Origin of the sequence: Rhizobium sp. L51/94 (assembly GCF_019355555.1) — a bacterium.
GTDB lineage: Bacteria > Pseudomonadota > Alphaproteobacteria > Rhizobiales > Rhizobiaceae > Rhizobium > Rhizobium rhododendri.
Map to the genome: position 1 here is coordinate 3,578,712 of NZ_CP072141.1, position 57,013 is coordinate 3,635,724.

At 61.1% G+C, this 57,013-nt stretch carries 54 protein-coding genes and 1 other RNA gene (1 of these 55 running past the window's edge); 22 read left to right on the forward strand and 33 right to left on the reverse strand.

The features are described from left to right. Positions 1–58: 58 nt before the first annotated feature. A complete protein-coding gene (locus tag J5274_RS17390) occupies positions 59–442 on the reverse strand; it encodes a DUF427 domain-containing protein (protein ID WP_142830737.1) in 384 nt (127 codons plus the stop codon). A gap of 216 nt (positions 443–658) precedes the next feature. On the opposite strand from J5274_RS17390, the gene J5274_RS17395 reads away from it, so the two are divergent. After that, on the forward strand, positions 659–967 hold the full coding sequence (locus J5274_RS17395) for a hypothetical protein (protein WP_142830735.1): 309 nt from the start codon (positions 659–661) through the stop codon (positions 965–967). Positions 968–972: 5 nt separating this feature from the next. Here J5274_RS17395 and J5274_RS17400 read toward each other — a convergent pair whose 3' ends face one another. Continuing rightward, a complete protein-coding gene (locus J5274_RS17400; RefSeq protein WP_142830733.1) occupies positions 973–1,176 on the reverse strand; it encodes a hypothetical protein in 204 nt (67 codons plus the stop codon). A gap of 351 nt (positions 1,177–1,527) precedes the next feature. Here J5274_RS17400 and J5274_RS17405 point away from each other — a divergent pair, with 351 nt between their 5' ends. The 5 genes from J5274_RS17405 to J5274_RS17425 all read left to right on the forward strand — a co-directional run bounded on the left by J5274_RS17405 (position 1,528) and on the right by J5274_RS17425 (position 7,475). Then, positions 1,528–2,439: a hypothetical protein gene (locus tag J5274_RS17405; protein WP_142830731.1), complete on the forward strand. Its 912-nt coding sequence runs from the start codon at positions 1,528–1,530 to the stop codon at positions 2,437–2,439. Between the two features lie 132 nt (positions 2,440–2,571). Next, positions 2,572–3,084, forward strand: a complete 513-nt coding sequence (locus J5274_RS17410; protein WP_142830729.1) for a (2Fe-2S)-binding protein — start codon at positions 2,572–2,574, stop codon at positions 3,082–3,084. Further along, a complete protein-coding gene (locus J5274_RS17415; RefSeq protein ID WP_142830727.1) occupies positions 3,081–4,097 on the forward strand; it encodes a xanthine dehydrogenase family protein subunit M in 1,017 nt (338 codons plus the stop codon). The genes J5274_RS17410 and J5274_RS17415 overlap by 4 nt, the downstream gene beginning before the upstream one ends. Further along, on the forward strand, positions 4,094–6,361 hold the full coding sequence (locus tag J5274_RS17420) for a xanthine dehydrogenase family protein molybdopterin-binding subunit (RefSeq protein WP_219274699.1): 2,268 nt from the start codon (positions 4,094–4,096) through the stop codon (positions 6,359–6,361). The genes J5274_RS17415 and J5274_RS17420 overlap by 4 nt, the downstream gene beginning before the upstream one ends. Before the next feature lie 10 nt (positions 6,362–6,371). Beyond that, a complete protein-coding gene (locus J5274_RS17425; RefSeq protein ID WP_142830724.1) occupies positions 6,372–7,475 on the forward strand; it encodes a catalase family protein in 1,104 nt (367 codons plus the stop codon). Here J5274_RS17425 and J5274_RS17430 read toward each other — a convergent pair. The 3 genes from J5274_RS17430 to J5274_RS17440 form a co-directional block, all read right to left on the reverse strand. After that, the gene (locus tag J5274_RS17430) at positions 7,472–8,761 is read right to left on the reverse strand and encodes a DUF763 domain-containing protein (RefSeq protein ID WP_143123190.1); all 1,290 of its coding nucleotides are present in this window, start codon (positions 8,759–8,761) and stop codon (positions 7,472–7,474) included. The two genes, J5274_RS17425 and J5274_RS17430, sit on opposite strands and share 4 nt — an antisense overlap. A gap of 51 nt (positions 8,762–8,812) precedes the next feature. Beyond that, positions 8,813–9,310: a GAF domain-containing protein gene (locus J5274_RS17435; protein WP_142830720.1), complete on the reverse strand. Its 498-nt coding sequence runs from the start codon at positions 9,308–9,310 to the stop codon at positions 8,813–8,815. Between the two features lie 112 nt (positions 9,311–9,422). Further along, positions 9,423–10,496, reverse strand: a complete 1,074-nt coding sequence (locus J5274_RS17440) for a hypothetical protein (protein WP_142830718.1) — start codon at positions 10,494–10,496, stop codon at positions 9,423–9,425. Positions 10,497–10,924: 428 nt separating this feature from the next. Here J5274_RS17440 and J5274_RS17445 point away from each other — a divergent pair, with 428 nt between their 5' ends. Further along, positions 10,925–11,671, forward strand: a complete 747-nt coding sequence (locus J5274_RS17445) for a heparin lyase I family protein (RefSeq protein WP_224127979.1) — start codon at positions 10,925–10,927, stop codon at positions 11,669–11,671. A 182-nt stretch (positions 11,672–11,853) separates the two neighbouring features. Here the strand turns inward: J5274_RS17445 and J5274_RS17450 are convergent, their stop codons facing one another. Then, complete coding sequence (locus tag J5274_RS17450) at positions 11,854–12,306, reverse strand: NUDIX hydrolase (protein WP_224127963.1); 453 nt, start codon at positions 12,304–12,306, stop codon at positions 11,854–11,856. 209 nt (positions 12,307–12,515) lie between these two features. On the opposite strand from J5274_RS17450, the gene J5274_RS17455 reads away from it, so the two are divergent. Further along, a complete protein-coding gene (locus J5274_RS17455; RefSeq protein WP_224127961.1) occupies positions 12,516–15,818 on the forward strand; it encodes a cellobiose phosphorylase in 3,303 nt (1,100 codons plus the stop codon). Positions 15,819–15,867: 49 nt separating this feature from the next. Here J5274_RS17455 and glmM read toward each other — a convergent pair whose 3' ends face one another. From glmM to ybgC, 10 genes are all read right to left on the reverse strand, one after another. Beyond that, on the reverse strand, positions 15,868–17,220 hold the full coding sequence (gene glmM / locus J5274_RS17460) for a phosphoglucosamine mutase (protein WP_111222419.1): 1,353 nt from the start codon (positions 17,218–17,220) through the stop codon (positions 15,868–15,870). A 208-nt stretch (positions 17,221–17,428) separates the two neighbouring features. Further along, the gene (gene ftsH, locus J5274_RS17465; RefSeq protein WP_142830713.1) at positions 17,429–19,372 is read right to left on the reverse strand and encodes an ATP-dependent zinc metalloprotease FtsH; all 1,944 of its coding nucleotides are present in this window, start codon (positions 19,370–19,372) and stop codon (positions 17,429–17,431) included. A gap of 127 nt (positions 19,373–19,499) precedes the next feature. Continuing rightward, complete coding sequence (gene tilS / locus J5274_RS17470) at positions 19,500–20,804, reverse strand: tRNA lysidine(34) synthetase TilS (RefSeq protein WP_142830711.1); 1,305 nt, start codon at positions 20,802–20,804, stop codon at positions 19,500–19,502. A gap of 11 nt (positions 20,805–20,815) precedes the next feature. Beyond that, on the reverse strand, positions 20,816–21,817 hold the full coding sequence (gene ybgF, locus J5274_RS17475; protein WP_142830709.1) for a tol-pal system protein YbgF: 1,002 nt from the start codon (positions 21,815–21,817) through the stop codon (positions 20,816–20,818). 178 nt (positions 21,818–21,995) lie between these two features. After that, positions 21,996–22,535 (reverse strand): peptidoglycan-associated lipoprotein Pal, encoded by a 540-nt coding sequence (gene pal / locus J5274_RS17480; protein ID WP_142830707.1) that lies wholly within the window; start codon positions 22,533–22,535, stop codon positions 21,996–21,998. A 156-nt stretch (positions 22,536–22,691) separates the two neighbouring features. Next, positions 22,692–23,999, reverse strand: a complete 1,308-nt coding sequence (gene tolB / locus J5274_RS17485) for a Tol-Pal system beta propeller repeat protein TolB (protein ID WP_142830705.1) — start codon at positions 23,997–23,999, stop codon at positions 22,692–22,694. A 21-nt stretch (positions 24,000–24,020) separates the two neighbouring features. Beyond that, positions 24,021–25,208: a hypothetical protein gene (locus tag J5274_RS17490; RefSeq protein ID WP_142830703.1), complete on the reverse strand. Its 1,188-nt coding sequence runs from the start codon at positions 25,206–25,208 to the stop codon at positions 24,021–24,023. Positions 25,209–25,217: 9 nt separating this feature from the next. Next, complete coding sequence (gene tolR / locus J5274_RS17495; protein ID WP_142830701.1) at positions 25,218–25,682, reverse strand: protein TolR; 465 nt, start codon at positions 25,680–25,682, stop codon at positions 25,218–25,220. A 21-nt stretch (positions 25,683–25,703) separates the two neighbouring features. Next, complete coding sequence (tolQ, locus tag J5274_RS17500; protein ID WP_111222411.1) at positions 25,704–26,423, reverse strand: protein TolQ; 720 nt, start codon at positions 26,421–26,423, stop codon at positions 25,704–25,706. Positions 26,424–26,798: 375 nt separating this feature from the next. Beyond that, entirely contained in the window at positions 26,799–27,275 is a 477-nt protein-coding gene (gene ybgC, locus J5274_RS17505; protein WP_142830699.1) for a tol-pal system-associated acyl-CoA thioesterase, read from the reverse strand. A gap of 131 nt (positions 27,276–27,406) precedes the next feature. Between ybgC and J5274_RS17510 the strand changes: the two genes are divergently transcribed. From J5274_RS17510 to J5274_RS17520, 3 genes are read left to right on the forward strand one after another with little or no spacing between them, the layout of a single operon-like run. Then, on the forward strand, positions 27,407–28,627 hold the full coding sequence (locus J5274_RS17510) for an NAD-dependent epimerase/dehydratase family protein (RefSeq protein WP_111222409.1): 1,221 nt from the start codon (positions 27,407–27,409) through the stop codon (positions 28,625–28,627). Beyond that, a complete protein-coding gene (locus tag J5274_RS17515) occupies positions 28,624–29,454 on the forward strand; it encodes a glycosyltransferase (RefSeq protein ID WP_224127959.1) in 831 nt (276 codons plus the stop codon). Before J5274_RS17510 ends, J5274_RS17515 begins: the two co-directional genes overlap by 4 nt. Further along, positions 29,451–30,380, forward strand: coding sequence for an NAD(P)-dependent oxidoreductase (locus tag J5274_RS17520; RefSeq protein WP_142830696.1), 930 nt, complete (start codon positions 29,451–29,453; stop codon positions 30,378–30,380). Before J5274_RS17515 ends, J5274_RS17520 begins: the two co-directional genes overlap by 4 nt. 38 nt (positions 30,381–30,418) lie before the next feature. Here J5274_RS17520 and J5274_RS17525 read toward each other — a convergent pair whose 3' ends face one another. The 6 genes from J5274_RS17525 to ruvC all read right to left on the reverse strand — a co-directional run bounded on the left by J5274_RS17525 (position 30,419) and on the right by ruvC (position 33,626). Further along, positions 30,419–30,637 carry a DUF2945 domain-containing protein gene (locus J5274_RS17525; protein ID WP_142830695.1) on the reverse strand — a complete coding sequence of 73 codons (219 nt, stop codon included), beginning with the start codon at positions 30,635–30,637 and terminating at the stop codon, positions 30,419–30,421. A 64-nt stretch (positions 30,638–30,701) separates the two neighbouring features. After that, positions 30,702–31,742 (reverse strand): Holliday junction branch migration DNA helicase RuvB, encoded by a 1,041-nt coding sequence (gene ruvB, locus J5274_RS17530; RefSeq protein ID WP_111222405.1) that lies wholly within the window; start codon positions 31,740–31,742, stop codon positions 30,702–30,704. Next, positions 31,739–32,137 (reverse strand): PIN domain-containing protein, encoded by a 399-nt coding sequence (locus J5274_RS17535; protein WP_142830694.1) that lies wholly within the window; start codon positions 32,135–32,137, stop codon positions 31,739–31,741. The genes ruvB and J5274_RS17535 overlap by 4 nt, the downstream gene beginning before the upstream one ends. Continuing rightward, a complete protein-coding gene (locus tag J5274_RS17540; protein WP_219274700.1) occupies positions 32,134–32,394 on the reverse strand; it encodes a type II toxin-antitoxin system PrlF family antitoxin in 261 nt (86 codons plus the stop codon). The genes J5274_RS17535 and J5274_RS17540 overlap by 4 nt, the downstream gene beginning before the upstream one ends. 59 nt (positions 32,395–32,453) lie before the next feature. Next, on the reverse strand, positions 32,454–33,068 hold the full coding sequence (ruvA, locus tag J5274_RS17545) for a Holliday junction branch migration protein RuvA (protein ID WP_142830692.1): 615 nt from the start codon (positions 33,066–33,068) through the stop codon (positions 32,454–32,456). 42 nt (positions 33,069–33,110) lie between these two features. Then, entirely contained in the window at positions 33,111–33,626 is a 516-nt protein-coding gene (ruvC, locus tag J5274_RS17550) for a crossover junction endodeoxyribonuclease RuvC (RefSeq protein WP_142830691.1), read from the reverse strand. Between the two features lie 235 nt (positions 33,627–33,861). Between ruvC and J5274_RS17555 the strand changes: the two genes are divergently transcribed. Then, positions 33,862–36,177, forward strand: a complete 2,316-nt coding sequence (locus tag J5274_RS17555; RefSeq protein WP_143123195.1) for a methyl-accepting chemotaxis protein — start codon at positions 33,862–33,864, stop codon at positions 36,175–36,177. 129 nt (positions 36,178–36,306) lie between these two features. On the opposite strand, the gene J5274_RS17560 is transcribed toward J5274_RS17555, so the two are convergent. Continuing rightward, positions 36,307–37,053, reverse strand: coding sequence for a YebC/PmpR family DNA-binding transcriptional regulator (locus tag J5274_RS17560; protein WP_142830689.1), 747 nt, complete (start codon positions 37,051–37,053; stop codon positions 36,307–36,309). Between the two features lie 157 nt (positions 37,054–37,210). Between J5274_RS17560 and J5274_RS17565 the strand changes: the two genes are divergently transcribed. Then, a complete protein-coding gene (locus J5274_RS17565) occupies positions 37,211–37,714 on the forward strand; it encodes a pyridoxamine 5'-phosphate oxidase family protein (RefSeq protein WP_142830688.1) in 504 nt (167 codons plus the stop codon). Positions 37,715–37,771: 57 nt separating this feature from the next. Here the strand turns inward: J5274_RS17565 and J5274_RS17570 are convergent, their stop codons facing one another. The 8 genes from J5274_RS17570 to J5274_RS17605 form a co-directional block, all read right to left on the reverse strand. Then, positions 37,772–38,596: a YmdB family metallophosphoesterase gene (locus J5274_RS17570; RefSeq protein WP_142830687.1), complete on the reverse strand. Its 825-nt coding sequence runs from the start codon at positions 38,594–38,596 to the stop codon at positions 37,772–37,774. A 17-nt stretch (positions 38,597–38,613) separates the two neighbouring features. Then, on the reverse strand, positions 38,614–39,186 hold the full coding sequence (locus J5274_RS17575; RefSeq protein ID WP_142830686.1) for a 5-formyltetrahydrofolate cyclo-ligase: 573 nt from the start codon (positions 39,184–39,186) through the stop codon (positions 38,614–38,616). A gap of 43 nt (positions 39,187–39,229) precedes the next feature. Continuing rightward, positions 39,230–39,901 (reverse strand): HAD-IA family hydrolase, encoded by a 672-nt coding sequence (locus J5274_RS17580; RefSeq protein ID WP_142830685.1) that lies wholly within the window; start codon positions 39,899–39,901, stop codon positions 39,230–39,232. Positions 39,902–40,053: 152 nt separating this feature from the next. Next, a complete protein-coding gene (locus J5274_RS17585) occupies positions 40,054–41,433 on the reverse strand; it encodes a virulence factor (RefSeq protein ID WP_142830684.1) in 1,380 nt (459 codons plus the stop codon). Continuing rightward, the gene (gene mprF, locus J5274_RS17590; protein WP_224127976.1) at positions 41,430–43,973 is read right to left on the reverse strand and encodes a bifunctional lysylphosphatidylglycerol flippase/synthetase MprF; all 2,544 of its coding nucleotides are present in this window, start codon (positions 43,971–43,973) and stop codon (positions 41,430–41,432) included. Before mprF ends, J5274_RS17585 begins: the two co-directional genes overlap by 4 nt. Before the next feature lie 328 nt (positions 43,974–44,301). Beyond that, a non-coding RNA gene (gene ssrS / locus J5274_RS17595) (6S RNA) lies at positions 44,302–44,460 on the reverse strand. A gap of 162 nt (positions 44,461–44,622) precedes the next feature. Continuing rightward, positions 44,623–45,000 carry a cell division protein ZapA gene (locus J5274_RS17600; RefSeq protein WP_142830682.1) on the reverse strand — a complete coding sequence of 126 codons (378 nt, stop codon included), beginning with the start codon at positions 44,998–45,000 and terminating at the stop codon, positions 44,623–44,625. Positions 45,001–45,054: 54 nt separating this feature from the next. Then, complete coding sequence (locus J5274_RS17605) at positions 45,055–45,330, reverse strand: DUF4164 domain-containing protein (protein WP_111222393.1); 276 nt, start codon at positions 45,328–45,330, stop codon at positions 45,055–45,057. A 391-nt stretch (positions 45,331–45,721) separates the two neighbouring features. Here J5274_RS17605 and tkt point away from each other — a divergent pair, with 391 nt between their 5' ends. The 5 genes from tkt to J5274_RS17630 all read left to right on the forward strand — a co-directional run bounded on the left by tkt (position 45,722) and on the right by J5274_RS17630 (position 53,415). Beyond that, positions 45,722–47,704 (forward strand): transketolase, encoded by a 1,983-nt coding sequence (gene tkt / locus J5274_RS17610; protein ID WP_142830681.1) that lies wholly within the window; start codon positions 45,722–45,724, stop codon positions 47,702–47,704. A gap of 73 nt (positions 47,705–47,777) precedes the next feature. Next, positions 47,778–48,788, forward strand: a complete 1,011-nt coding sequence (gene gap / locus J5274_RS17615; protein ID WP_219274701.1) for a type I glyceraldehyde-3-phosphate dehydrogenase — start codon at positions 47,778–47,780, stop codon at positions 48,786–48,788. 267 nt (positions 48,789–49,055) lie between these two features. Beyond that, positions 49,056–50,894 (forward strand): potassium/proton antiporter, encoded by a 1,839-nt coding sequence (locus J5274_RS17620; RefSeq protein ID WP_142830679.1) that lies wholly within the window; start codon positions 49,056–49,058, stop codon positions 50,892–50,894. Between the two features lie 85 nt (positions 50,895–50,979). Then, complete coding sequence (gene pgk / locus J5274_RS17625; RefSeq protein WP_142830678.1) at positions 50,980–52,188, forward strand: phosphoglycerate kinase; 1,209 nt, start codon at positions 50,980–50,982, stop codon at positions 52,186–52,188. A gap of 330 nt (positions 52,189–52,518) precedes the next feature. Next, positions 52,519–53,415 (forward strand): fructose bisphosphate aldolase, encoded by an 897-nt coding sequence (locus J5274_RS17630; RefSeq protein ID WP_142830677.1) that lies wholly within the window; start codon positions 52,519–52,521, stop codon positions 53,413–53,415. A 104-nt stretch (positions 53,416–53,519) separates the two neighbouring features. On the opposite strand, the gene J5274_RS17635 is transcribed toward J5274_RS17630, so the two are convergent. Continuing rightward, positions 53,520–53,681, reverse strand: a complete 162-nt coding sequence (locus J5274_RS17635; protein WP_162854775.1) for a hypothetical protein — start codon at positions 53,679–53,681, stop codon at positions 53,520–53,522. A gap of 133 nt (positions 53,682–53,814) precedes the next feature. Between J5274_RS17635 and J5274_RS17640 the strand changes: the two genes are divergently transcribed. From J5274_RS17640 to J5274_RS17650, 3 genes are all read left to right on the forward strand, one after another. After that, positions 53,815–55,092: an MFS transporter gene (locus J5274_RS17640; RefSeq protein WP_142830676.1), complete on the forward strand. Its 1,278-nt coding sequence runs from the start codon at positions 53,815–53,817 to the stop codon at positions 55,090–55,092. A 13-nt stretch (positions 55,093–55,105) separates the two neighbouring features. Continuing rightward, positions 55,106–55,297: a DUF1192 domain-containing protein gene (locus tag J5274_RS17645; RefSeq protein ID WP_219274702.1), complete on the forward strand. Its 192-nt coding sequence runs from the start codon at positions 55,106–55,108 to the stop codon at positions 55,295–55,297. A 380-nt stretch (positions 55,298–55,677) separates the two neighbouring features. Further along, a complete protein-coding gene (locus tag J5274_RS17650) occupies positions 55,678–56,190 on the forward strand; it encodes a DUF1465 family protein (RefSeq protein WP_111222385.1) in 513 nt (170 codons plus the stop codon). Between the two features lie 138 nt (positions 56,191–56,328). On the opposite strand, the gene rpmE is transcribed toward J5274_RS17650, so the two are convergent. Then, positions 56,329–56,550 carry a 50S ribosomal protein L31 gene (rpmE, locus tag J5274_RS17655; protein ID WP_111222384.1) on the reverse strand — a complete coding sequence of 74 codons (222 nt, stop codon included), beginning with the start codon at positions 56,548–56,550 and terminating at the stop codon, positions 56,329–56,331. 108 nt (positions 56,551–56,658) lie between these two features. Here rpmE and J5274_RS17660 point away from each other — a divergent pair, with 108 nt between their 5' ends. Continuing rightward, positions 56,659–57,013: the 5' end (the start) of an ABC transporter transmembrane domain-containing protein gene (locus tag J5274_RS17660; RefSeq protein ID WP_142830674.1), read on the forward strand. 1,532 nt of this gene lie beyond the right edge of the window; the window shows 355 of its 1,887 coding nt (coding positions 1–355); its start codon is at positions 56,659–56,661; its stop codon lies off the right edge, out of view.

The window sequence follows — 57,013 nt, forward strand, 5'->3', positions numbered from 1 at the left end:
ATGCTGATGAAAGTTGATGCAGCGCACCGGCTGAGCGCCTCCGTGGGGGCATATGCTGTCACGTCGCCGGGGTGATTTTGATATCATCGACGCGATTGGGATAGAAAGCCATGAAGCCCTTTATGGCTGCAACTGCCTCGTGGGGCGTCTCGTAGGTCCATATCGCATTCTCCGAGCGCTCGCCGCCACCGGGTATGCTGTAGTAGGAACAGTCGCCCTTGTAGGGACAATGGGTGCTGTGATCGGTTCTCTGCAACGCCGTCATGTCGACGTCCTCGCGGGGTATGTAGAGCACCGGCGGATATGACGCCTCCCGCAAGCTGAGCGCGCGGCGCGTGTCGGCGATTGTCTTGCCTGCCACCGTAACGACGACATGATCGTTCGTTTGCTCGATCGAGATGGGGTGGTCGGGTCCGGGGATCTTCATCGGGTTTTGCGGCATGTCCATTCCTCCACCGTGCCCGGCGCCTTGCCGGGCTATCTTCACGATATAGGGTGGCGCGGCGTCGACGCAATGCACGCCTCGGGCGTACCCTCTTCCCTTGTGGTTACGCGTTAAGGTTTACAGCGGAAGCGGCTGGAAGTAGCAATCGCGCTGGCATAGGGATGCCCGGTAAATAGCTGCAATGATTGCAGTCCACGCCGGGAGGCCCGATCCATGCTCATGACCTCGCGCGAAGCTGCAGATCTCGGTTTTCAGGTAATCCTGGCGATCGGCGCAGTCACCTGGGGCATGGCGGTGGCGGATGTCTCGCTCAGGGGCCGGCAAACGACAGTTCACATCATAGACATCGGACGTCCCGTCCTCTGGGCAGCTGTGCCCATGCACATCGATCGACTTGATCAGATGTTTGCCGTCAACGCAGCAACACCGATGGCACCCCGGCCGGAAAACGACATCTGTATCGACGCGATCGGACTGAGAATGGCGTGCGACCTCATCGCCCCACGTCCGCGATCATCGTAAGCCGTTCAACCCTCGAGCATGGTCCTGAGTTCGGCGGGGTCGCTGATGCCGAACTCGTACCAGTCGATCAGCGAACGTGCGGCCACCTGAGCATCGGGGCTGTGGATGTCGACAGACTTGTCCACGCACCAGGCGTCGAGCACCGCCTGCAGCATGCCGAGATCGCTGGATTGAATGCCTTCCTTGGGCCAGTCCGTCGTTGTCGTCATCACTCGCCCTCGCCTTCGATCCCTGAAGCACAGACCTTACCCGCAATCGCCACATTTTCAACAAATTTGCTCAGCTTGCCGGGCTGTTAACTCCGACCCGTGGGATATTTGCCGCATTTGGGCAAGCCACAAGGCGAGCTGCAACTTTTGCCATGAAATCAGGAACCAACTTTCCACTTGCTAGTTCCTGCTACGGTTGGTCGCGCCACATTTGCGGCAACTCAAGATAAATGCATAAGGCCAGTCATCTGGCAGGAGGTTATTATGGGTCGTGGTATTTTGCTTTGGTTGCTCGGCATTCCGATTCCGCTCATCATCATCATTCTCCTATTCGTTCGATAGGAGGTCGCAGTGACCATTCCAACAACCGGCTACGAGGCGGCTGCCCCAGTCGAATCGTCGGCCTCCGCCGTAAGCTGGGCACCGGTGATCGCCGGTGCCGTGGCTGCCACGGCGATCACCCTGATACTTCTGCTGGTCGGCTCCGGCCTTGGCCTGACGATGGTGTCTCCTTGGGCTAACGCAAGCTCGTCGGCGGCTACTGTCGGCGTCGCTGCAGCCGTATGGCTCATCGTCATCCAGTGGCTTTCGGCTGGCGTCGGTGGGTACCTGACCGGCCGGCTTCGCACGAAATGGACCGGCGTCCATACTTACGAGGTCTTCTTCCGTGACACTGCCCATGGGTTTCTGTCATGGGCAGTGGCAACGATCGTCGTCGCCGGCCTGTTGAGCTCGGCTGTCAGCTCCGTTATCGGTGCTGGCGCGCAGGCAACGGCAGTTGTCGCCGGCGGTGCTGCAGCAACGGCTGGTTCCGCTGCTGCCTCGAGTGCTTCCCAGTCTTCAAGCACCTTCTCGCCTGCCTACTACACCGATGCACTGCTGCGGCCTTCGCGTCCTCAGGCTGCTCCCGGCAGCGACAGCAACGAGAACGTCACTGCCGAAGTGTCGCGCATCTTGCTGACTGGCGCGGCCGATGGCGGTATTTCGCCTGACGACCGCACCTATCTGCAGCAGGTGGTCGCCTCGCGCGCCGGCCTGTCCGATGCCGACGCCAAAGCCCGCGTCGATACCGTCCTCAAGCGTATCGACGATGCCAAGGTTGCCACGCAGCAGGCAACCGACAAGGCTCGCAAGAGCGCATCGGTCGTTGCTCTTCTTGGAGCCCTGTCCCTGCTTGTCGGCGCCTTCATCGCCGGTGTAGCCGGCGCCATCGGCGGCCGTCAGCGCGACGAGGACGAAGAACGCATGGCGCTCAACGCCTGAGCCAGCTTTGCAATTGATCCGGGAGGCGGCCTCAAGCGGGCCGCCTTTTTTATTTGCTCTGCAACCGGTGAGCGTCTTCGGAACAAACTGCGCCTTTTGAGGTTTGACCCCTGTCCCACTGAAAGGTTTCCTATGCAAAACCGATCCCCAACGCCGTCCGGCTTCACGGTGCCGGTCGTCCTCACCATCAATGGCGAAAAGCATGATCTTCAGGTGGCGCCCTGGACGACACTGGTCGATCTCCTGAGGGAAGATCTGCATCTGACCGGAACGAAGAAGGGCTGCGACCACGGCCAATGTGGCGCATGCACGGTGCTGATTGACGGTGTTCGCCTGAATTCGTGCCTCATCCTCGCTGTCACCCGTGACGGCGCCGAAATCACCACCATCGAAGGTGTCGGCGAACGCGACAATCTCCATCCGATGCAGCGCGCCTTCGTCGAAAACGACGCCCTGCAGTGCGGATACTGCACCCCCGGCCAGATCTGTTCCGCCATCGGCCTCGTCAACGAGGGCAAGGCCAGCAACCGAACAGAAATCCGCGAGCTCATGAGTGGCAACATCTGTCGGTGCGGAGCCTACACCAACATCGCCGATGCGGTCGAAGACGTGCTGTTTGAAGACCACCGGGAGGCAGCCGAATGAACCGGTTCGAATACATCAAGCCCGCCAACGTCAGCGAAGCGGTTGCCGCACTCGCATCGAACGCCGGTGCGCAGGTTATCGCTGGCGGCACCAACATAGTCGATCTGATGAAATACGACGTTGTCGCCCCTTCCGTGCTCGTTGACATCAATGGCCTCCAGCTGAAAGACATCGAAGCGCTGCCCGACGGTGGATACCGGATCGGAGCACTCGCATCCAACAGCGACATCGCCTATCACGAAGGTATCCAGCGGGACTATCCGCTGCTCTCCAGCGCAATTCTTGCCGGCGCTTCCCCGCAGCTCCGCAACGCGGCCACAGCGGGCGGAAACCTGCTGCAGCGGACACGTTGCTATTATTTCTATGACCCGTCGACGCCGTGCAACAAGCGCGAGCCGGGCAGCGGCTGTTCCGCCATCGGCGGCCTCAACCGGATCCATGCCATTCTCGGCACGAGCGATAGCTGCATTGCAACCCATCCATCCGATATGTGCGTCGGGCTGGCGGCGCTCGATGCGGTTGTCGAGGTCACCGGCCCGGACGGCGAACGCACCATCGAATTCGCCGATTTCCATCGGCTTCCCGGCGATATGCCGGAAAAGGACAACACGCTGATGCACGGCGAAATTGTTACCGGCATCCGGATCGATGGCAAGCCGAGCACCACCCATCACACGTACCTGAAACTGCGCGACCGTCTTTCCTATGCCTTCGCGCTGGTATCCGTGGCCGTGTCGCTGGACATGGACGGGGGTGTTGTATCCGGCGCCCGTATCGCGCTCGGCGGCGTTGCCCACAAGCCATGGCGTGACAGGCAGGCCGAGGCAGCGCTCATCGGGCGCCAACCTTCGGAGGCCGATTTCCGCGCCTTCGCCGCTACGCTGCTTGCACCCGCAAAGGGCCAGGGCAGCAATGATTTCAAGATACCGCTGGCAGAGAAGGCCATCCTGCGTGCCCTGAGGCAGGCCGTTGCCGGAACCCCGCAGGTCCAGTCCGTAAAGGCGATCGCATGAAAGAGAGCCCCTTGAGCACCAACACACGCCATATCGGCCATCCCGTCCCGCGCGTCGACGCAGGGCTGAAAGTCACTGGCCAGGCGACGTATTCCGCCGAATATTCCGAACCTGGCCTGCTGCACGGCGCCGTCGTGCTGAGCACCATAGCCGTCGGCAAGATCGTCAGCATCGACACCACGGCCGCGAAGGCCTTTCCCGGTGTCGTGGAGGTCTTCACCCACGAAAACCGGATGGACGTCGCCACGTCGGACAAGAAGTGGCAGGACGATACCGCAGCCCCGGGCCATCCCTTCCGACCGCTCGATTCCGACAAGATCCTCTTCGACGGCCAGCCCGTCGCTTTCGTCGTCGCCGATCGATTCGAGACCGCCCGCGATGCGGCGGCACTGGTGAAGGTACAATACGAGGCAGCCGAGGCGCATACCGACATCGAGGCGGAGCGCGGCAACAGCTACGTGCCGCCTACCAAGAGAAACGGCATAGCACCTCCCCCGAAGCCCCGCGGCAAGGCAGAAGAAGCCTATGCATCGGCGCCCTTCAAGGTATCGGCGGATTACGCGCTGGAAGGTGAACACCACAATCCGATGGAGATGTTTGCCACCACCGTGCTGTGGGAAAATGACAAGCAGCTGACCATCTACGACAAGACGCAGGGCTCGCAGAACTCGCAAAAATTCGTTTGCAATGTCTTCGGGCTGGAGCAGGACGACGTGCGCGTCATCAACGCATATGTCGGCGGCGCCTTCGGTGCCGGCCTGCGCCCGCGCCACCAGCTTTTCCTCGCTGTCATGGCAAGCCTGCAGCTGAAGCGCTCCGTGCGTCTGGAACTGACACGTCGCGAAATGTTCTATCTCAGCTTCCGCCCGCTGATGTTGCAGACGGTGTCGCTTGGCGCCGATGCCAACGGCCAGCTGCAATCCGTCATGCACGACGTGGTTTCCGGCACGTCGCAGTTCGAGGACTACCAGGAAGTCGTCGTCAACTGGTCGGGGCTCGCCTACCGCTGCGAGAACGTCAAGCTGGGCTACGAACTCGCCAAGCTAGACACGATGACACCGGGCGACATGCGCGCCCCGGGCGCCGCCTCCGGTTTGTTCGCGCTGGAATCTGCGATGGACGAACTCGCCTATGAGATCGACATCGATCCGCTCGAACTCAGGACCCGCAACTTCATCCATTTCGACCAGAACGACGACAAGCAGCTGACCAGCAAGGCGTTGCATGCCTGCTACCGGCAGGGTGCGGAACGCTTCGGATGGTCGAGGCGCCAGATGCAGCCGGGCTCGATGCGCGACGGCAACGAACTGGTTGGCTGGGGCATGGCCACAGGCTTCTGGGACGCGATGCTCAGCCCCGCCGAGGCCAAGGTTCGCTACACCGGCAATGGCCAGATCGTCGTGGAAGCGGCAGCCAGCGATATCGGCACCGGCACCTACACGATCCTGACGCAGATCGCCGCCGAAGCCTTCGACGTTGCCATGGACCAGGTCGTCGTTCAGATCGGCGATTCCACCCTGCCGACGACCACGGTCGAGGGTGGCTCCTGGACAGCCGCCTCCACGGGTTCAGCCGTACAGGCCGGCTGTCAGGCTGTAATCCAGCAGATCCTGACGCTGGCACAGAAGACCAAGGGATCGCCACTCGACGACGCCAAGATAGGCGATGTCGTCATCCGCGAGGGCCGCCTGGTGCTGAAGACGGACGAAACCAAGGGAGCGACCATCGCCGATCTCCTTGCCGCCGAGGGGCTGTCGTCTCTCGAGGGCGACGGCTCGGTGGCACCGGACAAGATGCAGATGATGAAGTTCATCAGCTACGCCCATTCCGCAGTGTTTGCGGAGGTGCGTGTCGATGCGGAACTGGGTGTCGTTCGTGTCACCCGCATCGTCAGTGCGATCGCTGCCGGCAAGATCCTCAACCCGAAAACGGCACGCAGCCAGATTCTCGGCGGCGTCGTCATGGGGATTGGCATGACATTGCATGAAGAAGGCATGTGGGACCACCGCAGCGGCCGGATCATGAACCACAACCTTGCCGAATATCACGTGCCGGCCCATGCCGACATCGACGATATCGATGTGATCTTTGTCGAGGAATTCGACGACAAGGCAAGCCCCATCGGCATCAAGGGCCTCGGCGAAATCGGTCTCGTCGGCGTCAGCGCGGCGATTGCCAACGCGATCTTCCACGCCACTGGCAAGCGCCAGCGAAACCTGCCCGTGACCATCGACAAGATTATCGACCAAACGATGCCAGCCTGAGGACGACCCCATGACAAAGAGCCCACCGCACAATCCGCAGGCCTACCGCGACGATCTGGAAACCGTCGAAAAGGACGAACCGGAGACCGCCCGCGCACTGGCGGACACCATGCTGTCGATCTCGCACAAGACCTACCGCGACGGAGGCCATGCCATCCGCAGCGTCCATGCTAAGAGCCACGGCCTGCTGGAAGGCGAGTTCCGGGTCATGGACGGCCTGCCGCCCGAACTGGCGCAGGGCCTGTTTGCAAAGCCTGCCAGCTACAAGGCTTTCGTGCGGCTATCGACGACGCCCGGAGACATTCTCCATGACAGCGTCTCGACACCGCGCGGTCTGGCGTTGAAAATCGTTGATGTCGATGGCCCGAGGCTTGACCCGGAAGACGACAGCGCATCCCAGGATTTCCTGATGGTCAACGGCAAGCAGTTCAACGCGTCGAGTGCAAAGGCCTTTCTCCTAAACCTCAAGGCACTGGCGGCAACCACGGACCATGCCGACAGCCTGAAGGAAGTTGCCTCAAAAGTCCTGCGTGGCATCGAAAGCGTTATCGAGGCTGTAGGAGCAAAAAGCGCCTCGATCATCTCGCTGGGCGGCCACCCCGAGACGAATATCCTCGGCGAAAGTTTCTTTGCACAGCTTCCCCTTCGCTACGGCGATTATGTCGCCAAGTTCGCGCTCGTTCCACAATCCGAAGAGCTGAAAGCGTTGACCGGCCAGGAGTTGGATCTCAACCACAATCCAGACGGGCTGCGCGAGGCCGTATCCGACTATTTCCGCAGAAACAAGGCGGTCTGGGAGTTTCAGGTGCAGCTCTGTTCGAACGCGGAGGAGATGTCGATCGAGGATGCCGCTGCCGTCTGGGACGAGGAAAAAAGCCCGTTTATCACGGTCGCCACCCTGACGGTCGAGCCGCAGCCGTCCTGGACGCAAGAGCGCGACCGCGAGATCAACGACGGCATGTCCTTCCGCCCCTGGAACGGCCTTGCCGCTCACCGTCCGCTCGGCAGCATCATGCGGATGCGCAAGCTTGCCTACGCCCGCTCCGCAGCCTTCCGCTCGGAACGCAACCAGACCCCGGTCGAAGAGCCTACCGAGAAGGCCCTGACCGCCTAGCTAAGATCAGCCTTGCGGCGGCCGCTTTCAGCATCCCTAATTTCAACACTGTCTTCGGCTGATTCCCAGCCGAAGACGCTCCGGCCGCCCCACTCCGCCGAGCGGCGGAATTCGCCGGCGACGATCTCCTTCAGATCGGGGCCGGTAACGTAGCGCTCCAGCTGGCGTGTCTGGTCGTCGAGCCGTTTCAGCGCCTGCATCTCCTCGTCACGACCGAGGCGCCCTTTGCGCACCGCCGATTTCATCACGTTGATCGTCTCGTCATAGACCTTTAGCGGCACCGGAAACGGATGCCTATCCTTGCCGCCATGGGCGAGCGAGAAACGCGCCGGGTCGGAAAACCGGCAGGGCGCGCCGTGCACCACTTCCGCCACCATGGCCAGCGCCCGCACCGTGCGCGCGCCGACACCGGGCACCAGCAGCAATTGCGAAAAGTCCTTCGGACCACGATCGGCCGCAGCAGCTATCGCGCCATGCAGCCGTCGCATGTTGACATCCTCCTGCCGAACATCGTGATGGGCGGGCATTATCAGATGCGGCAGCGTCATTTGATCGGATAGTTTGCGCGGTTTTCCGGCAGCCTCGAGATCGATGACTTCGCGCAGGATGCGGTCGGGACCGAGGGAGGCCAGCAGATCCAGCTGGCCGGAGCGCGATTGGTCCGCTCGCCGGTCTGCAAGATTGACGATCTCGCCGAGGCTATGACCTTCGATAGCGGCGTGCGGCGAATCGAGGAAGCTTTCGAGCCCGGCCGATTGCCAATGGTAGCGCCGCGCCTGCCTCGCCTCGCCGTTCATGCCCTGCTGCACCACCACCCACTTGCCGTCGTCGGTGACGATGAAGCCGTGCAGATAGAGATCGAAGCCGTCCTGCAGCGCTGCACTGTCCACCTTGGCGACGAGCCGGCTGGTCGTCGCCAGTGCTGCGCCATCGATGCCGACACGCCGCCCGATGGCCATCAGCTCGTCCGGCGTCTTGCGCGATTGCGCGCCTCGACCGCCGCAGACATGGATGCCCAGTTCACCGGCCATCGGCGCCAGCCCGCGCTTCAGCGCTCCGATGACGCTCGTGGTGATACCGGACGAATGCCAGTCCATCCCCATCACCGAGCCAAAGGATTGAAACCAGAAGGGATGAGCAAGTCGGCTGAGAAACTCGTCGCGACCGTAATGCTGGACGATGGCCTCGGTGATCAGCGCACCCAGCCGTGTCATGCGCTGCCCCAGCCACGGCGGCACACGACCACCATGCAGCGGCAGATCCGCGCTTCCCGCCCTTTTCGTCACGAACCCATTCCTCTCAGCCGATTACCCCCAAATCACAGGCGACGATGGTTGTCAGCCATCCCAAGCCGTCGCACCGATAAAGATCGCCGCCATCGCTTCGATGCCGGCCTGATCGACACGGTCGAAACGGCCCGGCAGCGGGCTGTCGAGATCGAGCACCCCGAACACCTGGCCATCGCGGATCAACGGCACGACCAGCTCCGAGCGCGAAGCGGCATCGCAGGCGATATGGCCGGGAAAGGCATGGACATCCTCGACCAGCATGGTCTGCGCCTTCTCCACCGCCGTCCCGCACACACCACGGCCCACGGCGATCCGCACGCAGGCAGGCTTGCCCTGAAAAGGCCCGAGCAGCAATTCGTCCTCCGACTGGAGAAAATAGAAGCCGGCCCAATTGATATCGGGCAGCATCTGGAAGATCAGCGCCGAGGTATTGGCAGCATTGGCAATCGCATCCGTCTCGCCGGCAAGCAGGCCGCCCAGCTGCGCCTGCAGCGCATGGTAGAACTCCGCCTTGTCGGCATGTGCAATCATGGTTTCCTGGAACATCGCCTATCCCCCGTATTTCTGTACTGCCGATGGCCGGGGATGCCTTATCCCCATGCCCGCACCTGTCGTCTTGCCCTTTTATCGTCCCGGACCGTGTATAGGCCAATTCGCATCACGCTGACAGGGACTGTCGCGGGCGGCCCAGCCGCCATAGCCAGCGGAGAATGCGATACCCCGCAAATACCGCTGCCAGCACCCACATCAGCCCCGCCAAAAGCCAGCCGGATACGGTTGCAAGAAGGCCTGCCGCGGTCAAAGCGGCACCGCCGACCAGCACCAGCGCGCCACGGAACCGCGGGCCGAAGCTTTCGGCAAGCCGCCGGAAACGCGAGATATCGGCGGGACTGTCCGCAAGCTTCAGCACATCGTGCGTGGCACGGTAGCCCGCGCCCTTCGCGAGGGCGCCGAGTTCGGTCGCGGTGGTCGTTAGCGCCGCCAGCGGTTTCGCACGCACCGAACGGGAGAGCGTCAACCGGGCCGCGCCAAGATCGCCGGCGGAGGCAAGATCGACCGTTTCCCGCACAGCGTTCGCGTCGATAAGATCAGTCGCCACCGAGGTCATTGCTCGGCGGAATGGCGGCCGCAGCAAATCCGCCTTGTCGGCGGCCTTCAGCACCGTGACGCCGACCCGCGCCGGCGATGCCATGCCGAAACTCGCGATCGTCACGCCCGTAATCACCAGCCCTGCGGCGGCAAGCCCCATCGTCAGCGGACTGTAGGCCTCACCATTGATATAGGAGCGGCCTTCGTGCACCAGGTCGCGGGCGTCGCTGATGCCGGTGAGATCTGCTGTAACGGCACCCGCCAGCGCCTCGGGGCTCCTGGCGTCACCGCCGGCAAGCCCGCTCCAGGCATCCCGCAGGCTGCGTCCGGCATCAAAACCCTGTGCCGCCGCGACACGCTGCCGAAGATCGGCTGGAATGATGACATCACGGCTATCGGCGAGTGCCAACAGGCTTGCAGCCAGATCCGGATCGTCATCGCCAAGCGCCTTGCCGATCGCATCCTGGTAGGCAGTGGCCGGAACCCCGCGCAGGCGATAAGCGACAATCTCCGCCTCGCTCGCCCCCGACCGCAACACCGCAACCCCCTCCACCGCCTCCGGCACGATGACAACCCCCGCAACCAGCCCGCAAGCAAGGATCACAGAGAGCGCAAAGCGGGATACGGAAGAAAGTAAAACCACGAAAACCTCGCTGGCTCGAAGGCTTCGGCCATGCGCAGGATATAGGGAGCGCAGGGGAAACGGCAAATTTGGGTGGGGAGATCTGGGCAACCGTGAACAACACAGTTTGCGCTTTTGCAGACCGCCAGCCGCGCTCTTCAGAGCGCGCCCTGACTTGCACTTTGTGACTGAGTGAGCAGGATTTGAAACTTTGCTGTCGTGATCTTGTCCCATAAGCTGCTTGTAGCCACCGGCTCGCAAGCCCTGCGCTCTCGAGGGAAATGCTGATGATGATGACCACGAGATCCATAAAACTCGCATCCATCCTGTTGGGCCTGCTTGGTTTCGGTCTATCCTCAGCCGTTGCGCAGGATGTAGCAGCACCGCTCTCGGCGGGATTTTAGGACCTGTGTGTCGCTGATAGCGCCCATCCACCGAAGCTCTGGAAGATCAGCGGCAAACTCGACCCCAATGCATGGAGATCGCGTATTGTCTGCGACCTCTCGTCGCCTGCGCGGCCCTTCTTGCATATCACGGTGCATCCCGGCGACGCGCCTGACCAGAGCGTCGGTGACGCACCGATAGAGCGCGTCGAAATCCAGATCAGGAAGCAGGTCATCAAGTTCGACAAGCCGACCTGGTATCACTTCACCTTCAGGCTCGACGCGCCATGGTCAGGGATTGGCAATCGCACCGTCATCCATCAGGTAAAGCAGAATATCCCGACAGAAGAGACGAAGCCTCTCGGTTCCTGCCAGTCAGCCAACCCGCTGTTCAAGATCGAGGCGATCCCCTCCAAGACCGGCGCAGATTTCGTTGCAAAGGTGAGGGGAACATCGGACTGCAATGCCGGTACGTCCCAGATCGTCTGCGGACCCTGGCCCCTAGAGATAGGCGAATGGAACGATGTCAACGTCATGCTGAAGCCAAGCCTGCAGGAAGGCGCAAGCGCCTTGCAAGTCGCCCTCAACGGACGCGCCTGCGCAATTTCCTACACCGGACGCCTCGGCTATCTCGATCACGGCATGCGCGACGAAGACGGGCACCCGTACATCGACGTCCAGCCACGCTTCGGCATCTACAGGGACACCCTGCCCGATCTCATCCAATCCATCGACTTCGCCGATATTAAATTCTGGTCCACCGACCCTACCGGCGATCCCGCCTGGTCGAAACTGGCAGGATCCGGCAGGTAAGGAGAGCCGCCGCAAAAGCATTTTTGCTTCACGCTCAGAATGCTCTTGTGGAATTCCTCCTGGCTTGATCCACGACTATCATCGCCAGAGGTGGCACTGGTGGTCTCACGCTGGGGGATGTCAAATCGGACGGGAGGTCGGCATTCGGAGCTAAGGGAAATAGTGTTTATCGGGTCATCCCCTTAGTTCGGATCTGCCAACTTCAATTTGGCCAGCGCGCTCTTCAGCCCCTTGGGATAGAGTTCAGGGTAGCCATCGCGATCGAGATCGTCAGGGTGGTACCAGCGCGCGACGTTGGGGGTGCCGTCGCTTTCGTGAAAGACGATGTGATCGCCTGTCATGGATTCTTTGAGAGGGAATTTGACCTCGAAGACGAAAATCACTTCATGACCGGGCACGCCGCCAAACGTGTAGAGGTTTTCAAAAACCTGCGGTCCACCGACAATTTCGATCTCGACACCCAGTTCTTCCAGGAACTCACGCTTCAGTGCGACTTCGGAAAGTTCGCCGAACTCGATACTACCACCCAGCGGACGAACGCCTGCAACGCGACCTTGGCCGTCTGAAACCTCGGCTGCAAGAAGGCGCCCTTGGTGCCAGACCAGGCCTATTGCCTTCACGCTGATTGGCGTCATTGGATGCGATGTGCTCATCGTCGATACAATTAGAAGAGTAAATTAACGGCCGCAAGTCGTCGAACCGCGCTCCGGCGGCAGATAAAAGACAACCTCCGCCGTTTCCCCGAACCCACTATCCCGCTCATCCCGTTTTGCCGCAGATTTTACTGCGCTTTCTCTGCGGCTTGTGATGTAGTCCCCGCAGGCCGCAATCAGCGAGAGACATCATGGCATCCGACCTCGACCGTAGTTTCCAGACATCCCGTCGCGAAGATCTTGGCCTTACGACGATCGGCAATCCGGCCGGCCTCTCGGTATCGGCGCTTGCCAGTGGCGCACTGTTTGCCATCGAGCATCGCGACGCCGCAGGCGTGCAGGTGATGATCAATCAGGTGCTGGGCTCACCTATCTATGGCGGCATCGGCCGGCTTTATTTGAGAACCGGCGGCCCCGATCCGGTGTTGGCCGAGATCGTCGGCCCGCGCGCAAAGGTTCGCTTCGCCAGCAGCGACAGCGCATTCTCATGGACCGGCGAAACCGGCGGCATCCGTCACCGCGTCCGCCTCGAGTTGCACCCAGCCGAGCCGATCTGGCTTTGGCGCGTCTCGCTGGAAAACACCCGCTCTGAACCCGTCGATGCCGACGTCGTGCTGGTCCAGGATATCGGGCTCGGCGACCGCGGGTTTCTGATGAATAGCGAAGCCTACGCCTCGCAATATATCGACCACCACGTCGCGACGCATGAGCGCTTCGGCCCGGTGATCATGAACCGCCAGAACCTCAAGCAGGGCGGCGGCCACATACCGTGGCTGGCACAGGGTTGCCTCGAAGGAGCCGCGGCCTTTGCCACCGATGCGATCCAGCTCGTCGATACCCGCAGGCCGGACGGACAGCTCGTGCCCGCCTTCGGGGTGGCCCTGCCGAGCGAACGGCGCCAGCACGAGGTCGCCTGCCCGGCGCTCCAGTCGCCACCGATGTCGCTTGCGCCCTCAGCCTCCGGCAGCGCGACGTTCTTCGGCCTGTTTGTCGCCGATCATCCGGAGGCATCGAGCGATGCCGATCTCGCACTCCTGGCACCGCTGGCGGATCTGCCAACCGCCACCACCGGTCCGCTCATTGAGGCGCCACCCGTGCGCAGCCTGGTGCAGGATGCGCTGCTGCTGGCGGCGGCGGCCCTCGACGACGCAGCCGTTGCCAATCTCTACCCAAACCGTGAGCTGGAGGAACGTGTGGACGGCAAGCTGCTATCGTTCTTCGTGCCCGGCGGTTTTCGGAACCGCCACGTGGTTTTGCTCGAAAAGGAGCTCCGTGTCGCGCGTCGCCATGGTGCTATCCTGCGCAGCGGACAGAGCATGCTGCCGGACGACAACACGCTGGCGGCAACATGCTGGATGCAGGGCATCTTTGCCGCCCAGCTGACCATCGGCAACACCTCCTTCCACAAGCTGTTTTCCGTCTCGCGCGATCCCTACAATCTCACCCGCAACAGCGGGTTGCGGATCATGGTCGATACCGGCTCCGGCTGGCAGCTGCTCGGCGTCCCCTCGGCATTCGACATGGGCCTCAGCGACTGCCGCTGGATCTACCGGCTGGCCGACCGCACCATCACTGTCTCGGCAGTTGCTGCCGGCGACGATCCCGCCATGCAGTGGACCATCGCCGTCGAAGGCCCGGCCTGCCGCTTCCTTGCCTACGGCCAGGTGACGCTCGGCGAGCGCGAATACGAGACGAGCGGGCGGATCACCCTCGATGCCGAAGCAAAGCAGGTCACCCTGCAGCCGGATCCGAACTGGCTCTGGGGGCAGCGCTATCCCGATGCCAGCTACCGGCTGGTGTCATCGACGAAAGACGCCGTCGATGTCGTCGGCGGAGATGAATTGCTCTATATCGACGGTGTCGCGCGGAACGGACCTTTCATCGCCCTCAGATCGCATGCGACGCAATCGCTGACCTTCGCCGTCGTTGGGTCGATGGTCGATGCCACCGAGGCCGAGCGCCTTGCCAGCCGATACAAGGCTGGCGTCTCCAAAGCCGCCATGCTCGACCCCGCAGACCGCTTCTGGAAACACGCGACACGCGGCCTCGAAATCACCGGCACCGGCCCGGATCTAGCAGCCCATGCGGCGATCCTGCCCTGGATGGCCCATGATGCCATCGTCCATATTAGCGTGCCGCACGGGCTGGAGCAGTATACCGGCGCCGCCTGGGGTACGCGCGATGCCTGCCAGGGGCCGATCGAATTCCTGCTCTCCTACGAGCACGATGCGGAAGCCAAGCAGGTCCTGAAGATCATCTTCGGCGAACAGTTCCGCGACCGGGGCGACTGGCCGCAATGGTTCATGTTCGAGCCCTACGCCAATATCCGCTCGAGCGAAGCCCATGGCGATATCGTCGTCTGGCCGCTGAAGGCGCTCTGCGACTATATCGAGGCCACCGGCGACCTCGGGTTCCTTAACGAGACCACGGCCTGGCGCGATGATGGCAGCATGGAGCGGACGCCGGAGAAGGCATCGATCGCCGACCATGTCGAAAAACTGCTGGCGACAATCCGCACCCGCTTCATCCCCGGCACCAGCCTGATCCGCTATGGCGAAGGCGACTGGAACGATTCGCTTCAGCCGGCCGATCCGCACCTGCGCGACTGGATGGTCAGCAGCTGGACCGTGGCCCTTCTCTACGAGCAGATCGTCCGCTACGGCGCGATCATGGAAAGCATCGGCAAGATCGCCGAGGCAAGGCGGCTGAGGACCAGCGCAGCGGCGATGCGCAGCGATTTCAACCGGCTGCTGATCCGCGATGGCATCGTCGCGGGCTATGCCATCTTCGATCCCGCCCACGACGGTGTCGAGCTACTGCTGCATCCGGAAGACCAGCGCACCGGCCTGCATTATTCGCTGATCTCCATGACCCAGCCGATGCTCGGCGGCCTGTTCACCGCAGACCAGCGCCACGATCACAAGGCTCTCATCCGCGACCACCTGCTGTTTCCGGACGGCACCCGCCTGATGGAAAAACCCGCCACCTATTCTGGGGGTCCCGAGACGCTCTTCCGCCGCGCCGAATCGTCGTCCTTCTTCGGACGTGAGATCGGCCTGATGTATGTGCACGCCCATCTGCGCTACTGCGAGACCCTGGTGCTCGACGAAGATGCCGATGGTCTCTGGCTGGCTCTGGCGCTCGCCAACCCGATTGCCGTCACCGACCGTCTTGCGCACGCATCCCTGCGCCAGCGTAACACCTATTTCAGCAGCAGCGATGCCGCATTCCATGACCGCTACAGCGCAGCGCGCGAATGGGATGAGGTGAAGGCGGGCTCCATTGCCGTCGATGGCGGCTGGCGCATCTATTCGAGCGGCCCGGGCCTCTACACCAAAGGCCTGCTGCAAAACGTCTTCGGCTTTCAACGGAAAGCGGGCAAGCGTCTCGCGAAGCCGTTGATCTCGTCATCGATCAACGTCTCCCGTATGACCCGGGAAGATATGCCATCGGATAGCGCCACTCAGGGTATCGAGACCTCAAAGCCGATATAATGAAAAAAGGTCCCGCCGGGAGAACTCGGCGGGACCTTGGTCTGAAACGTCAAGCGGCAGTCCGAACGTTCGAAATCACGCCGATCAGGTCGTTGACGATGCGCTCGACCTGAACGCGGTCGTCGCCCTCGGCCATCACCCGGATCAGCGGTTCGGTTCCTGACGGGCGGATGACGAGGCGACCGTTGCGGGAAAGCTCGCTCTCCGCATCGGCAATCGCCTGCTTGACCTCGATATTTTCCAACGGCCGGCCGCCGGTGATGCGCACGTTGCGCAGCAGCTGCGGCACAGGTTCGAAGCGGCGGCAGACTTCGCTGACCGGCTTGCCGGAACGCTTGGCACAGGCAAGGATCTGCAGAGCCGCGACCAGGCCATCGCCCGTCGTGCCATAATCCGACAGCACGATATGGCCCGACTGCTCGCCGCCGACGTTGAAGTCGTGCTGGCGCATGTGCTCGACGACATAGCGGTCGCCGACCTGCGTGCGGGCCAGCTCAAGACCCTTGTCGCCAAGGAAGCGCTCGAGCCCGAGGTTGGACATGACGGTGGCGACGATGCCTTTGCCGCGCAGGCGCTGGGTATCGGCCCAGCTCTCGGCAATGACAGCCATCAGCTGGTCGCCGTCGATGACCGAACCGTTCTCGTCGACGATGATGACGCGGTCGGCATCGCCATCGAGGGCAATGCCGATATCGGCACGCACCTCGTCCACCTTCTTCTGCAGCGCCATCGGGCTGGTGGATCCGCAATTGAGGTTGATATTGATGCCATCGGGCTCGTTGCCGATCGTCACGACCTCGGCGCCAAGCTCCCAGAGCACGGCCGGCGCTACCTTGTAGGCGGCACCGTTGGCGCAATCGATGGCGATGCGCAGGCCCTGCAGCGTCACGTCGCGCGGCAGGGTGCGCTTGGCGTTCTCGATGTAGCGGTCATGGACGCCGTCGATGCGCTTGGCGCGGCCGATGTCGTCCGATTTCGCCAGCTGAAGGCTCAGGTCCTGGTCGAGCAGGTCCTCGATCTGCATTTCGATATCGTCGGAGAGCTTGTAGCCATCGGGGCCGAACAGCTTGATGCCGTTGTCCTTGTAGGGATTGTGGGAGGCGGAGATCATCACGCCGATATCGGCACGCAGCGAGCGGGTCAGCATGGCGACGGCAGGCGTCGGGATGGGGCCGAGAACGAAGGCATCGATACCGGCAGCCGTGAAGCCTGCCACGAGCGCGTTCTCGAGCATGTAGCCGGACAGCCGCGTATCCTTGCCGATCACGACGCGATGGCGATGATTGCCACGGCGGAAGATCGTGCCGACTGCGATGCCGACCCGCATGGCAAGATCGGGCGTCATGGGGAAGACGTTGGACTGCCCACGGATTCCGTCCGTGCCGAAATAGCGACGCTTCATAGTGTCTCCCGCAAATTTAAGCGCCTCCCCCACGGAGGCGCGTCCCGACTTGGTTGATGTCCGGGTCATCGAATGCGACGCTCATGCCACAGATCGCCGTCTTCATCACGTCAATTAACGCAAAGAACTATCACATGTCGTGACCGACGAAAAAGGCCGGCTCCCGCATGACGGGAACCGGCCTGATGTTATGAACGCTATTTTGAGATCAGCGCGGCTGCGGCTCGAGACCGCCTTCGGCTTCGTCGCCCTTGGCACCAATGGAACCGTCCTTCTTCGTGCCAGTCTTCGGCACGGCGGAGCCACGGCTTGGCGGCGTATCGTCGCCCATATCGCGCGCCGGCTTTTCGCCACGGATCAGCGCCTTGATCTCCTCGCCGCTCAGCGTCTCGTATTCCAGCAGCCCTTCGGCCACGATGATGAATGCGTCGTGCTGTTCGGTCAGGATAGTACGGGCCTGCGTGTAGGCTTCGTCGATCAGGCGACGGACTTCGTTGTCGATCTTCTGTGCCGTCGCTTCGGAAACGTTCTTCGACTGCGACACGGAGTGCCCAAGGAAGACCTCCTGCTGGTTTTCGCCATAGGCAACCTGGCCGAGCTGGTCGGAGAAGCCCCACTGCGTCACCATGGCGCGGGCAAGCTTGGTGGCTTGCTCGATATCCGAGGATGCACCGGAGGTGATGTTTTCCTTGCCGAAGGTGAGTTCTTCCGCGACGCGGCCGCCCATCATGATGCACAGACGCGAAATCATCCACGTGTAGCTCATTGAGTAGCGGTCGCCTTCCGGCAGCTGCATGACCATACCGAGCGCACGGCCGCGCGGAATGATCGTCGCCTTGTGGAGCGGATCTGCGACAGCAACATAGAGCGCCGTCATCGCATGGCCCGCTTCGTGGTAGGCGGTCAGCTTCTTTTCTGCCTCGGTCATGGCCGACGAGCGACGCTCGGCACCCATCATGATCTTGTCCTTGGCGTCTTCGAATTCAGCCATGGTGACCATGCGCTTGTTGCGCCGTGCCGCCATCAACGCCGCCTCGTTGACGAGGTTCATCAGATCGGCGCCCGAGAAGCCCGGAGTACCGCGAGCGAGAACCTTGAGGTCGACATTCGGTGCCAGCGGCACGTTGCGTGCGTGCACCTTGAGGATACGCTCGCGGCCGATGATGTCCGGGTTCGGTACGACGACCTGGCGGTCGAAGCGGCCCGGACGCAGAAGTGCCGGATCGAGAACGTCGGGACGGTTGGTAGCGGCGATGAGGATGATGCCTTCATTGGCTTCAAAGCCGTCCATCTCGACCAGCAGCTGGTTCAGCGTCTGTTCGCGTTCGTCGTTACCGCCGCCGAGACCGGCGCCACGATGGCGACCGACGGCGTCGATTTCGTCGATGAAGATGATGCAAGGCGCGTTCTTCTTCGCCTGTTCGAACATGTCGCGCACGCGGCTTGCGCCGACGCCGACGAACATTTCGACGAAGTCGGAGCCCGAGATCGTAAAGAACGGCACATTGGCTTCACCGGCGATGGCACGGGCCAGAAGCGTCTTACCGGTACCGGGAGGGCCAACCAGCAGCACGCCGCGTGGAATACGACCGCCGAGGCGCTGGAATTTCTGCGGATCGCGCAGGAATTCGACGATTTCCTCGAGATCCTGCTTGGCTTCGTCGACGCCGGCGACATCCTCGAACGTGACGCGACCATGCGCCTCTGTCAGAAGCTTTGCCTTCGACTTGCCGAAACCCATGGCGCCGCGCGACCCGCCCTGCATCTGGCGCATGAAGAACAGCCAGACACCAAGGATCAGCAGCATCGGCAACAGCGTGCCGAGATAGCTGAGGAAGCTAGACGAGCCATCCGATTCCGGACGAGCCGAGACGACGACGTTCTTCGCCTGCAGCTTGTCGAGCAGGCCGCTGTCTATGACCGGAGAGTAGGTCTGGAAGGCAGCGCCATTCTCCACATAAGTGCCGACGACACGGTTGCCGGTGATCACGGCATCGCGGACGCGACCGGAATCAACTTCGCGAAGGAACTGCGAATACGGGATATCCCGCGAACTCGTCTGCGAGGGCGAGGTCTGGAACATGCTGAACAAAGCGATCAGCAACAAAGCGATAATCGCCCAGAGAGCGAAATTACGAAAATTAGGGTTCATTGAACTCCCCAGGGACTGAAACAGCCCGGCCTTTTGGCGACTGCATTACTTGGCTGCTAACATAGGGTTACGCCGGGCCCTTGCCAAGGCAGTCAGCGCAACCACATGCGATTTCCGTCAATAACTCTTAAAACGGAGGTGACACATAGGCTGACCGACCGAAAGCATTCGCCAGCCGATCCGCGAGAGTGAGATCGAATCGTGTCAAAAAGCGGTCGAATGGCGCCAGATGCGGTGCAAAACGGACCGGAGAGTGCTCGTAACGCGGGTCTTCATCGTCGAAACGGATTGTTGGCGCCGACGCCGCTGCGCGCATCGCCGCACCTTTTGGGGTGCTCGCAGCGAAAGCCATCCGCGAAGTTGCGCCGGCTGCGACAATTTGCACCCCGCCATGGCCGTCATTGAAAACCTCGAAACGGCCATCCCAGATGCCCCTCGCTCCCGGGGCAAGATGCAGAGCGTCGATGTTGCGGCTTTCGCGCATGAGGAAGAGACCGTTGCGCCTGAGGTCGAAGACCACTCCGCCCGCCGTTCGCCGACCGGGCTCGCCGGTGCCGATAAACCCAAGGATACGCTCCATCCTTTCCTGCCCAAGTCCATAAGGCTGGCCGCCGAAGATGGCTGCAAGGCAGGAGAGCCCGTAGGCAAACTCGGGCGCTGCAGCATCGATGCCCTCGGGAGAGATGCGGCAGAGCAAACCGCCTTCTATCACGACAGACTGTTCCACCCAGCGCGCCGCTGCCGATGACAGATCGGCCTTAGCGCTCCCGCCGCCATCCGATGCCATGAGGTTGCCGGTGGCGAGACCCGCCCGGACACGGACGCGCTCGTAGTGAAGGTCGAGATTGCTCGGGTCGTCGATCCAGCCGATATTTCGTTCGGTGAGAAAAGCCCGAATGTCATTGCGCAGGCAGGACAGAAACGGGCGTACCACCCAGATGCGCCGATCGAACAGCACCGCATCGGCAATACCGGTCGCAGAAACCCGCCCTGCCCGCACACGCGCAGTGCGCATCGCCAGCGTCTCCTGCTGGTCGTCAAGCGTATGGCCGGTGACGATCATGTCGGCTCTGACCTCGGCCGCAACGTCGGCCAGCAGGTCGTAACGGGCCTCGCGCGCGGCGGCCATGATGCCGGTCGCAGGCTTCTCACCAAGCCAGCGACGCGTGCTGTGGGCGATCCCCAGTTTTAGGCAGAGATTGGCCACGGATTTCGCCTCGTCGGTCGAACCGGGGCGCAGGTCGTGATCGACGGTGGCAGCGGAAAGCCGGTGCGAGGGGTGGCTGGCACGGATCGCATCGGCAAGAGCTATCAACAACCCGGTCGAATCGCTGCCGCCAGAGATAGCGACCAGGATGTGCGAGGGCTGGCGAAGCGATGCCAGCAGGCGGGCTGCAGCGGCCTGGGGTGAAGAGACCGGACCGCCGGCCATGACCTTGCCGCTCAGCAGGCGAGACGTTTTTCTTCGCTGGCGACCTTGGCCACGACGGGCTTGGAAGCCTTTGGATATTTCTTGGTCACTTCATGCAGCGTCGCGCAGGCCGTGTCCTTCTTGTCGAGGGCAGCGAGCGACATGCCAAGCTTCAGCAACATTTCCGGCGCCTTCTCGGAGGTTCCGTATTTTTTGTAGGCATTGACGAAAGTCGTCGCCGCATCGTTGTATTTGCCCTGCGAGTACAAGGCTTCGCCCAGCCAGAAATTGGCATCCGGCGAGCGTGCGCTTTCCGGATAGGTACCGAGATACTGGCGGAATTCTTTTTCGGCGATGGAGTAATCACCCGACAGCACATGGCCATAGGCAGCCTTGTAGGTATCGCCCTCGTTGCCGAGCGACGCAGTCTTGTCGCCGACGGCAGGCGCCGGGCCAGACCCAACGTCATCCGTATTGACATTGCCGCCGACCGGCTGGCCGTTCTGGTCGAACTGGATCGAGCCGAGCTGTGCAGGCGGTGGCGCGAGAGTGCTGCCCGCAGCGCGGTTGGCATCGGCACCCTGGGGTGTCTCGATCACCTTGGCGACATCGTCGGACTGGCCTGCGCCTGATGTATCCGCTTCGCTCTTCTTGATCGGCGCGCCCGCGGCCGGTGCGACACCCGTGGCGCCACCCTTCTTTTCCAGCATCTGGAAGCGAATTTCGTTGTCGGCCTGCGCCTTGCGGATGGTCTCCTGCATCTGCAGAAGCTGATAGCTCATTTCCTCGATGCGACCGTTCAGCTGCCGCATCTGGTCTTCCGCCTGCTGGAGGCGGATTTCCGCGTCGCCGCTCTGAACCATGATCGGCTGCTGCGGCTGCTCGCGCTGCTGCGAGAGCGGCGCCGGCGGAACCTGGTCGGACGAACTGCGGTCGCCGAGGTGAAGGCCGAACAGGTTCATCGAATAAGCTTCACGTTCCGTGCCGGACAAGGCCACCAGACAAACCATGCCTGCGACGACGAGTTTTCTCATAGGTTCGATCCCGTCTCTTTTTGATTCTTGTGCCCAACGGCACCAGCCGGGGATTTTTAACAATTGCCGTCAAAAAGCAACGGAGTTCGGCCAAAGTGTGGTTGAAAATACAAACCCGCGTTGAAAACGAAGAAGGCGACCTCTCGGCCGCCTTCAAAATCAAGTGATATCGAAGATATCAGGAGCCGGCGCCGTTGAGAACGGTAACTGCGCGGCGGTTCTGCGACCAGCACGAGATGTCGTCGCAAACGGCGACCGGACGTTCCTTGCCGTAGGAAATCGTCTTCATGCGACGTGCGGGCACGCCCTTTGAAATCAGATAGTCCTTCGTCGAGGCGGCGCGGCGCGCACCGAGAGCAAGGTTGTATTCGCGGGTGCCGCGTTCGTCGGCATGGCCTTCGACGGTGATGGCGTAGTTCGGATAGCGGGCAAGCCACTGTGCCTGACGATCGAGCGTCTGGGCAGCATCGGCGCGGATCGACGTCGAATCGGTGTCGAAGAAGATGCGGTCGCCGACATTGACGGTGAAGTCCTGAGCCGAACCCGGGGTTGCCGAGCCGCCATTGGCACCGTTGAGGCCAAGATCGCCTGCGTTGTTCGGCAGGTTCTTCTTGGATGCGCAGCCCGCCAAGGACAGGCCCAGGAAGAGGGCAAGCATCATCGGGTTGCGGGCGAAGCTCTGCATGCGGCTTGTGGCCGAATTGTCAATACGGCTCATGGCCGGTCTCTCCTTACGACATTATCACGGTTGCCAGACTGTAACCGCACGCGGTTAATGCTGTTTCAACGGTTATGGTTAATTTTTTCTTATAGCGTCCCGCCGCATGAAGTCACAGAACTTTTTGCGGCGGGAAGTTGCAGGCGTATTTACGAACTATTCCATCAGCGGCGACCAGGCCGGGTCCGAGGCGAAGGACGGGGTCTTGATCTTCTGCTCATTATAGCCGGTCAGGTCGATCGAGTAGAGTTGCGGGCCGCTCGATCCGGCCGGCTCGCGGAAGAACATGATGACACGGCCATTCGGTGCCCATGTCGGGCCTTCATTGTGGAAGCCGGACGTCAGCAGGCGGTCGCCCGAACCATCCGGCTTCATGACGCCGATACCGAAAGTTCCGCCCGACTGCTTCGTGTAGGCAATCAGGTCGCCGCGTGGCGACCAGACCGGCGTCGAATAGGAGCCGTCGCCGAAGGAAATGCGGTGCTGGTTGGAGCCATCTGCATTCATCACGTAGATCTGCTGCTTGCCGCCGCGGTCGCTTTCAAAAGCGATCTGGGTGCCATCCGGCGAATAGGACGGCGACGTGTCGATGGCAGCCGTCGAGGTCAGCCGGGTCGTCGTGCGCGAGCGCAGGTCCATCGTATAGATGTTGGCATTGCCTTCCTGCTGCAGCGACAGCACGACGCGCTGGCCATCCGGCGAGAAGCGCGGCGCAAAGGTCATGCCCGGAAAATTACCGACAACCTCGCGCTGACCGGTGGCGATATTGAGCAGGTAGACCCGCGGCTGCTGGTTGGCAAACGACATGTAGGTCACTTCCTGCTTGTTCGGCGAGAAGCGCGGCGTCAGCACGAGGTCGCTGCCGTCTGTCAGCATACGGGCGTTGAAGCCGTCCTGGTCCATGATGGCCAGCTGGTTCTTGCGGGCAGTCTTTGGTCCGCTTTCGGACACGAACACGACGCGCGTGTCGAAATAGCCCTTTTCACCGGTGATCTTCTCGTAGATCGCGTCGGCGATGATGTGGGCAACGCGGCGCCAGTTTTCCGGCTGGGTGTAGAACTGCTGGCCGGTCATCTGCGTTCCGGCAAACGAGTCCCAGAGGCGGAACTCGGCGCGCAGGCGACCATCGGGCTGCTGCGTCACGCGGCCGGTGACCAGCGCCTGGGCATTGATCGACTTCCAGGACGCAAACTGCGGCGCTGCATCAGGATTGGTGATCTTCTCGATGAACGCGGCTTTGTCGATCGGCGCGAAAAGCCCCGAACGCTTCAGGTCGGCGGCGATAACGCCGGAGATCTGGGCTCCGAGGTCGCCGTTCGAGATGAAATCGGTGATGGCAATCGGCAGGGGCTGAACATTGCCCTTGTTGATGTTGATTTCCACCAAGGCGTAGGCCGGCGAGATGTAGGTCGCCATCAGGCCACCCATCACCAGCATCAGACGAACGAGAGAACGCATTTTCATGTGTACACAGCCTTTCAGCATTTATAGTCCCAGGTCACTGGGGTCGAAATTGACGATAACTTCGTTCCAGGCGTCGTATTTGTCGCGCGGTAGGTTCTTGAAGGGCGAGGACATCATCACCGCCCGGGTGGCACTGCCTGACAGGGCCTGTTGAGCCGACTCGGAGCCGCCCGTCACCTGCACGTCCGGCATTCCGACGATGGTGCCGGATTCGTCGAGCTTCATGTGTACCCGGATCACCATGCCCTCGACGCCCGACATGCCCGCCGGAACATTCCAGTTGTTCTGGATCTGGCTGCGCAGGGCATCGATCTCGCTCTGGCTCAGCTTTGCGCCGTTCGCGGGCTTGTCGGTACCGAGGGCTGCCTGCTGCTGCTGGCGCTTGGCGCCGCCGCCGGTGGCCTGCTGCTTGTTCAACAACGCTGAGATCTCGTCGGCGTCGAAGTCGCTTTCCTTGGAGGACGCGGCCTTGGCCATCTCGCGCTTCTTGTCGTCCTTTTTCTTGTCGGTATCGGACGACTTGTCCGCCGTCTGCACAGGCTTTTCGGCCGGCTTTGTTTCCGGCTTCTTCTCCGGCGGCTTTTCAACCGGCTTTTCGGCAACCTTCGGCGGCGCCGGCGGCTGCGGCTTGATTTGCGGCACGGGAACGTTGTCGGGCGTCGCCTGGTCGCTGGGCGCCAGTTCGGCCTTGTCCTGCGTCGGCACGGGCGTTGGCGGCGGTGGAGTCGGGGTCGGGATTGGGGGCGGTGTGGGGGTTGGCACCGGTGTCGGCGTCGGCGGCTTCGGAGCCTCCGTCGGGGTCGGCGGCGGCGGCGCGACGTCGGTCTCTTCCTTTTCGACGGACTTCACGTCGTTCGGGGTCGGATCGACCTTCGGCGTCGGCGCCTCGACTTTTTTCGGCGCACCCGTGGACTGGTTTTCGGTAGGTTTGGGAACCGGCTTCGGCGCGGATTTCAGGTCGACATCGTTCTCGCCGGCATTCTGCGCATTGGCAATTTCGGTCTGCTTTGTCGTCGGCTTGGGCGCCGCCTTGTCCTTCTGCGGGGCCTTCTTGTCACCGGTCTGCGTCATCGACACGTCAGTCACGATCTCGACCGGCGTCGATTCGTCAGGCTGTACCTCGAAGGATTTGGGAGCGCCAATAGTCACCAGCGCCCAGACGAGGACCAGGCCGTGAACAACCGCCGATGTGACAATGCTGGCCTTCATTGAATGGGTTTACTTCGTCTTTTCTTGCTGGGTTACCAGACCGATGTTCTTAAAGCCTGCAGACGATATCCGCGCCATCACCTTCATGACGGTGCCATAGCCGGCGGCACTGTCGCCGCGCACATAGATCCGCTCGTTGTAGCCGGTCTTGGCGATAGCCTGTAGCTTCGGGACGATCTCATCGAGCGCGATCGGCGATTCCTGCATGAAGATGTCGCCGGCCGGATTGACCGACACGGTGATCGGCTGCGTGTCCGAATTCATTTCCTTGGCGGCCGTTTCCGGCAGGTCGATCGGCACGCCGACCGTCAGCATCGGTGCAGCGACCATGAAGATGATCAACAGCACGAGCATGACGTCGACCAGCGGCGTCACGTTGATTTCCGATATAGGTCCACCGCGGCCATGACCGCCACGACGGCTGCCGCGACGACCACCGCCGCCACCGCTACCGCCTCCACCTGACATTCCCATAAGCTTACTCCGGTTCTGTCGTTACTGCGCGGCCGCGCGGGGCTGCAGCTTCTCATCGATCTGGCGCGAAAGAATGGCGGAGAACTCATCCGCAAAACCTTCCATGCGGCCAGACAACTTGCCGGCATCTGCGGAAAACTTGTTGTAGGCGATAACCGCAGGGATAGCCGCGACAAGGCCGATGGCTGTCGCGAGCAGCGCTTCCGCAATACCGGGTGCAACGACCGCGAGATTGGTGGACTTCGATCCGGCAATAGCCTGGAACGAGGTCATGATACCGACGACCGTACCGAACAGGCCGATGAACGGGCCAGCCGAACCGATGGTAGCCAAAGAACCGAGACGGGCACCGAGATGTTCCGATTCCCGCGCCAGCGTCACGTCCATGGCGCGGTCGATACGCATCTGCAGGCCAATCGGCGAGCGTGCGCCGCGCTCAAAGGACTTTTTCCACTCGCGCATGGCGGAGACGAAAATCGCTGCGAGCCCGGTATTGGTGCGCTCGGACAGCGTCCGGTAAAGCTCTTCCAGCGACTGGCCGGACCAGAATACCTGCTCGAACTGGTCGAACTGCCGGCGAGCACGGCTGAAGCTCAGATATTTGTCGATGACGATTGCCCAGGTCCACACGGATGCCGCTATCAGTCCGAGCATCACCAGCTTGACGACAAGGCCAGCCTCCATGAAGAGAGACAGAAGCGTCACGTCACTTGTCGCTGCAGCCAATCCAACTTGTTCCATTTGATCCAAATTCCCCGAATCCAAACGCCCGGTGCAGGACCGGGCGGCAAAAAAATGATCGCACAAGAAATGTCTGGCAGCTGCCGCTGAACGCCGTCGTCAGGCTTCCAAGTCTACATCTGCCTTCTTGCCGTCAAATTTGGTCAAAGGAAGGCGTGCACCGCACAATCTCTGACCATAATATTAAGACACTATTATGGTTAAGAGATCGTTAGTGTCCGCGTGATCGGTAATTTTTCTTGCACGCGGATACACGTTGTAGAGAAACACAAGGCGTAAGCAGCAGCGAACGAGAACTTCCCGCACACCGCGGAAATTCCTTCTCACGCCAGTCATGTTTTAACAAGACACGTTTTCAGGCATCTGCCCCGCGTTTCAGGCAACCGCACCTGATGCATCGACCGACCCTGAAGCCTGCAGCAGCTGAGCCGCCAGCGCTTCCGGCAACCGGCGGGGACGGCCGCTGGCATTGATGACGGCAATGATCACCCTTGCAGCGATCAGCAGCGCACCGTCACGACGTATCTCCTGCGTCAGCACCATTTTGGCACCACCGGCCTTTTCGGTCACCGTCTGAATAGTAAGCACATCGTCCATGCGGGCCGGTCCCTTGAAGTCGATCTCCATGCGATGGACGACGAACACCAGACCTTCCTCATCGGCGGTAATTAGCTCACGCTGCTCCACGCCGAGGCAGCGCAGATAATCTGTGCGGCCGCGTTCGAGGAAATGCAGGTAGCGGGCGTGATAGACCAGCCCTGAAAAATCCGTATCCTCGTAATAAACACGCTGCAGCAGCCGGTGGCTGCCTTCGATCAGTTCCCCGGCAATCAAAAAGGGACCATTCGTCATCAAAAGCTCCAAAACCTGTGGAGAGCCTGTTTGGCCGAAGTCGGTTTGGCAGGCAAGTATTGAACAATTGTCATACTGCCTAATTATTTGAAAACAAGCGGTCGGCGACCGGCCAGCAAGGAGACGATGTGATGAAAATTGCGATCATGGGCGGCGATGGATTTATCGGATGGCCAACATCGCTGCATCTGTCCGATGCCGGTCACGACGTTCATATCCTCGATAACCTCTCCCGCCGCTGGATCGACACAGAGCTCGGCGTACAGTCCCTGACCCCTATGGACAGCATCCAGGAACGCACCCGGATCTGGCACGCAGAGACAGGTCGCCGCATTCACTTCAACCTGATCGACCTTGCCAAGGACTACGAGCTTTTAAAGAACTGGCTCGCCGAGCACCGCCCGGATGCCATCGTGCATTTCGCCGAGCAGCGTGCCGCCCCCTACTCGATGAAGAGCGACCGGCACAAGAACTACACCGTCAACAACAATGTCAGCGCTACCCACAATCTCCTGAACGCGCTGACGGAGCTGAACCTCGACACCCACCTCGTGCACTTGGGCACGATGGGAGTCTACGGCTATTCAACGGTCGGCGCCGCTATTCCGGAAGGCTACCTGCCGGTCGGCATCGAGACGGTCGACGGCCGTACAGTCAGCCAGGAAATTCTCTACCCGGCCAATCCGGGCTCAATCTACCACATGACAAAGTGCCTGGATCAGCTGCTGTTCCAGTTCTACGCCAAGAACGACGGCCTGAGGATCACCGACCTCCACCAAGGCATCGTCTGGGGCACGCACACGGAGCAGACACGGCGGCACGAGCAGCTGATCAACCGCTTCGACTATGACGGCGACTACGGCACCGTGCTCAACCGCTTCCTCATCCAGGCGGCGATCGGCTACCCCCTGACGGTGCATGGTACCGGCGGCCAGACGCGCGCCTTCATCCACATCCAGGATTCGGTCCGCTGCATCGAGATCGCCTTGAAAAACCCGCCGTCGCGCAATTCCAAGGTGGAGATCTTCAACCAGATGACCGAGACGCACCGCGTCCGCGACCTTGCCGAGATGATTGCCGGCATGACCGGGGCCGAGATCGCCTGGCTGCCCAATCCGCGCAAGGAAGCGCCCGAGAACGACCTCGTCGTCAGGAACGAGAAATTCCTCGGTCTCGGCCTCGAGCCAACAACCTTGAAAACCGGCCTGCTCGGCGAGATCGTCGATGTTGCCCGCAAATACGCCTACCGCGTCGACCGCGCTCGGGTGCCGGCTGTTTCGGCATGGACAAAGGACCTTGCGGCCAAGCTCAACCACGATCCGGAAGGCAAGCGGCTGAAGTCGGTTTCGTGAACGCCTCCCCCCGCGCGACGAGAGCCTACGTCACGCTCGTCACCAATGCCGATTACGCCATGGGCGCGGCGGCACTCGTCCGCTCTATAAGGCGAACCGGCACGAAAGCCGACATCGTCGTGCTGCACACCGCCGGAGCCAGCTCCGACGATCTTGCGCCGTTAGTGTCGCTCGGATGCCGGCTGGTACCCGTGGACCATCTGCCGCTCTCCGACGCGTTCAATGCGCGCCATGGCCGCACCGCCCTGCATTCGGCCGCTCCCTTTACCAAGGGTCGCAAGCCGTCCTTCCACTCACCGCTCGACAATTTCTGCAAGCTGCGACTTTGGCAGCTGGTGGAATACGAAGCTTGCGTCTTCATCGATGCCGATGCCCTAGTGCTAAAGCCGATCGACAAGCTGTTCGATTACCCGGAATTCTCCGCTGCGCCGAATGTCTACGAGGGACTGGCAGACTTTCAAAGGCTGAATTCGGGCGTCTTCGTTGCCAGGCCGTCGCTGCAAACCTTCGATGCGATGATCGATAGTCTCGACCAGCCGGAGGTCTTCTGGAAGCGCACCGACCAGACCTTCCTCGAGACCTTTTTCCCGGATTGGCACGGCCTGCCCGTTTATATGAACATGCTGCAATATGTGTGGTTTACCATGCCCTTGCTTTGGGACTGGAAGAGTATTTCGATCCTGCACTACCAATATGAAAAGCCCTGGGAGACGAATCATCCCAAGGCTGACAGACTGGCACCGCTGATCGATCTCTGGCAGCGATTCCATCAGGATCTGGACATTCCGGACATTGCTGCGCTGGCAAACCCGAAAGTGACGACATGAAAGTTTTGGTAGCGGGTGGGACGGGCCTCGTCGGTCGCTATATCGTCGAGGATCTTCTTTCCCATGGCTATTCGGTCGCTGTCGGCGGCCGGCATCAGCCGGAGCCCGGCCTGTTTTCAAAGCCCGTCAGCTTCGTTCCGCTGCGGCTCGATCCGAACGCAGACCAGGGTCACGCCTTCGACGACGCCTATTTCTTCGTCCACGCCGGCTTCCATCATGTCGCTGGCCGTTATCGTGGTGGTGAAGGCGACGACCCCGCAGCCTTCCAGAGGCTCAATCTCGATGGAAGCGTCAAACTGTTCGAGACTGCCCAGCGCGCCGGAATCCGCCGCTGTGTCTTCCTGTCGACGCGCGCCGTCTATGGCGATCGCTCCGCCAGCGAGGTGCTTTTTGAAACCTCGGAGGCCAACCCGAATACGCTCTATGGCCGCGTCAAGCTGAATGCCGAGCGCGCGCTTTCCGCGATCAATGCCCCCGGCTTTGCCGCCGCAAGCCTCCGCCTGACCGGCGTCTATGGCGATCTCCGGCCCAACAAGTGGACCGACATCTTCAGCAACTACCTCGCCGGCAAGCCTGTCCCGTCGCGCGCTGGTACCGAGGTTCACGGACGCGACGTCGGACAGGCTGTCCGTCTCATGCTCGAAACCGACACCGCCCGCATTGCCAATGAAGTCTTCAATGTCTCCGACGTCCTGACGGAAACCCACGAGATCCTCGCCATTCTCCAGCGCGTCACCGGCAGCCCTCACCCGCTGCCGGCCCGAGCACCGGGCAACATCATCAGCGAGATGGACACATCCAAGATCGCAGCACTGGGCTGGCGCGGCGGCGGCAGGGCCCTGCTGGAAAAGACGGTTGCCTCGCTGGCGCAGGGACTGCCGCATGCCACCGAGGCGGTTCCGGCCACGGTGTCCAAGCGGGGATAGTCGTTTCGTCAGCGGCGCAGGCTTGTAGCCGTCCGATCTCAGGAAGCAGCCTTGATTTCGGAGTGGCTTTTCAGGACACGCCCGCCGTCTTCCTGTTCGATGAGATAAGCTGGCTCTTCGGCGCTGGCCTTGCGCTTGATCACCGACCCCTCGATAGTTTTCTCCACATCGTCGGTGAAACTCTCCGTCACCTTGCCGGTGCCCGTTCCCTTGCCCCACTTCCACTCGACCTTGGACCCCACGCGAAATTTGTGCATTGCGATGCTCCTCTCGAAGCCTCCCAAATGCAGATGCCGGGCTCGTTGTTCCCTGAACGGGCGATCACTCCTCTTCCTGGAACAGCCGGAACTGCGCCGCTTCCAGGTCTTTCGGCGGCTGCAGATCCAGATGCCGCCAGGCGGTCGGTGTCAGCACGCGGCCACGGGGCGTGCGCTGGATGAAACCCTGCTGGATCATGTAGGGCTCAATGATATCCTCGATGGCATCGCGCGGCTCGGACAAGCCGGCTGCGATGGTCTCGATACCCACCGGTCCGCCACCGAAGTTAACGGCGATCATGTTGAGGTAGCGCTTGTCGAGCTGATCGAGCCCGAGATTATCGACGAGCAGCCGCGTCAGCGCCTCGTCGGCAATCTGCCGCGTGACTGATTCCGCCCGCGCCACCTCGGCGAAATCGCGAACGCGGCGCAAAAGCCGGCCTGCGATACGCGGTGTCCCGCGCGCGCGGCGGGCAATCTCCCGCGCACCGTCATCGGCAATCGGCAGACCCATCAGCCTTGCGCCACGCCGGACGATCAGTTCCAGCTCCTCGACCGTGTAGAAGTTGAGCCGCACGGGGATGCCAAACCGGTCGCGCAACGGTGTCGTCAGCAGACCGAGCCGAGTGGTGGCGGCGACCAGCGTGAATTTTGCCAGGTCGATTTTCACGGAACGCGCCGCTGGGCCCTCGCCGATGATCAGGTCCAGCTGGAAATCCTCCATCGCCGGATAGAGGATTTCCTCGACTGCAGGGCTCAGCCTGTGAATTTCGTCGATGAACAGGACATCGCGGTCCTCGAGATTGGTCAGAAGTGCTGCCAGGTCGCCGGCCTTGGCAATGACCGGCCCTGAAGTCGAGCGGAAATTGACGCCGAGCTCCTTGGCCATGATCTGCGCCAGCGTCGTCTTGCCGAGACCGGGCGGACCGACGAACAGCACGTGATCCAGCGCCTCGCCCCGGTTCTTCGCCGCCTCGATGAAAACTTTCAGGTTGGCGCGGGCATCCGCCTGGCCCGTGAACTCGTCGAGCGACTGCGGCCGCAGCGTCGTATCCAGGTCTTCGCCACGCTTCTCGGGCGTGATCAGGCGGGCGGGTTCGGTCATGCGAGCAGTTCCATTCCCTCGATCGTCTTGGCGGCGCGCTCGTCGAATGTGAAGGTTGCGCTACACCCGGCATTGCGATTGCGGACGGCAATGAACGCGTCTGCAAATTCAGCCTGCGAGCGGCTCATTACGTCAAGAACCTCTTCGACAGCTTCTTCGTCTTCCAGAATTATGTCTTCCGAATCCAGCAGATCCGCAATTCCGTCAGCGATCTGCTCTCTCGTGAGCTTGATACGCTGTCGCAAAAACCAAGCGAATTCCATAAGCGTGATACAGCTTATATATCCGGGACCTATTTCACCGAGACGCGCAAACAGTTCAGCGACCTTAGCGCTTTGCGCCACATCGTCTTTCAAGAAGACGCGAAGCAAGATGTTTGTATCCAGACCGATCATTGCGTTCCAACAATATGGTCGAAAATAGCCTCGCCAACGGCACGTTTCATTTCGTCCACGGGGATCGGAAGCCGATCCGGGTCGTAGAACTTGCCCAGAAGATCGACAGCACGTTTGTTTTTAGCCTTGATAAAGATTTTGCCATCCTGGTGGACATAGCGAATTTTGTCCCCGGGCTCCAAATTCAGTATGTCACGAACTTCTGATGGCACGGTAGTTTGCCCCTTTGATGTTATCGTTCCATAGTAAATCTTCATTGGCAGCATCTCCTTACTTTCCAGCGATAGCAAGGAGTTTCGGGGGCCGCAAGGAATTCTCACTTCGACAACTCCCTCAGCCCCAGCCTGATGAGCTTGGCGCTGTCGGCACCCTCGCCCGCCGTCTTCATGGCGGCGGCAACGGCGTTGGCGGCCTGGTCGCGCGAGTAACCGAGATTGGTAAGGGCCGACACGGCATCCGACACAGGCGCTGCAGCAACGCCCTCGCCGATCTCCTGCTTGAGGCCCATGTTCAGCGCCTCGCCTGCAAACGCCGGAGCCTTGTTCTTCAATTCCAGTACCATCCGCATTGCAACCTTCGGGCCGACACCGGGTGCTCGCGAAATGACGGTCTTGTCCTGCAGGGCAATGGCGTTGGCAAGCTCCGAGGTCGTCAGCGTCGACAGCACCGCCAGCGCCACCTTCGCCCCGACGCCCTGGACGCTCTGCAGCAGAATGAACCACTCCCGCTCCAGCACTGTGAGGAAACCAAACAGCTTCAGCTGGTCTTCGCGCACATAGGTTTCGATGAACAGCACGCAGGCCTCGCCGACGCCGCCTAACCTTGCCAGCGTCCGGCTGGAGCAATAGGCGACATAGCAAACGCCGTGAACATCGACGAGCGCGTAGTCCTCGCCGATTTCCTCGATGGTGCCTTTGAGTTTGCCGATCATGGGATATCCGTCAGGTTTTGGTGGTGGTGACGTATCAAAACGCTATCCGGCGGCCAGCAAGGCCTGTCGCATGCGGTTGCCACCACGATTATGCGCATGGCATATGGCGATGGCCAGCGCATCGGCGGCATCGTTGCCCTTGAACTCCGCCTTCGGCATCAGGATCTTCAGCATCATGTGGATCTGCTGCTTTTCGCCGTGGCCGACCCCGATGACCGCTTTCTTGACCGCGTTCGGAGCATATTCGGCGACCGCGAGCCCCGCCCGTGCCGGCACCAGCATGGCGATGCCGCGTGCCTGGCCGAGCTTGAGCGTTGCGACAGCATCCTTGTTAACGAAAGTCTGCTCCACCGCGGCTTCATGCGGCTGGTGAGTGTGCACCACATCAGACAGCCCGTCATGCAGCTGGCAGAGCCGCGACGCCAGGTCCATGTCGCCATCGGACAGCACTGTGCCCGATGCGACAAACCGCAGGGAGTTTCCGAGCACGTCGATGATGCCCCAGCCCATGCGGCGCAGGCCTGGATCTATGCCGATGATACGAATCGTGTTCTGCATGGTCGTCAACCTACCGTTCATGGCAACCATGTGCCAGAAAAATGTGAACAAAGCGAAAACATCAAGATAATTCATCACGCGTCTTTACGTGCGATTAAGCCATTTTGCCGACTCTTCCCGGATATTGCCTTCGCAGGTGGTTCGGCTGCGGCCGCACCCCAGTTTACATCTTGACAACTTTTTCGCTGCACATCGTTTCGCGCTATCGACGAAACGAGAGTCTAGAGGTTACGCCATGTCTCGCCGGTTCCAGTCGCTGTCCTTCAAGGTGATCGCCACCTTCCTGCTGCTGACGCTCCTCTCCGTCGCCGTTCTAGACGGCCTCGCCTATATCGCCAGCAACAGGCTTTCGGACGATCAGGCGCTCGAGGCAAAGAAGAGCGTCCTGGTTTTCCGCGGCGACATGCTGCAGGACCAGTTGCAGCAGATCGGCACCCAGGCGGATTCGATTGCCCGCATCGAGGCGGTACAGATGACAATCACCAGCCTTAGAAGCGGCTGGAAAACCATCGAGAAGACCTCCGGCGACGCGCGTGCGGAATTACAGAGAGTATTCGTCAGCCAGAACCCCAATCCGGCCGACCAGCGTGAAAAGCTTCTGAAGCCCGTCGGCCCCAGCGGGTTCTATTACTCCAGCCACGAGACTGCCCAGACGGAAATCGGCCGCGACCTCCAGGGCTCGCCTTTCAGCGACCTGCTGATTGCCGACATGGATGGCGCGGTGATCTATTCCTACAAGAAGGGCCCCGCCTTCGCAGAAAACCTCAAGAGCCCGGCCTGGGTCGCATCGAGCCTCGGGAAAACCTACGCAGATGCTGTCGCAAACGTCGCCAAGGCAACCAACGACACCGCCCCGAGCGCCTTTTCCGGCCTGCGTGTAGACCCCGCGACCCAGAAGGGCGCCGTCTACTTTGCCGTCCCCATCCTCAAGCTTGGCGCACCCAAGGGCGTGATGATTTTCCAGGTGCGCGACGATATCCTCGCCTCCATCCTGTCCAAGGGCAACCCGGCCACGAGCACGGCGAGGTCGGTCGTCGTTTCGGAAGACGGTTCGGTTATCGGCGTCGACGAAGCCGGACACCTCGTAGCTGTCGATGGCGCCGCTTATGGTTTTGCTGCCGAGGCATTGGCCGGCAACGATATCAGCGTTGCTGACCTCATGCGTCCCGATGGTGAGGCGCGCGCCTATGCCCGCCCGATCGCGTTTGGCGGCAAGCATTTCCTGATTGTCGAGAGCCTTCTGAAAAGCGAACTCAATGCCGGCTCGATCGCGATTGCCAAGTTGTTGACACTCATCGGCCTCGGCGTACTCATCCTCGTGGCGCTGGCAACCGGCCTTGTGATGAAGCTTCTCTTTGCGCCGCTGGCCCGTCTGGCCGCGGTTACTCGCGATGTCGCGGATGGCAAGCTGGACAACGAGATCGGCAGTCAGGATCGCAACGACGAGATCGGCACGATGGCGAAGGCCCTTGCACGCTTCCGCCAGTCGCTCATTGACCAGCGCCTGCTGGAGGCTGCCAGCGCCGAGGCTCAGAAAAATGCGGCAGCCGAGCGCCAGGCAAGGCTGACGGAGCGCGAGGCGGAAGCCCGCGTGCTGCAGGATGTCGTCGAAAACCTGGACGAGGGTCTGCATCATCTGGCTGCCGGCGATCTCGCCTACCGCTTCGATACCGCCTTCCCCGCCGAACTCGAAGGCCTGCGCGTCAATTTCAACAAGGCCCTGGCAACGCTCAGCGACACCATGACGGCGATCGGCGGCAACTCCATGGCCGTCCATTCCGGCTCTGAGGAAATGCGCGGCGGCGCAACCGAACTTGCGGGCCGCACAGAACGCCAGGCGGCCTCGATCACCGAGACCGCAAGTGCAGTCGGCGCCATCACCGATGCCGTCCGTGTGCAGATCACCCGTGCGGAGCAGGCCGAGCGCATAGCACGCGACGCACAGGCCGAAACGCAAGGGTCGGGTCGCATCATGCGCGAGACGATCGCCGCCATGGAAGCCATCCAGGGCTCGTCGCGACAGATGAACCAGATCATCAGCGTCATCGATGGCATTGCCTTCCAGACCAATCTTCTGGCGCTCAATGCCGGCGTCGAAGCGGCTCGTGCGGGTGAAGCTGGCAAAGGCTTTGCAGTCGTCGCCCACGAAGTGCGGGAACTGGCACAGCGCTCGTCCAGCGCCGCCAAGGAAATTGCCGGCCTGCTGGCGAAATCGACCGGGGAAGTCGAAAACGGCGTAGCGCTGGTCGAACGCGCCGGCGTCGCACTCGACGGCATCAGCACCCATGTCGAGAACATCAACGTTCAGATCCGCGAAATCATGCGCTCGACACACGAGGAAGCGGAGACACTTCGGCAGATCAACCTTGCCGTCACCGATCTCGACGCCATGACACAGCAGAACGCCGCCATGGTGGAAGAAACGACCGCCGCAATCCATCGCCTCGCCTCCGAGGCGGGCGAGATGGACAACAGGCTGGGCAATTTCACGCTGACAGATCCGGTGCGACGCAAGACCGCCGAGATCCACATCCTGCACCGCCGCCGCTGAGGCTGCGGGCATGGACGACGGTTTGGCCACTTCTCCAGCTTGCCACAACGGACCTGGCCTCAAAACAGAAACACCCACCTTCCGCAGAAGCGGGTGGTGGGTGTATCAACTCGGTAGCCCGCTAAAACGTCAGGCCGACAGCTTGGCCATGACCTCGTCGGAAACCTCGAAGTTCGAATAGACGGACTGGACGTCGTCGTCGTCCTCGAGGCTGTCGATCAGTTTCATCACCGAAACTGCCTTTTCCTCGTCGACCGGCACTGTGTTTTGCGCCTTCCAGACGATCTTGACAGTTTCCGCCTCGCCCAGCGTTGCTTCCAGCGCCTTGGAGACCTCGTTCAGCGCTTCGAAGCCGCAGATGATCGTGTGGCCTTCATCATCGGTAGTCACGTCGTCGGCGCCGGCCTCGATTGCCGCTTCCATCACCTTGTCTGCATCGCCGACCGCGAGCTTGTAGGTGATTTCGCCAACGTGGTCGAAGGAGAAGGAAACCGAGCCTGTTTCGCCAAGCGTACCGCCGGCCTTGGTGAAGGTCGAGCGAACGTTCGAGGCGGTGCGGTTGCGGTTGTCGGTCAACGCTTCGACGATCACTGCAGTGCCGCCGGGGCCGTAACCTTCGTAGCGGATCTGCTCGTAGTTTTCGCCTTCGCTACCCGATGCCTTCTTGATCGCACGGTCGATGTTGTCCTTCGGCATCGACTGCGCCTTGGCGTTCTGGATAGCGAGACGCAGGGCGGCGTTCATCGTCGGGTCGGGCAGTCCGGCCTTGGCGGCGACGGTGATTTCGCGCGCCAGCTTGGAGAACATTTTCGACCGCACGGAATCCTGGCGACCCTTGCGATGCATGATGTTTTTAAACTGTGAATGGCCAGCCATGGCACCCCTGCTCAGTCTTTTGATATGAATGGCGCCTTATAGGTGCGAAGCCACCGGCATTCAAGCGAAAAGCCCTGCCACGCCGGAGGTTGACTGAAGGAACAAAGGTGGCCCACCTCACGTTTCAGGACGCATTATCAAATCGAAAGGATTGGCCATGGCCAGCTTCAGCGAAGCACAGGAACATCCGGCAAAGCAGTTGTGGGAGCAGATCGATGCGGTGCACGCCGGCATGCTGGGTATCGACGGCATCGACATGCACATGCAGCCAATGGCGCCGCACGCCGATCCGACGACAAACACCATCTGGTTCTACACCAAGACGGATGCAGATATCGTCAAGAGCATCAAGACCGGCGCACGCGCCCGCTTCTGCGTGGTCGGCAAGGATCACGACTACCATGCCAGCCTCGCCGGCAAGATCGAGGTCCGCGCCGACCAGGCGAAGATCGACGAGTACTGGAGTTCGGTGACCGCCGCCTGGTATCACGACGGCAAGAAGGACCCGACCCTGACGATGCTTGCGATGCATGTCGAAGACGCGGAACTGTGGATCTCGACCGGCAGCAAGCTGAAATTCGGCTGGGAGATCGCCAAGGCCAATCTCGACGACGACAAGATGCCGGACGTCGGCGTCAAGCGCCACCTGACGTTTGCCTGAACGAGAATAGCCCGGGCCGTCAACGGACAGCCCGGGCTACTTCAAAATCTGTTTGGGTCAGTTCCAGAACGAGGGAACGGTCTCAGCCAGGCGAGGCCCGATCCGCAGCGGCGCTATATTTTCCGCCAGCCCGGTCGAATCGGAGATTTCCACGCCGACCCCACATATCGTCGCCGGCCCGGATGCGGCCTCGAAGCGGCCTTTCGGCATCTTCGAAATGAACCGGTTGAGCGGTTCTTCCTTTTCCATGCCCAGCGAGGAATCATAGTCGCCACACATGCCAGCATCGGACATGTAGGCGGTTCCGCCGTTGAGGATCTGCGCATCGGCTGTCGGCACATGGGTGTGGGTCCCGACGACGAAGCTCGCGCGGCCATCGACGAAATGGCCGAAGCATTGCTTTTCGCTGGTAGCCTCCGCATGGAAGTCGAAGACGATCGCGTCGGCCTGCTCCTTCAGGGGGCAGGCAGCCAGGATGGCCTCGGCCGACTTGAAGGGATCGTCGAGTTCGGGATGCATGAACACGCGGCCCATGATGTTGGCGACCAGCACGCGGGCGCCATTGCGCGCATAGTAGAGGCCGGAGCCGCGTCCGGGCGTTCCGGCCGGATAATTGGCCGGGCGCAGGAACTGGTCATGTCGGCCTGCAAAGGAAACCGCTTCCTTCTGGTCCCACACATGATTGCCCGTCGTCACCACGTCGGCGCCGGCATTGATGGTTTCCAGGAAGATTTCTTCGGTGATGCCGAAACCGCCGGCCGCATTCTCGCCGTTGACGATGACAAAATCGAGCTTGAGATCGGACACCAGCCCCGGCAGGCGGTTCCAGACACTCACGCGCCCGGTCTTGCCAACCATGTCACCCAGAAATAGCAGTCTCATTCCACGTCGGTCTCCGGTCAGAAAATGCGAAGGCCGCTTTCGGTCAGAATGGCGTCAAGGGGAACGTCGTGCGGCTCGGCGGGTACTGATGGCACTTCTTGGCAATCGAATGCAATGCCGATCAGGCGCCGCGCGAGGCCTTTCCGTCGTAAAAGCGCAATCGCCCTGTCATAATAGCCGCCACCATAGCCAATCCGCCGTCCGCTAGCGTCGAACGCCGATAGCGGCACCAGCAGGATATCGGGTTCCAGCAGCGCTGCGGTCTCGTCAGGTCCGAGGGTACCGAAGGCACCGGGAACAAGCGAACGGGCATCTGCCAGTTCGCGAAAGACGATCGTTTGCCTGTCGATGACGACGGGCAGGCAAACGCGCGCGCCCCGCGATCGCAATTGATCGAGCAACGGCCGGATGTCCGCCTCGGAGCGGATGGGCAGGAAGCCGGCGATAACCGCTCCCGGCTCGAAGCGGATTTCCGCATCACCACACCGCACCATGGTGGCGCTTTTTTGCGCCCGCAAATCCGCCGGCAGCGCGTCGCGAGCCGCCAGCCGTTGCTTGCGAACCTGTGCTTTCATCTCACTCGAAGCCATGTCGTCCATCCCGCAAGCCAACGCCCGGGCGTGGCTGCGCCCCTCAGGCGCGCACCACCGACAGCTTTCCGTTGGCGCCGATACGGGCGCGGACGCTATCATAATTGGGGATCGTCGTGTGCGGTGTCTGCATCGGGTGGCCATGCGTCGCGGTGATGACCATGACGTCGGCGCCTGCCGCCTCGCCAGCCTTGATACCAGCCGGCACGTCCTCGAACACCAGGCATTCGGTGACGCTCACGCCCAGCCGTTCGGCACCCAGAATGTAGCACTGCGGATTGGGCTTGCCGACCTTGACGTCCTCGGCAGTCACGATGAAACGCGGCATCGGGATTCCCGCCTCCGCCAGCCGCGCCTTGGCAAGCGCAATCGGCGACGAGGTAACGATGGCCCAGCGGTCGGCAGGCAGCGAGGCCAGAAAATCGATGGCACCGGAAATCGGCACGACGCCGGCGACATCGGCGATCTCGTCCCTCTCGATTGCAGCGGCTTCGACAGCAGGATCTACGCCGGGAAGATTGAGGTTGCGGATCGTATCGATACCGCGGGCGCCGTGCATGGTGGGCATGAATTTCTCGACATCCAGACCCTGGCGCGCAGCCCAGGCGCCCCAGACCCGTTCTGCGGAGGCGATCGAGTTCATGATCGTCCCGTCCATGTCGAACAGGAAGGCGGCGTAGCTTTTATCGAAGACGGAAACGTTATCAGCGGACAAGGAGTATCTCTTTCGGTTGGCAGATGATCGACCGGGCCGACGCAGGCGTCGTAGGTCGAAGATTGCCCCAGATACCGTCAGCCGCAGTCAGATGCAAAGCTAGATAGTCTTGCCGGGGCACTGCGACAAGCAACGACCCGGCGGGATGTTCCCTATTCGCCGAGACGGCTTTTGACGCCGGCGATGATCGTCTTCGACAATGTCTCGTAATCGTCGTCGAAATGGTGACCGCCGGCCATGGCGACGACTTCGGCGCCGGTGCCCTTCAGATCGGGGCAGGCAACGTCCTCGTCGTCATCCGTGCCATAGACGCACTGCACGATCTTCGGGTTGATCTTCTTAAGGTCCTTGAGCGGATCGCCGCCCTTGCCCTCGCTGGAAGCGCCGAGCCAGCCCATTACCGAGATGACATAGTCGACCTTGCGCGACAGCGACAGCAGCGACATCTGCACCACCTGGCTGCGTTCCTTCGGCTTCAGCAGATTGTAGCTGGCCGGGATGACGTCGGCACCGAACGAGTAACCGATCAGCACGACGTGCTGCACATTGAAGTGCTTGGTGTAGTAATCGATGATGCGGCCCAGATCGTCTGCAGTTTCCTGTGGCTTACGCTCCGACCAGAAATAATGCAGCGTATCGACGCCGACCACCGGAATGCCCTGATCCTGCAGGTAGGAGCCGACTTCCTTGTCGATGTCGCGCCATCCGCCGTCGCCGGAATAGATGATCGCCAGCGTGTCCTCGGTCGGCTTGGTTTCAAGCACGTTGATGGGAAGGCCAAGCGGCGACTTTTCGGCGCTCAGCGACTTTACCAGATCGACCAGGGTGTTGCTGAGGGTCGTCGTGGCGTCGTCCGTGGAATCGCGGATTTCGATTTCCGGATGATCCTTCTGCATCGCCTCGACATGGTCGCGGCCATCCTTGGGCGCTGCCGGGGTGAAGCTGGCAATGATCGGGTTTGGCAGCACGCCGTCCATCAGTCCGATGACGACGTTGTCGCCGGTCTTGACCTTTTCGGCAGGCGTGCAGAGATCCTTGGTGAGGGCGATGCCTGCGGCAGGATCGACGGCCAGCGTCTGTGACACAGTGGCGTCCGGTGTCTGCGCGGCAATTGCCAGCGCCATGGTGCCACCAGCACCAACACCGGCGATGATCGGCAGCTCGTAGGCGCTGTCGGCGACAGACCGCTGTACCTGCTGGCTCAGCGACTCGATGTCGGAAACCATGTAGATGCAGCCATCGTTCTGGCTGACATCGTAATTGTTGAGTGCCTTCAGGAAGGAAGGATAGTCGATCCCGATGACCATCGAGCCCTTCGCCAGCAGCGTCTGTGCAACGGCGTTTTCCTTATCGCCCCAGCCACCGATATCCGAGATCAGCACGACTTCGCCAACTACCTTGCCCGTCGGCACAAGGATGTGCGGCGACGGGATGATGCCGGTGTCGTATTTCTTATTGACCTCGTCCGCGTGGGCGACACCCAGCGTGAGCAAGGCCGCCATTGCGAAGGAAGCTGCGTATTTCAAGATCATTTCCTGACGACTCCTCTTAGTCCGCCGCCGATCAGGAACGTCGCGTCCATCAGCGCAATCATCGGACTGACCCCGCCTGAAACCGCGAGATAGCGCGGCTGCCAGTCGGGATGAAATTTTGCTTTGAAGGCTCTTAGCCCTTTGAAGTTATAAAACCGTTCACCGTGTTCGAAAACCGTGCCGCCGATCCGGTCCCAGACCGGCGCCGATTCACGCTTCGACATTCCGGATAGAGGTGCCATCCCGAGGTTAAAGCGCTGAAATCCGGCATTCCTAAGATGCTCGAGGATCTGGACGAAGAGAAAGTCCATGGAACCCTTCGGTGCGTCGGGCGAAAAGCGCATCAGGTCGATCGAGCCCTCTTCGTGGGTCGACGTCACGAGTATGTTTGCAAAGGCAACGATGCGGCCGTCCTTCCTGAGAACGCCGACCGGCTGCGACAGGATATAGTCGGGATCGAAGGCGCCGAGGGAGAAGCCCTTTTCCTTGGCGTTGTGGTCTTCCAGCCAGGCGTTCGAGACTGCCGCGAGTTCGTCCAGCACCTCGCCTACGTCCTGCGGCTCGATGACCGCGAATTCAAGCCCGTCGCGCACCGCACGGCTTGCCGTCTGGCGGAGATTGGCCCACTTGCCGCCCTTCAGCTCGAAGGTATTGAGATTGACGACGGCGAGTTCGCCGAGCTTGTAGGCCCGCATGCCGGCATCGGCGCAGTGCGACAGGAGCCCTGGCGAGATCTGGTAGAATACCGACCGACAGCCCGCCGTACGCGCGGATTCGACAAACCGCCAGACGAGATCGGCCAGCGCGTGCCGCGGTCCGATCGGGTCGAACAGGGCGATCCAGGAGCGACCGCGCTTGCCGTACATGATGAAGGCATCGCCCTTTTCGGAGAACATTATGCTCTTGTCGCGCATCCGCACAAGATTGGCGTCGGCGATGCCGTGCGCTTCGACAATGGCAACGGCCCGCTCGACATCGTCGTCCGAGACCGGCAGCAGTCGCGAGGTCGCCGGACGGAGCAGGCTGAACGCGGCAATACCGGAGGCAACGATGCAAAGGCCGAGCACGGCACGCAGGCCACGCGGCGCCTCGTCGGCAAACTCGAACTGCCACCAGAGCTGGTTGCTGTAGGCGACGTCGCGATAGACGAAGAACAGGATGACAATGGCGCAGATGCAGATGACCGCAATAGCCATCAGCCATCCGGCTGTCAGCGCCTGGTTGACGAGCGAAGCCGGGCGGTTGAACAGCTTTCGGCTGACGAACAGGCCGAAAATGAAAAACAGCAGGAACGACGCCTCGACGAGCGCGATCGCCTTCAGCAGCGACAGCGTTACCGCTGCAACCGCGCAGCCCACCGAAACCCACCAGGCGCCATCGAGGCGCTGGCCAAGGCCACGGGCTGCGACGACCATGGCAAGGCCGACGAGGCTCGACAGGAAATGTGCACCTTCGACCACAGGCAGGGCAAGATAATCCGACAGGAACTCGAGGTTTTCATCCGGCGTCGGCGTGACGCTCGAAAAGATCAGCATGACGCCCAGCAATAGCGCGAAGGTCGACAGCAACTGCGGCATAAGCCGCCCGCCGACACGCCGCACACTGGAAGCAGCGGGATGGTCGACGAAGCGGCGCAGTTCGGTCACCGCAACGACCATGATCGCAAGCAGCAGCGGGATCACATGGTAGATCACCCGGTAGAGTACCAGCGAGCCCAGCACCGCATCGACGTTGACGGCGCTGCCAAGCGACGCGACGATCACGGTCTCGAAGACACCAAGGCCGGCCGGGACATGGCTGAGGACGCCGAGGCCGACGGCGATGGCATAGACCGCGAGGAATGTCGGCCAGCCGATCGACGATTCCGGCAGCAGCACGTAGAGAACAGTCGCTGACGCCGCGATATCGAAGGCGGTGACCAGGAACTGGCGCGACCAGGTGCGCGAATCCGGCAGACGCAGCGTGAAGCTGCCGATGGAAATCACCCGCCCGCCGCGGCCCATGTAAAGCAAGACCGCCAGTAGGCCCAGGATGACACCGGCGACGCCGCGCAGCACGAGGCTGTCGACATTGATCAACGGCCCCATTTCATCGGCAATAATCATCAGCGCGATCGAACCGACGGCGGCAAGGCCAAGGCCGAACGACAGCGTCACGAAGGCGACGATGCGCCCGATGTCTTCCGGTGTCAGCCCCATGCGCGAATAGGCGCGGTAACGGATCGCGCCTGCGCTCAATGCGCCGAAACCGGCAGTGTTGCCGACGGCGTATGCACTGAACGCCGTCAGCGCCACATGCGGAAACGGCACCTTCTTGTCTATGAATTCAAGCGCATTGGTATCGTAGAAGATCAGCGCGAAGAAGCTGAGGCCGGTAAACAGCAGCGCAAGCAGGATCGCACGGGCAGAGGTGTCGCTCAAAGCGAGCACGATATCGTCGTACCGGACTTCTGTCGTCAGGTGGAAAATCGCGTAGGCGACCATGCCGAAGACGACGACGCTGCCCAGCGCCAGCAGCTGCGTGCGATAGCGGCGCAACATCGTGACCAGCCAGCCGCGCTCCTCGAGGTCGTCTTCGGCTGGTTCCAGATCGATCGGGCTCGACATACTTTACCTGTTTGAATGGGTCACTTCTGCGCCCCGCTTAGCAGATGTACGTCAACGCGAATATTTCTATTCGGCGGTTGTACGCAGATTCTTTCAAGGCGACGACATGTCGCCGTCACATCTCTCTGAATTCAGGCATTTTTGGCGCAGCGCCTTGATCGGCGACAATATTCTCTTCAAAAAAGGAAGATTATAGTGGGCGCGACGGGCGCGGAGACAGAAGTCGCAAGGCAAATTGCGTAAAACCCGCCCGAAGGCGAAAGTGCGATCCACGACGACCGGTGGTTTTTTACGATCCTGGGTGCCTACAAACGTAGGTGGGCGCCATATGTCCAAGCCCACGGGCCTGGCCAGGGACAGCTCCCTTTGGATCGAGTATGGCCCCAGGGATTGTGGTACCTGCCGGGAAGCGCAGACCGCAATTCGACATATAATGCGCTTTGGGTTTGCGCACCAGTGCCATCGGTCGAGAATTAACGCTCGGCGACGTCATCGACGAACGCTACCCTCTACGGATTTGCCGTTCAGGGTTTTATCGCCGTCATGTTCAGATGCCAGGGTTCGCAATCGATGCTATCTAAACTCAGTGCGCTTCCGCGCCCGGCTTGGCGACCAGTTTTTCGGTGATGCCGCGAATGCTGCTGGCGACTTCGTCCAGAACGCCGGCCAGCGCCTCTTCCGTCTGTGCACTGGCGGCGAGCGCTGTGTCTCGGTTACCGCGCAAGGCGTCGAGTTCTGCCTCCAGCCCGGATACCTTGCGCGTCAGGTCGGCCACTTCGTCCATGATCATGATGCCGGCCATGACTGTCACCCGGAGATCGCCGATCTCGCCGAACTGCTCCTTCAGGTGGCTGACATAGCGATCGAACCGTGTGGCGAGATCCGTCAGGTGATCTTCCTGCCCCTCCTCGCAGGCCATGCGATAGGCCTTGCCGTCGATCGTTACCGTTACCTGCGCCATGCGATATTCCGTCCTGTCTTGCCCGATACGGCAAAGGTTGTCTGCGACGCTGCGTCAGCGATCGAGTACGGCCCTGATCGTTTCCATGGCGGTGACCAGCCGGCGGGAAACCTCGCGGTTTACCTCCTCCAGCCGGTTGGCGCGAAATTCCGCCTGGTCGAGTTCCTGTGCCAGCCGTGAACGGTCGGCGTGGGTCCGGCGAACCTCAGCGTCGATCTCGCTTCGCTCGCGCTCCCGTTCGAAACGCACGTCGACCGCATTATCCAGCGCTGCCAGCGCCTGACGCAGTGACGTGATGGCGGCGTCCACTGTCTTGCCTGTGGGCATCATGTCTTCCCGGTTCCACGCACAATGCTCCGAATCGCCATGGTGGCGCATTGCCCTGATCTGTCACAGTATTCAACTCGGCAACTGGCCGTCAATAAAGGCCTGCATGCGGCAAGGCCGCTAAACTGTGGATGACATGCGACTTTCCTCAGTTCCGGCAGCCTATCAGGCTCATGTCGTCTTTTGTACAAGACAAAAGGCAAATGTTAAATATTTGCGACGGAGGCCGGGTTTGGCCGCCGGATTTATTGACTTGCTCGCCCCAACTGCTATGTCTCAGCCGCCTGAGGCAGACTGCGATCCAGGGTTCCAAGCATCCCTCCCTCGCTGTGCCTTCCAACCGGTGGTCCATCCCTCTCGAGACCGAGACCATCCCAAACCTTGCGGAACGACCATGATCTCTCGCGAAAAACACGACCGGATGGCAAACGCGATCCGTTTCCTTGCCATGGATGCCGTTGAGAAGGCCAATTCCGGCCATCCCGGCCTGCCGATGGGCATGGCTGACGTCGCCACCGTACTCTTCTCCAAATACCTGAAATTCGATCCGAAATCGCCCCATTGGGCAAACCGCGACCGCTTCGTGCTGTCGGCCGGCCACGGCTCTATGCTGCTATACTCGCTTCTGTATCTGACCGGCTATGAAGACATGTCGATCGAGGATCTGAAGAACTTCCGCCAGCTGGGCTCAAAGACTGCCGGCCACCCGGAATACGGTCACGCCACCGGCATCGAAACCACGACCGGTCCGCTCGGCCAGGGCATTGCCAACGCCGTCGGCATGGCGATTGCAGAACGCAAGCTCGCCGTCGAGTTCGGCTCCGAGCTGCAGGATCACCACACCTACGTGATGTGCGGCGACGGCTGCCTGATGGAAGGCATCAGCCACGAGGCAATCGCGCTCGCCGGGCACCTGAAGCTCAACAAGCTCATCCTGTTCTGGGACAACAACTCGATCACCATCGACGGCGCCGTTTCGCTGTCGGACTCGACCGACCAGATTGCCCGCTTCAAGGCTGTTCACTGGAACACCATCGAAGTCGACGGCCATGAGCCGGACCAGATCTCTGCCGCGATCGAGGCAGCCCAGAAGTCCGACCGTCCGACCCTGATCGCCTGCAAGACGATCATCGGCTTCGGCGCTCCGCACAAGCAGGGCACCCACAAGGTCCACGGTTCGCCGCTCGGCGCCGAGGAAATTGCGGCTACCCGCAAGGCTCTCAACTGGGATGCCGAGCCCTTCGTCATTCCTGCCGACGTGCTCGACGCCTGGCGCGAAGCCGGCAAGCGTGCCGTTCCCGATATGAAGGACTGGCAGTCGCGCCTCGCTGCAGCCGATGAAGCCAAGAAGGCCGAGTTCAACCGCCGCTTCGCCGGCGACCTGCCGGCTGGCTTCGACGCCGCCATCAGCGACTACAAGAAGAAGCTGGCCGAGACGAAGCCGACCGTTGCGACCCGCAAGGCGTCGGAAGACGTGCTCGAGGTCATCAACGGCTTCCTGCCTGAAACGCTCGGCGGCTCCGCCGACCTGACGCCATCGAACAACACCAAGACCAGCCAGATGGTGTCGATCACGCCGACGGATTTCGCCGGCCGCTACATGCACTGGGGCATCCGCGAACACGGGATGGCGTCTGCCATGAACGGTATCGCTCTGCACGGGGGCCTGATCCCTTACGGCGGCGGCTTCATGATCTTCTCGGACTATTGCCGTCCGCCGATCCGCCTGGCGTCGCTGATGGGCATTCGCGTTATCCACGTTTTGACGCATGACTCGATCGGCGTCGGCGAAGACGGCCCGACCCACCAGCCGGTGGAACAGATGGCCTCGCTGCGCGCCATCCCGAACCTGATGATGTTCCGCCCGGCCGATGCCACGGAAACGGCCGAGTGCTGGCAGATTGCGCTGAAGACCAAGGACCGTCCGTCGGGTCTGGCCCTCACCCGCCAGAACATGGTTGCCGCTCGCCTGGAATACAGCGAGAAAAACCTCTGCGAACTCGGCGCCTACAATCTGGCCGGTTCTGCCGATGCCAAGGTGACGATCTTCGCTTCTGGATCTGAAGTCGAAATCGCCGTTGCCGCCCGCACCGCGCTTGAAGCCAAGGGCATCACGGTCCGCGTCGTCTCGGTTCCCTCGACGGAATTGTTCTTCGAACAGCCCGAAGCCTACAAGGCGGAAATCCTCGGCAACTCGCCAGTCAAGATCGCCGTCGAAGCCGGCGTCCGCGAAGGCTGGGATGCCTTCATCGGACCGGAAGGCACGTTCATCGGCATGAAGGGCTTTGGCGCTTCCGGCCCGGCCAAGGAAGTCTACAAGCATTTTGGTATCACGGCGGAAGCCGTCGTTGCCGCTGCGGAAGCTAAGCTTTCCTGATCCCAATACAGGGCGCCACGGCGCCCTGCTTCCATCAACTAGAAAAGTCCTGTCCGATTTGGGAGTGTCCACCATGACTGTAAAAGTTGCCATCAACGGCTTCGGCCGCATCGGCCGCAACATCCTGCGCGCCATCGTCGAATCCGGCCGCACCGACATCGAAGTCGTTGCCATCAACGACCTCGGCCCGGTCGAAACCAATGCCCACCTGCTGCGCTACGATTCCATCCACGGCAAGTTCCCGGCCTCGGTCAAGGTCGAAGGCGACACGATCATCGTCGGCAACGGCAAGCCGATCAAGGTCACCGCGATCAAGGATCCGGCAGCCCTGCCGCATGGCGAACTCGGCGTCGATATCGCCATGGAATGCACCGGCATCTTCACATCGCGTGAAAAGGCCGCCCTGCATCTGACCGCCGGCGCCAAGCGCGTTATCGTCTCGGCCCCTGCCGACGGTGCCGACCTTACCGTCGTCTTCGGCGTCAACGACGACCAGCTGACCAAGGAACACCTGGTCATCTCCAACGCGTCGTGCACCACCAACTGCCTGGTTCCCGTCGTCAAGGTCCTGAACGATGCCATCGGCATCGACCACGGCTTCATGACCACCATCCACTCCTACACCGGCGACCAGCCGACGCTGGACACGATGCACAAGGACCTGTACCGCGCCCGCGCCGCAGCCCTGTCCATGATCCCGACCTCGACCGGCGCCGCAAAGGCCGTCGGCCTCGTGCTGCCGGAACTGAAGGGCAAGCTCGACGGCACGTCGATCCGCGTTCCGACACCGAACGTTTCCGTCGTCGACTTCAAGTTCGTCGCCAAGCGCAACACCACGGTTGAAGAGATCAACCAGGTGATCAAGTCTGCCTCCGACGGCAAGCTGAAGGGCATCCTCGGCTACACCGACGAGCCGCTGGTTTCGCGCGACTTCAACCACGACAGCCACTCGTCGATCTTCGCCTTCGACCAGACCAAGGTCCTGGAAGGCAATTTCGTCCGCGTGCTCTCCTGGTACGACAACGAATGGGGCTTCTCCAGCCGCATGTCCGACACAGCCGTCGCCTTCGCCAAGACCATCTGAGCGACTGCACCGCCACGTTAGAAAAACGGCTCGGGAAACCGGGCCGTTTTTTGTTTAGACACTTGATATTCCACATTTCGCCCAGCTATCGACCAGATTGATCATTAAGCCTTTGAGAGCAAATCTGGATGGCCTACAATCGGCGGGCAATCATTTGCGCTGGGGGATTCGGCGTCGGGGACGGGAGCGCAGGGAGGGCTCGCGTCGCGGCTACGGGCTGACGTGGGGCGTCCGGCACTGGCCGGATGCGAGAAAAGGGAAGTGTCCGTGGAAGCATTTTATGTCGTCGTCCTGGTCTGCACCGTCCTGATCCTCATTGCCGCCTTCTCCAGCCTTCTCGCATTCCGCTTCGGCGCGCCCCTGCTACTGCTGTTTCTCGTCATCGGCCTGCTGGCCGGCCAGGATGGGCTCGGCATCGCCTTCAGCAACAATTACCTCGCCTATATCCTCGGCTCGATCGCGCTGGCCGTCATTCTTTTCGATTCCGGCTTTGGCACCTCGCTGTCCTCCTTCAAGGCGGCTGCCGTCCCGGCTCTGACGATAGCCTCGCTCGGGGTCATCATTACCGCCTCCATTTTCGGGCTGGCCGCATCCTGGCTTCTCGGTTTCAGCTGGATGGAAGGCCTGCTTCTCGGCTCGATCGTCGCCTCGACGGATGCCGCCGCCGTCTTCTTCCTGCTACGCATCGGCGGCATCAATATCCGCGACAAGGTGCGCTCGACGCTCGAAGTCGAATCCGGCACCAACGACCCGATGGCGATCTTCCTGACCATTGCGCTGGTACAGGCGATCGGCAGCGGCGAAGGCGTCGGCGGCGTCAATATCGCCATGCTGGCCATGTTCGTCCAGCAGATGGGCCTCGGCGTCATCCTCGGCTTGCTCGGCGGCATGATGATCGTGCTGGTCGCCGGCAAGCTCGAAACCGACCGCGGCCTGACGCCGATCTTCGTGCTGGCGCTGGCGCTGCTGGTGTTCTCGTTCACCGGCGCCGTCGGCGGCAGCGGCTTTCTTGCGGTCTATGTCGCGGGCATCTACGCCGGCAACCACAAGATGCCGGCCTCTGCGACCATCAAGCGCTTCCAGGACGGCATGACCTGGCTCGCCCAGATCATCATGTTCCTGGTCCTCGGCCTGCTTGCCTCCCCGTCGGAGTTTCCAGCCATCGCCGTGCCGGCCGTACTGCTGGCGCTGGTGCTGATCTTCGTCGCCCGACCGGTTGCCGTCTGGCTCTGTCTGCTGCCGTTCGACTATACCCAGCGCGAGACAGGCTTCCTCGCCTGGGTCGGTTTGCGCGGCGCCGTCTCCATACTGCTTGCCATCATGCCTATCCTCGGCAATCTCGATTTCGGCCAGACATATTTCAACGTCGCCTTCATCATCGTGCTCGTCTCGCTGATGCTGCAGGGCTGGACGATCAAGCCGGTGGCCAAGAAGCTCGGGCTCATCATTCCGCCGCGCATCGGCGCCGTTCACAAGGTCGAGGTCGATCTGCCCGGCGCTGCCAACCACGAACTGCTCTCCTACCGCGTTGTCAAGGACAGCCCTGTGCTATTGGGAGAGCGGATCCCGCGCTGGGCCATGCCATCGCTGGTGGTGCGCGACGGCAAGTCGATGCGCTATCAATATGCCGGACGGCTGCGGGAAAACGATCTGGTCTACCTGTTCATCGCGCCAAGCTTTTCGCGGCTGCTCGACAGGCTTTTCGCCACCCGCGCACCGGTCGATCCGGAAGATACCGAGTTCTTCGGCGCCTTCTCCATTTCGCCGCAGCGGCAGGCAGCGGATCTCGATGCTGCCTATGGCCCGGGCCTCCTGCACGAAAACGAGAAGAACCTGACGATTTCCGAACTGATGCGCCAGCGCTTGGGCGGCAAGGCGGACTATGCGGACCGGGTGCGTCTCGGATCGCTCATATTGATCGTTCGCGACCTCGACGAGAACGACCATATCAAGGCTGTCGGCATGTCACTCGAAGTGGTCGATTCCACCGATGCGCTGCCGCTGTTCATCAACATGCGCGAAATCGCCCACCGCATTCGCGATGCCCTCAGGCGGCGCCGCGCACGGGCCGCGAAGGCGAATTCAAACGATTCGAGTAGCGACTAAAACCCAGGCCGACAGCCTTGCGTCTCCGACCATCCGTAGTATGGTCGGCGCATCTTCCGACCATATCAATTTGCGGATCTTTCCCATGCCAAGCTTCAAGACCCTCGACGATCTCACCGAAATTGTCGGCAAGCGCGTGCTTGTCCGCGTCGATCTCAACGTGCCGATGAAGGACGGGAATGTCAGTGACACCACGCGCATCGAGCGTGTTGCCCCAACCATCCTCGAACTGTCGGCCAAGGGCGCCAAGGTCATCCTGATGGCACATTTCGGTCGCCCCAAGGACGGCCCGACACCGGAATTTTCGCTGTCGCAGATCGTCTCCTCGGTGAAGTCGGTGCTCGGCCACGACGTCCTTTTCGCCTCCGATGCCATCGGCGCACCCGCCACGGAAGCGATCGCCAAGATGAAGGATGGCGACATCCTGCTGCTCGAGAACACCCGCTTCCACAAGGGCGAGGAAAAGAACGACCCTGCCTTCACCCAGTCGCTGGCAGACAACGGCGACATCTACATCAACGACGCCTTCTCGGCTGCCCATCGCGCCCATGCCTCGACCGAAGGTCTGGCAAAGCTGCTGCCGGCCTACGCCGGGCGGACGATGCAGGCTGAACTTGAAGCCCTCGAAAAAGGCCTGGGCAATCCCGTCCGCCCGGTAGTTGCGATCGTCGGTGGCGCCAAGGTGTCGAGCAAGATCGATCTGCTGATGAACCTCGTCAAGAAGGTCGATGCACTGGTCATCGGTGGCGGCATGGCCAACACCTTCATCGCCGCCCGTGGCACCGAAGTCGGCAAGTCGCTCTGCGAACACGACCTTGCAGATACGGCACGCCAGATCATGCTTGAGGCAGCCCAGTCCGGCTGCTCCATCGTGCTGCCGGAAGACGGTGTGGTTGCCCGCGAATTCAAGGCCGGCGCTGCGAACGAAGTCGTCATCATCGACAGCATTCCAGCCGACGCCATGGTCCTCGATGTCGGCCCGAAAACGGTCGAGCAGATCAAGGCCTGGGTCGGCCGCGCCGAAACGCTGGTCTGGAACGGCCCGCTCGGCGCCTTCGAGATCACGCCTTTCGATGCAGCAACCGTGGCTGTCGCCAAGTTTGCCGCCGAATGCACCAAGTCGGGCAAGCTGACATCGGTTGCCGGCGGTGGCGACACGGTTTCGGCGCTCAACCACGCCGGCGTTTCCGACGACTTTACCTACGTCTCCACCGCCGGCGGCGCCTTCCTGGAATGGATGGAAGGCAAGGTCCTGCCGGGCGTTGCAGCGCTGGAAGCTCAAGCCAAGGCGTGAGTTGCATAATGGCGGTTCGCCCGTCCAGTTGAAGTTTTGATGACCGTGAAAGCGAAAGCTTTCGCGGTCTTTTCGTTGGTGCTAGTGTAGCCGCAGACATTACAAACGATTGAATTCATTTCAATCGTTTCAGTAGCTTAACCTAGGATTTTCCTTTTAAAATTCTTCTGGTATCGCAGGTCCGGCAGTGTTGGGAGAGCATGAAAGGACCGAACGTCTTGGAGATGCAGATCCATTAGTTTGATCGATAGAGGCGTTGCCGGTCGGTCGTGAAATGAAACAACATCCGTGCGTGCGCAATGCGCCGCTTCGAGGGATAGGGAGTGAACTATGGTAGACGCGAAGATGTTGGACAAGATGAGCTCTGCACCGGGATTCATTGCGGCGCTGGACCAGAGCGGTGGTTCGACGCCCGGTGCGTTGCGTCTCTACGGCATTTCCGAGACCGACTACCAGGGCGACGATGAAATGTATCGCCTGATGCACGCCATGCGCGTCCGCATCATGAGCGCGCCTGCCTTTACCGGTGACAAGATTATCGCCGCCATCCTTTTCGAGCGGACCATGGACGGCGACGTCGACGGCCAGCCAGTTCCCTCATTTCTTTGGGAAAAGCGCGGCGTCGTGCCTCTCCTCAAGGTCGACAAGGGATTGCTTGCCGAAGAAAATGGCGTCCAGTTGATGAAGCCGATGCCGGAGTTGGACGCCCTCCTGAAGCGCGGCCGCGAAAAGGGAATTTTCGGCACCAAGATGCGCTCGGTGATTGGCAATGCCGACAAGGCCGGGATTGCCGCTGTCGTCAAGCAGCAGTTCGAGGTTGCCCGCCAGATCATCAGTCACGGCCTGATGCCGATTATTGAGCCTGAAGTCTCCATCAAAAGCGCAACGAAGACAGAGGCCGAAGCCATTCTTCGCGACGAAATCGCAAAGCAGCTCGATCTGCTGCCTGCATCCGAAACCGTGATGCTGAAGCTGACGATCCCGACGGTCGCCGATTTCTACGCTCCGCTCATTTCTCACAAGTCGGTCGTCCGGGTCGTAGCCCTTTCCGGTGGCTACAGCCGCACGGATGCATGCGAGAAGCTCAGCCATAACCATGGCATGATCGCCAGCTTCTCGCGCGCGCTGACAGAAAACCTGCGCGTCACGATGAGCGACGCCGAATTCGACGCCAACCTGGCCGAAACGATCGATGAGATCTACTCAGCCAGCGTCAACAAGGCCTGATACTGTCCAGACGCGGCAAGCACTTGAAGGTTGCCTAACCGAATGCTCGTAGACTCCATGGCCCGGCTTGCCACAGCCGGGCCATTTCTATTGCTACATCAGCATCAGAGCGCTTCGCGAAACACCAGCGCGAACGTCCAGATGGCGAAGGCCAAAATCGCGATCTTCCAGAAGTCCGCGCGCCGCCGCAGCCCGGGCAGGCCGAGCGGTCGGATCAGATGCACCACCATCGCCAGAAGCAGCAGCAAGCCTATGAGTTTGGACATAAAATTCTCTGTTGTCTGGTCACGGCCACAGACAGGACATTTTTCTCCTCGAAAAACTGGCCTGAACGGGCCTACCGATGCCTGTCCCCGCCGTCTTATCTGATTTTTAAGCCTGACCAGCGGACAATAGGATATGAAAAGAAATATTCTGCCCGTCCTCGCGCTCCTGTTCGGAACCCTGTTCCTGTTCATGGGCAACGGCCTTCACAGCCTGCTGCTACCCGTTCGCGGCACGGCCGAGGGCTATGCAACGACGACGCTCGGCCTGCTCGGAACGACATGGGCAACGGGCTTCGTGCTGGGTTGCCTGACGGCGCCCAAGCTCGTCCGTCGAGTCGGTCATGTCCGCGCCTTTTCGGGCTTCATCGCCGTCATCGCCATCATCGCCCTGCTGACCGGCCTGATCGTCGATTCCGCCTGGTGGGTGGCGCTGCGAGCCGTCACCGGCTTCTGCACCGCCGGCACCTCGATGATCATCGAGAGCTGGCTGAACGAGCGCGCCACCAACGAAAGCCGGGGCGCGATCTTTTCGCTGTACATCGGCATCACCCTGATAGGCGCCGTCGGCGGCCAGATGATGATCCCGTTCGGCGACATCCATACGCCGATGCTCTTCATGGTCTGCGGCATCTGCTACTGCGTAGCCATGCTGCCGACGACGCTGTCCAACGCCGCCTCGCCGCAGCCCCTGAAGGCCATCAAGCTCGACCTCCCGGCCATCTACAGAAACTCACCCGTCTCGTGCATCGGCATCCTGCTCGTCGGCATCGCCAACGGTGCCTATGGCACGCTCGGTGCTGTCTTCGGCGCCCGTGCTGGCCTTGACGAAGGCAACATTGCCATCATGATGAGTTCGACCATCTTTGCCGGCGCGATGATGCAACTGCCGGCGGGCCGGCTCTCCGACCGTATCGACCGCCGCTACGTGCTGGCCATCATGGCCGCGATTGCTGCCGTCGATGGGCTGCTGTTGTTTATCTTCCAGCCCAGCACGCCCTATCTGCTGATCAGCCTCGTTATCGTCTACGGCGCTGCGGCCAACACGCTCTATCCGATCACCGTCGCCCATGCGAACGACTTCGCCTCGCCGGAGGAATATGTGAAGGTGTCGGGCGGCCTGCTGCTGCTCTATGGGATAGGCACCATCATCGGACCGACCATGAGCGGCCCGATTATGTCTGCCATTGGCCCCTACTCACTGTTCCTCATCACCGCGATCGCCCATCTGGCGATCAGCGGCTATTCCATCTTCCGCAGCCGCCAGCGCGCCGCCATTCCAGCCGGAGAGCGCGATGCCTACACGAACATGCCGTCTGCCAACAACCAGATGATCACGCCGGAAAGCATGTCGATGGCCAACCCCATGGACACGCCGACCGAAACGGACGATCCTGCCGTCAAATACGGATGAAGGAGAAACCGCGATGAGCCTGTTTGACGACGACCGTCCGAAAAAGCCGGGTATCCACGAGATCGGTAGCGATATCACCCTGCTGTCGGTCGATGAGCTGAAGGAGCGTATCTCTCGTCTTCACGAGGAAATCGCGCGTCTCGAACTTGCCTGCAACGAAAAGGCCTCCGGTCGGAAGGCAGCCGAGAGCCTTTTCCGTTCCTGAAATTTACCCGCCGCCTCGGCAATCTGCATAGCAGCAAGTACAATTTCGGGGCGTCTTTAACTAAAAATTAAGCTTTATCATTCATTACTGTGAACATCCGGATTTTGTCTGGACTCAGACAGTTTTTCACCATTTGGCGAATTGGTCTGATTTTTCTCCCTGTTTCACCTTCAGAGCCGCTTTTTGCGGCTCTTTTTTTGTCTTTGCCTGCCGGCGCAGGCCAAGGAAACTGTGGAGATTAACCTTCTATTAAGAATCGACTTGCAGATCTGGGGTAAAACTACCATCTTGAAGTCAATCAGCGCCGCCTAATCGAAACCTTTTGCGACCTGCCGGCGTTACATAAGCAAAACTGACTGTCTGCAACAGGGACTACTCTGATGTCTGAACTTGGATTGAACACCGTTAGCTTTGCAGGTCGTGCCGCCTCGTCGTCGCAATTCAAGGCGCTGTATGCAGAGGGTATGTCCCTCGTGGAAGAGACAGCGGCTTACCTCGATGGTAATGGTCGTGCTGCTTCCAAGGTCCTGCCGCGCATGGCATCGGTGCTTTACGCAGCGGAATCCATGCGCCTGACCACACGTCTGATGCAGATGGCTTCTTGGCTCCTGCTGCAGCGTGCCGTCAACAACGGCGAGATGTCGCGCGACCAGGTCCTCACCGAAAAGAATAAGGTCCGCCTGGACGGTTTCAACGTCGACAAGACGGCGCCTGGCTGGGGTGATCTTCCGGAATCCTTCCGCGACCTCGTAGAGCGCTCCCTTCGCTTGCAGAACCGCGTAGCAATTCTCGATCGCGAGATCTATCGCCCTTCAGAGACCATCGTTCCGGACAACCAGAACAGCGTCAAGGCGCAGCTTAGCCTGCTCCAGACCGCTTTCGGCATGAACTGATCCGATCAAACCTCTCTTTCTTGGAAAGCCGGCCCGCTCATCGCGCGGCCGGTTTTTTGTTGTCAACCGCCTGGCGGCAGGACAAAGAAAAGCCCGGCAAAACCGGGCCCCTCAGAAACATAACGATAAAGCGGCGTATTAGACGCCGAGACCGCCGAAACGCTTGTTGAACTTTGAGATACGGCCGCCGCGGTCCATCATCTGCTGATTGCCGCCGGTCCATGCCGGGTGCGACTTGGAGTCGATTTCGAGGTTCATCGTGGCGCCTTCAGAACCCCAGGTGGAGCGGGTTTCATATTCGGTGCCATCGGTCATGACGACCTTGATGGTGTGGTATTCGGGATGGATGTTTGCCTTCATAACAATATTCCTGCCATGCCAGGGTCCATTTGTCGCAAGCCATTGCAGCGACCGACCCGATTGAATAAATGAAGCCGCAGCAGATGGCGGCCACGGCTTCCAATTACGATGCGGTGCCTATACAGCAAGGCCACGCAGATAACAAGGGCCGATCAGGGCCCAAAGCCTGGCTTTACAGGGATAGGAGACGACGTGTCAGAAACGGGAGAGGCAGGCGCCAAGCCACGCAAATCCATTCGACCGCTCGGACGCCTGCTGCCCTATCTGCAGCGCTACCGTCGCATGGTTACGGGCGCCGTCATCGCTCTCGCGCTCGCAGCGATCACCTCGCTGGCCCTGCCGCTTGCCGTCCGCCGGCTGATCGACCACGGGTTTGCGCAAAGCGACGGAACCTTCATCAACAGCTACTTCGTGATGCTGATGGTGATGGCCGTCGTTCTCGCCATGTCGAGTGCGCTGCGCT

What these genes read in the sequence shown, in the direction of transcription:
- J5274_RS17425 (WP_142830724.1), top strand. Translation starts at nt 6,372, where the DNA reads ATGACAAAGAGCCCACCGCACAATCCGCAGGCCTACCGCGACGATCTG.
- J5274_RS17555 (WP_143123195.1), top strand. Translation starts at nt 33,862, where the DNA reads ATGTCTCGCCGGTTCCAGTCGCTGTCCTTCAAGGTGATCGCCACCTTC.
- J5274_RS17635 (WP_162854775.1), bottom strand. Translation starts at nt 53,681, where the DNA reads ATGTCCAAACTCATAGGCTTGCTGCTGCTTCTGGCGATGGTGGTGCAT.
- J5274_RS17400 (WP_142830733.1), bottom strand. Translation starts at nt 1,176, where the DNA reads ATGACGACAACGACGGACTGGCCCAAGGAAGGCATTCAATCCAGCGAT.
- J5274_RS17575 (WP_142830686.1), bottom strand. Translation starts at nt 39,186, where the DNA reads ATGGCTTCGAGTGAGATGAAAGCACAGGTTCGCAAGCAACGGCTGGCG.
- ybgC (WP_142830699.1), bottom strand. Translation starts at nt 27,275, where the DNA reads ATGACGAATGGTCCCTTTTTGATTGCCGGGGAACTGATCGAAGGCAGC.
- ybgF (WP_142830709.1), bottom strand. Translation starts at nt 21,817, where the DNA reads ATGAGAAAACTCGTCGTCGCAGGCATGGTTTGTCTGGTGGCCTTGTCC.
- pal (WP_142830707.1), bottom strand. Translation starts at nt 22,535, where the DNA reads ATGAGCCGTATTGACAATTCGGCCACAAGCCGCATGCAGAGCTTCGCC.
- J5274_RS17600 (WP_142830682.1), bottom strand. Translation starts at nt 45,000, where the DNA reads ATGGCGCAGGTAACGGTAACGATCGACGGCAAGGCCTATCGCATGGCC.
- tolR (WP_142830701.1), bottom strand. Translation starts at nt 25,682, where the DNA reads ATGGGAATGTCAGGTGGAGGCGGTAGCGGTGGCGGCGGTGGTCGTCGC.
- J5274_RS17450 (WP_224127963.1), bottom strand. Translation starts at nt 12,306, where the DNA reads ATGACGCCAATCAGCGTGAAGGCAATAGGCCTGGTCTGGCACCAAGGG.
- tolB (WP_142830705.1), bottom strand. Translation starts at nt 23,999, where the DNA reads ATGAAAATGCGTTCTCTCGTTCGTCTGATGCTGGTGATGGGTGGCCTG.
- J5274_RS17640 (WP_142830676.1), top strand. Translation starts at nt 53,815, where the DNA reads ATGAAAAGAAATATTCTGCCCGTCCTCGCGCTCCTGTTCGGAACCCTG.
- J5274_RS17605 (WP_111222393.1), bottom strand. Translation starts at nt 45,330, where the DNA reads ATGATGCCCACAGGCAAGACAGTGGACGCCGCCATCACGTCACTGCGT.
- J5274_RS17415 (WP_142830727.1), top strand. Translation starts at nt 3,081, where the DNA reads ATGAACCGGTTCGAATACATCAAGCCCGCCAACGTCAGCGAAGCGGTT.
- rpmE (WP_111222384.1), bottom strand. Translation starts at nt 56,550, where the DNA reads ATGAAGGCAAACATCCATCCCGAATACCACACCATCAAGGTCGTCATG.
- J5274_RS17420 (WP_219274699.1), top strand. Translation starts at nt 4,094, where the DNA reads ATGAAAGAGAGCCCCTTGAGCACCAACACACGCCATATCGGCCATCCC.
- ftsH (WP_142830713.1), bottom strand. Translation starts at nt 19,372, where the DNA reads ATGAACCCTAATTTTCGTAATTTCGCTCTCTGGGCGATTATCGCTTTG.
- J5274_RS17490 (WP_142830703.1), bottom strand. Translation starts at nt 25,208, where the DNA reads ATGAAGGCCAGCATTGTCACATCGGCGGTTGTTCACGGCCTGGTCCTC.
- J5274_RS17565 (WP_142830688.1), top strand. Translation starts at nt 37,211, where the DNA reads ATGGCCAGCTTCAGCGAAGCACAGGAACATCCGGCAAAGCAGTTGTGG.
- J5274_RS17560 (WP_142830689.1), bottom strand. Translation starts at nt 37,053, where the DNA reads ATGGCTGGCCATTCACAGTTTAAAAACATCATGCATCGCAAGGGTCGC.
- ruvC (WP_142830691.1), bottom strand. Translation starts at nt 33,626, where the DNA reads ATGCAGAACACGATTCGTATCATCGGCATAGATCCAGGCCTGCGCCGC.
- ruvA (WP_142830692.1), bottom strand. Translation starts at nt 33,068, where the DNA reads ATGATCGGCAAACTCAAAGGCACCATCGAGGAAATCGGCGAGGACTAC.
- pgk (WP_142830678.1), top strand. Translation starts at nt 50,980, where the DNA reads ATGCCAAGCTTCAAGACCCTCGACGATCTCACCGAAATTGTCGGCAAG.
- J5274_RS17585 (WP_142830684.1), bottom strand. Translation starts at nt 41,433, where the DNA reads ATGATCTTGAAATACGCAGCTTCCTTCGCAATGGCGGCCTTGCTCACG.
- glmM (WP_111222419.1), bottom strand. Translation starts at nt 17,220, where the DNA reads ATGAAGCGTCGCTATTTCGGCACGGACGGAATCCGTGGGCAGTCCAAC.
- mprF (WP_224127976.1), bottom strand. Translation starts at nt 43,973, where the DNA reads ATGTTGCGCCGCTATCGCACGCAGCTGCTGGCGCTGGGCAGCGTCGTC.
- J5274_RS17535 (WP_142830694.1), bottom strand. Translation starts at nt 32,137, where the DNA reads ATGATCGGTCTGGATACAAACATCTTGCTTCGCGTCTTCTTGAAAGAC.
- J5274_RS17525 (WP_142830695.1), bottom strand. Translation starts at nt 30,637, where the DNA reads ATGCACAAATTTCGCGTGGGGTCCAAGGTCGAGTGGAAGTGGGGCAAG.
- J5274_RS17395 (WP_142830735.1), top strand. Translation starts at nt 659, where the DNA reads ATGCTCATGACCTCGCGCGAAGCTGCAGATCTCGGTTTTCAGGTAATC.
- tilS (WP_142830711.1), bottom strand. Translation starts at nt 20,804, where the DNA reads ATGGCCGGCGGTCCGGTCTCTTCACCCCAGGCCGCTGCAGCCCGCCTG.
- tolQ (WP_111222411.1), bottom strand. Translation starts at nt 26,423, where the DNA reads ATGGAACAAGTTGGATTGGCTGCAGCGACAAGTGACGTGACGCTTCTG.
- J5274_RS17435 (WP_142830720.1), bottom strand. Translation starts at nt 9,310, where the DNA reads ATGTTCCAGGAAACCATGATTGCACATGCCGACAAGGCGGAGTTCTAC.
- tkt (WP_142830681.1), top strand. Translation starts at nt 45,722, where the DNA reads ATGATCTCTCGCGAAAAACACGACCGGATGGCAAACGCGATCCGTTTC.
- J5274_RS17630 (WP_142830677.1), top strand. Translation starts at nt 52,519, where the DNA reads ATGGTAGACGCGAAGATGTTGGACAAGATGAGCTCTGCACCGGGATTC.
- ruvB (WP_111222405.1), bottom strand. Translation starts at nt 31,742, where the DNA reads ATGACCGAACCCGCCCGCCTGATCACGCCCGAGAAGCGTGGCGAAGAC.
- J5274_RS17410 (WP_142830729.1), top strand. Translation starts at nt 2,572, where the DNA reads ATGCAAAACCGATCCCCAACGCCGTCCGGCTTCACGGTGCCGGTCGTC.
- J5274_RS17390 (WP_142830737.1), bottom strand. Translation starts at nt 442, where the DNA reads ATGCCGCAAAACCCGATGAAGATCCCCGGACCCGACCACCCCATCTCG.
- J5274_RS17455 (WP_224127961.1), top strand. Translation starts at nt 12,516, where the DNA reads ATGGCATCCGACCTCGACCGTAGTTTCCAGACATCCCGTCGCGAAGAT.
- J5274_RS17510 (WP_111222409.1), top strand. Translation starts at nt 27,407, where the DNA reads ATGAAAATTGCGATCATGGGCGGCGATGGATTTATCGGATGGCCAACA.
- gap (WP_219274701.1), top strand. Translation starts at nt 47,778, where the DNA reads ATGACTGTAAAAGTTGCCATCAACGGCTTCGGCCGCATCGGCCGCAAC.
- J5274_RS17570 (WP_142830687.1), bottom strand. Translation starts at nt 38,596, where the DNA reads ATGAGACTGCTATTTCTGGGTGACATGGTTGGCAAGACCGGGCGCGTG.
- J5274_RS17650 (WP_111222385.1), top strand. Translation starts at nt 55,678, where the DNA reads ATGTCTGAACTTGGATTGAACACCGTTAGCTTTGCAGGTCGTGCCGCC.
- J5274_RS17540 (WP_219274700.1), bottom strand. Translation starts at nt 32,394, where the DNA reads ATGAAGATTTACTATGGAACGATAACATCAAAGGGGCAAACTACCGTG.
- J5274_RS17645 (WP_219274702.1), top strand. Translation starts at nt 55,106, where the DNA reads ATGAGCCTGTTTGACGACGACCGTCCGAAAAAGCCGGGTATCCACGAG.
- J5274_RS17520 (WP_142830696.1), top strand. Translation starts at nt 29,451, where the DNA reads ATGAAAGTTTTGGTAGCGGGTGGGACGGGCCTCGTCGGTCGCTATATC.